The 57,671-nt window shown below is 39.4% G+C and carries 45 protein-coding genes, 2 tRNA genes, 1 pseudogene and 1 riboswitch (2 of these 49 running past the window's edge); of the genes and pseudogenes, 42 read left to right on the top strand and 6 right to left on the bottom strand.

Annotated features, from left to right (window positions below; translation table 11 throughout):
- From VPAR_RS06890 to VPAR_RS06850, 9 genes are all read left to right on the top strand, one after another.
- On the top strand, nt 1-1,064 hold the 3' portion of the coding sequence (locus tag VPAR_RS06890; protein ID WP_424164122.1) for an ABC transporter ATP-binding protein. 43 nt of this gene lie to the left of the window's left edge; the window shows 1,064 of its 1,107 coding nt (coding positions 44-1,107); its start codon lies off the left edge, out of view; the stop codon is at nt 1,062-1,064.
- Nucleotides 1,061-2,173 carry an ABC transporter permease gene (locus VPAR_RS06885; protein ID WP_012864687.1) on the top strand — a complete coding sequence of 371 codons (1,113 nt, stop codon included), beginning with the start codon at nt 1,061-1,063 and terminating at the stop codon, nt 2,171-2,173. The genes VPAR_RS06890 and VPAR_RS06885 overlap by 4 nt, the downstream gene beginning before the upstream one ends.
- Entirely contained in the window at nt 2,173-3,288 is a 1,116-nt protein-coding gene (locus tag VPAR_RS06880) for an ABC transporter permease (protein WP_012864686.1), read from the top strand. The genes VPAR_RS06885 and VPAR_RS06880 overlap by 1 nt, the downstream gene beginning before the upstream one ends.
- 137 nt (nt 3,289-3,425) lie before the next feature.
- Nucleotides 3,426-3,597: riboswitch (cobalamin riboswitch) on the top strand.
- Nucleotides 3,598-4,163: 566 nt separating this feature from the next.
- A tRNA-Leu gene (locus tag VPAR_RS06875) sits at nt 4,164-4,248 on the top strand.
- A 187-nt stretch (nt 4,249-4,435) separates the two neighbouring features.
- Nucleotides 4,436-7,732, top strand: a complete 3,297-nt coding sequence (gene mfd / locus VPAR_RS06870; RefSeq protein WP_012864685.1) for a transcription-repair coupling factor — start codon at nt 4,436-4,438, stop codon at nt 7,730-7,732.
- Nucleotides 7,729-9,336 (top strand): putative polysaccharide biosynthesis protein, encoded by a 1,608-nt coding sequence (locus tag VPAR_RS06865; protein ID WP_012864684.1) that lies wholly within the window; start codon nt 7,729-7,731, stop codon nt 9,334-9,336. Before mfd ends, VPAR_RS06865 begins: the two co-directional genes overlap by 4 nt.
- Nucleotides 9,320-10,090 carry a nucleoside triphosphate pyrophosphohydrolase gene (gene mazG / locus VPAR_RS06860; protein ID WP_012864683.1) on the top strand — a complete coding sequence of 257 codons (771 nt, stop codon included), beginning with the start codon at nt 9,320-9,322 and terminating at the stop codon, nt 10,088-10,090. Before VPAR_RS06865 ends, mazG begins: the two co-directional genes overlap by 17 nt.
- 51 nt (nt 10,091-10,141) lie before the next feature.
- Entirely contained in the window at nt 10,142-10,441 is a 300-nt protein-coding gene (gene hbs / locus VPAR_RS06855; protein ID WP_004696710.1) for a non-specific DNA-binding protein Hbs, read from the top strand.
- 82 nt (nt 10,442-10,523) lie between these two features.
- Nucleotides 10,524-11,678, top strand: a complete 1,155-nt coding sequence (locus VPAR_RS06850) for an MGDG synthase family glycosyltransferase (RefSeq protein ID WP_004697560.1) — start codon at nt 10,524-10,526, stop codon at nt 11,676-11,678.
- Between the two features lie 43 nt (nt 11,679-11,721).
- Here the strand turns inward: VPAR_RS06850 and VPAR_RS06845 are convergent, their stop codons facing one another.
- The gene (locus VPAR_RS06845) at nt 11,722-12,042 is read right to left on the bottom strand and encodes a hypothetical protein (RefSeq protein ID WP_012864682.1); all 321 of its coding nucleotides are present in this window, start codon (nt 12,040-12,042) and stop codon (nt 11,722-11,724) included.
- Nucleotides 12,043-12,154: 112 nt separating this feature from the next.
- Between VPAR_RS06845 and VPAR_RS06840 the strand changes: the two genes are divergently transcribed.
- The 5 genes from VPAR_RS06840 to VPAR_RS09655 all read left to right on the top strand — a co-directional run bounded on the left by VPAR_RS06840 (nt 12,155) and on the right by VPAR_RS09655 (nt 18,269).
- Nucleotides 12,155-14,170 (top strand): ABC-F family ATP-binding cassette domain-containing protein, encoded by a 2,016-nt coding sequence (locus VPAR_RS06840; RefSeq protein WP_012864681.1) that lies wholly within the window; start codon nt 12,155-12,157, stop codon nt 14,168-14,170.
- 132 nt (nt 14,171-14,302) lie between these two features.
- Nucleotides 14,303-15,772 carry a [FeFe] hydrogenase, group A gene (locus VPAR_RS06835; protein WP_012864680.1) on the top strand — a complete coding sequence of 490 codons (1,470 nt, stop codon included), beginning with the start codon at nt 14,303-14,305 and terminating at the stop codon, nt 15,770-15,772.
- 273 nt (nt 15,773-16,045) lie between these two features.
- Nucleotides 16,046-16,675, top strand: coding sequence for a DUF47 domain-containing protein (locus tag VPAR_RS06830; protein WP_012864679.1), 630 nt, complete (start codon nt 16,046-16,048; stop codon nt 16,673-16,675).
- Nucleotides 16,668-17,666, top strand: coding sequence for an inorganic phosphate transporter (locus tag VPAR_RS06825; RefSeq protein WP_012864678.1), 999 nt, complete (start codon nt 16,668-16,670; stop codon nt 17,664-17,666). The genes VPAR_RS06830 and VPAR_RS06825 overlap by 8 nt, the downstream gene beginning before the upstream one ends.
- A 429-nt stretch (nt 17,667-18,095) precedes the next feature.
- Nucleotides 18,096-18,269, top strand: coding sequence for a hypothetical protein (locus VPAR_RS09655; RefSeq protein WP_004697552.1), 174 nt, complete (start codon nt 18,096-18,098; stop codon nt 18,267-18,269).
- Nucleotides 18,270-18,499: 230 nt separating this feature from the next.
- Here VPAR_RS09655 and VPAR_RS06820 read toward each other — a convergent pair whose 3' ends face one another.
- Genes VPAR_RS06820 through VPAR_RS06810 form a run of 3 tightly spaced genes read right to left on the bottom strand, consistent with a single transcriptional unit; the run spans nt 18,500 to nt 21,306 of the window.
- Nucleotides 18,500-19,504 carry an ABC transporter substrate-binding protein gene (locus VPAR_RS06820; RefSeq protein WP_012864677.1) on the bottom strand — a complete coding sequence of 335 codons (1,005 nt, stop codon included), beginning with the start codon at nt 19,502-19,504 and terminating at the stop codon, nt 18,500-18,502.
- A gap of 21 nt (nt 19,505-19,525) precedes the next feature.
- A complete protein-coding gene (locus tag VPAR_RS06815) occupies nt 19,526-20,272 on the bottom strand; it encodes an ABC transporter ATP-binding protein (protein ID WP_012864676.1) in 747 nt (248 codons plus the stop codon).
- A gap of 26 nt (nt 20,273-20,298) precedes the next feature.
- Nucleotides 20,299-21,306, bottom strand: a complete 1,008-nt coding sequence (locus VPAR_RS06810; RefSeq protein WP_012864675.1) for a FecCD family ABC transporter permease — start codon at nt 21,304-21,306, stop codon at nt 20,299-20,301.
- A gap of 251 nt (nt 21,307-21,557) precedes the next feature.
- Here VPAR_RS06810 and VPAR_RS06805 point away from each other — a divergent pair, with 251 nt between their 5' ends.
- The 18 genes from VPAR_RS06805 (at nt 21,558) to VPAR_RS06720 (ending at nt 47,057) form a co-directional block, all read left to right on the top strand.
- The gene (locus tag VPAR_RS06805; protein WP_004696688.1) at nt 21,558-22,013 is read left to right on the top strand and encodes a PTS sugar transporter subunit IIA; all 456 of its coding nucleotides are present in this window, start codon (nt 21,558-21,560) and stop codon (nt 22,011-22,013) included.
- 21 nt (nt 22,014-22,034) lie between these two features.
- On the top strand, nt 22,035-22,310 hold the full coding sequence (locus VPAR_RS06800; protein ID WP_004696686.1) for a PTS sugar transporter subunit IIB: 276 nt from the start codon (nt 22,035-22,037) through the stop codon (nt 22,308-22,310).
- 31 nt (nt 22,311-22,341) lie between these two features.
- Nucleotides 22,342-23,709, top strand: coding sequence for a PTS ascorbate transporter subunit IIC (gene ulaA / locus VPAR_RS06795; RefSeq protein ID WP_004698733.1), 1,368 nt, complete (start codon nt 22,342-22,344; stop codon nt 23,707-23,709).
- Nucleotides 23,709-24,104 (top strand): YbaN family protein, encoded by a 396-nt coding sequence (locus VPAR_RS06790; RefSeq protein WP_012864674.1) that lies wholly within the window; start codon nt 23,709-23,711, stop codon nt 24,102-24,104. The genes ulaA and VPAR_RS06790 overlap by 1 nt, the downstream gene beginning before the upstream one ends.
- 257 nt (nt 24,105-24,361) lie before the next feature.
- A complete protein-coding gene (locus VPAR_RS06785; RefSeq protein WP_042466803.1) occupies nt 24,362-25,252 on the top strand; it encodes an AraC family transcriptional regulator in 891 nt (296 codons plus the stop codon).
- Between the two features lie 231 nt (nt 25,253-25,483).
- The gene (locus VPAR_RS06780) at nt 25,484-30,505 is read left to right on the top strand and encodes a TonB-dependent receptor plug domain-containing protein (protein WP_012864672.1); all 5,022 of its coding nucleotides are present in this window, start codon (nt 25,484-25,486) and stop codon (nt 30,503-30,505) included.
- A 186-nt stretch (nt 30,506-30,691) separates the two neighbouring features.
- Complete coding sequence (locus tag VPAR_RS06775) at nt 30,692-35,770, top strand: TonB-dependent receptor domain-containing protein (protein ID WP_012864671.1); 5,079 nt, start codon at nt 30,692-30,694, stop codon at nt 35,768-35,770.
- A 35-nt stretch (nt 35,771-35,805) separates the two neighbouring features.
- Nucleotides 35,806-36,423 (top strand): MotA/TolQ/ExbB proton channel family protein, encoded by a 618-nt coding sequence (locus VPAR_RS06770; RefSeq protein WP_004696674.1) that lies wholly within the window; start codon nt 35,806-35,808, stop codon nt 36,421-36,423.
- Between the two features lie 2 nt (nt 36,424-36,425).
- On the top strand, nt 36,426-36,833 hold the full coding sequence (locus VPAR_RS06765; protein WP_004698605.1) for an ExbD/TolR family protein: 408 nt from the start codon (nt 36,426-36,428) through the stop codon (nt 36,831-36,833).
- 2 nt (nt 36,834-36,835) lie between these two features.
- Nucleotides 36,836-37,639, top strand: a complete 804-nt coding sequence (locus VPAR_RS06760) for an energy transducer TonB (RefSeq protein WP_012864670.1) — start codon at nt 36,836-36,838, stop codon at nt 37,637-37,639.
- Nucleotides 37,640-37,667: 28 nt separating this feature from the next.
- Nucleotides 37,668-38,186 (top strand): flavodoxin family protein, encoded by a 519-nt coding sequence (locus tag VPAR_RS06755; RefSeq protein WP_008601576.1) that lies wholly within the window; start codon nt 37,668-37,670, stop codon nt 38,184-38,186.
- 21 nt (nt 38,187-38,207) lie between these two features.
- Nucleotides 38,208-39,848, top strand: coding sequence for a heme anaerobic degradation radical SAM methyltransferase ChuW/HutW (hutW, locus tag VPAR_RS06750; protein WP_012864669.1), 1,641 nt, complete (start codon nt 38,208-38,210; stop codon nt 39,846-39,848).
- 339 nt (nt 39,849-40,187) lie between these two features.
- A complete protein-coding gene (locus VPAR_RS06745; RefSeq protein ID WP_012864668.1) occupies nt 40,188-41,192 on the top strand; it encodes a carbohydrate kinase family protein in 1,005 nt (334 codons plus the stop codon).
- 6 nt (nt 41,193-41,198) lie between these two features.
- Nucleotides 41,199-42,560, top strand: a complete 1,362-nt coding sequence (locus VPAR_RS06740; RefSeq protein WP_012864667.1) for a TrkH family potassium uptake protein — start codon at nt 41,199-41,201, stop codon at nt 42,558-42,560.
- Between the two features lie 35 nt (nt 42,561-42,595).
- Nucleotides 42,596-43,246, top strand: a complete 651-nt coding sequence (locus VPAR_RS06735; RefSeq protein WP_004698681.1) for a potassium channel family protein — start codon at nt 42,596-42,598, stop codon at nt 43,244-43,246.
- 112 nt (nt 43,247-43,358) lie between these two features.
- A complete protein-coding gene (locus VPAR_RS06730; RefSeq protein ID WP_012864666.1) occupies nt 43,359-44,165 on the top strand; it encodes a hypothetical protein in 807 nt (268 codons plus the stop codon).
- A gap of 12 nt (nt 44,166-44,177) precedes the next feature.
- The gene (locus tag VPAR_RS06725; RefSeq protein WP_012864665.1) at nt 44,178-45,278 is read left to right on the top strand and encodes an AAA family ATPase; all 1,101 of its coding nucleotides are present in this window, start codon (nt 44,178-44,180) and stop codon (nt 45,276-45,278) included.
- Between the two features lie 135 nt (nt 45,279-45,413).
- Complete coding sequence (locus VPAR_RS06720) at nt 45,414-47,057, top strand: vWA domain-containing protein (RefSeq protein ID WP_012864664.1); 1,644 nt, start codon at nt 45,414-45,416, stop codon at nt 47,055-47,057.
- Nucleotides 47,058-47,164: 107 nt separating this feature from the next.
- Here the strand turns inward: VPAR_RS06720 and VPAR_RS06715 are convergent, their stop codons facing one another.
- Nucleotides 47,165-47,842 carry a metal-dependent hydrolase gene (locus VPAR_RS06715; protein ID WP_008714410.1) on the bottom strand — a complete coding sequence of 226 codons (678 nt, stop codon included), beginning with the start codon at nt 47,840-47,842 and terminating at the stop codon, nt 47,165-47,167.
- Nucleotides 47,843-47,950: 108 nt separating this feature from the next.
- Here VPAR_RS06715 and moaC point away from each other — a divergent pair, with 108 nt between their 5' ends.
- From moaC to VPAR_RS06665, 10 genes and pseudogenes are all read left to right on the top strand, one after another.
- Nucleotides 47,951-48,463 (top strand): cyclic pyranopterin monophosphate synthase MoaC, encoded by a 513-nt coding sequence (gene moaC, locus VPAR_RS06710; RefSeq protein WP_012864663.1) that lies wholly within the window; start codon nt 47,951-47,953, stop codon nt 48,461-48,463.
- 28 nt (nt 48,464-48,491) lie between these two features.
- A complete protein-coding gene (gene trmL / locus VPAR_RS06705) occupies nt 48,492-48,977 on the top strand; it encodes a tRNA (uridine(34)/cytosine(34)/5-carboxymethylaminomethyluridine(34)-2'-O)-methyltransferase TrmL (RefSeq protein ID WP_004696651.1) in 486 nt (161 codons plus the stop codon).
- 105 nt (nt 48,978-49,082) lie between these two features.
- Entirely contained in the window at nt 49,083-49,448 is a 366-nt protein-coding gene (locus VPAR_RS06700; protein ID WP_008714407.1) for a YlbF/YmcA family competence regulator, read from the top strand.
- Nucleotides 49,423-50,352, top strand: a complete 930-nt coding sequence (gene murB, locus VPAR_RS06695; protein WP_012864662.1) for a UDP-N-acetylmuramate dehydrogenase — start codon at nt 49,423-49,425, stop codon at nt 50,350-50,352. Before VPAR_RS06700 ends, murB begins: the two co-directional genes overlap by 26 nt.
- 138 nt (nt 50,353-50,490) lie before the next feature.
- Nucleotides 50,491-51,437 (top strand): annotated as a pseudogene (locus tag VPAR_RS09740) (epoxyqueuosine reductase).
- 197 nt (nt 51,438-51,634) lie between these two features.
- On the top strand, nt 51,635-53,446 hold the full coding sequence (gene typA / locus VPAR_RS06685; RefSeq protein ID WP_004696644.1) for a translational GTPase TypA: 1,812 nt from the start codon (nt 51,635-51,637) through the stop codon (nt 53,444-53,446).
- 265 nt (nt 53,447-53,711) lie between these two features.
- Nucleotides 53,712-54,431, top strand: coding sequence for a DUF4198 domain-containing protein (locus tag VPAR_RS06680; RefSeq protein ID WP_004696641.1), 720 nt, complete (start codon nt 53,712-53,714; stop codon nt 54,429-54,431).
- A 146-nt stretch (nt 54,432-54,577) separates the two neighbouring features.
- On the top strand, nt 54,578-56,821 hold the full coding sequence (locus VPAR_RS06675; RefSeq protein WP_012864661.1) for an autotransporter family protein: 2,244 nt from the start codon (nt 54,578-54,580) through the stop codon (nt 56,819-56,821).
- A 99-nt stretch (nt 56,822-56,920) separates the two neighbouring features.
- The gene (locus tag VPAR_RS06670) at nt 56,921-57,379 is read left to right on the top strand and encodes a low molecular weight protein-tyrosine-phosphatase (protein WP_012864660.1); all 459 of its coding nucleotides are present in this window, start codon (nt 56,921-56,923) and stop codon (nt 57,377-57,379) included.
- A gap of 129 nt (nt 57,380-57,508) precedes the next feature.
- A tRNA-Arg gene (locus VPAR_RS06665) sits at nt 57,509-57,583 on the top strand.
- Nucleotides 57,584-57,664: 81 nt separating this feature from the next.
- On the opposite strand, the gene VPAR_RS06660 is transcribed toward VPAR_RS06665, so the two are convergent.
- On the bottom strand, nt 57,665-57,671 hold the 3' portion of the coding sequence (locus VPAR_RS06660; RefSeq protein ID WP_012864659.1) for a hypothetical protein. 413 nt of this gene lie beyond the right edge of the window; the window shows 7 of its 420 coding nt (coding positions 414-420); the start codon falls outside the window, past its right edge; the stop codon is at nt 57,665-57,667.

The following is a 57,671-nucleotide window of genomic DNA, read 5'->3' as shown; positions in this document are numbered from 1 at the left end:
TGAGCATGCGAAATGTACAGGCCGCATTGATGGATGATAGAAAATGTGTGGCGGATGCAGTTCCGGAGGCCGGTGCCGTGAGGTACATAAAAACAAAAGAAATGCTTTCGATTCCATGGCTTAATGAGTACGGTATGGAGGAACAACCAGTTCAGAGCCGTTTGGAAGATACCTTTATGATGCTGTTAAAAGAGGATGAGTTTACTTCGAAACAGGGGACTTCCCTTTTAGATGCTATCGATATGGATTTGGATGAAAGTGCGATAGAGAAAGAACGAAAGCGTTTGTTGTCCCCAAATGAAATGGTTGAGCGTCCAGTAGAAATTTCTGTATCTCATTTGGTGAGAACATTCGGTGATTTTACGGCGGTAGCTAATACATCATTTACGGTGCAGCGCGGAGAAGTATTCGGATTGCTTGGACCAAACGGAGCCGGCAAGACGACGACATTTCGTATGTTGTGTGGCTTATTACCTGTAACGAGCGGTGATTTACGTGTAGCTGGTGTTGATGTCGTTAAATCTCGTACGGCGGCAAGAAGCAATTTTGGCTATGTAGCGCAAAAGTTTTCTTTGTACGGCAATTTGTCCGTTATGGAAAATCTAGAATTTTTTGCTGGTGTGTATGGTTTGTACGGTCAAAAAAAGGATAATCGAATAGAAGCTGTTATTAAGGAGTTTCATCTGAACGATGTGAGAGATATGATAGCCGGTGATTTGCCCGGTGGTTATAAACAGCGCTTGTCCATGGCAGCTGCGCTAATGCATGAGCCTAAAATTCTTTTCTTGGATGAGCCCACAAGTGGTATTGATCCTCTTACACGGCGTAATTTCTGGAGACAGATTACTTCTTTATCAAATCGAGGAACAACGATTATTATTACGACTCATTTTATGGATGAATCGGAATATTGTGACCGTATTATGATTCAGGATGCAGGGAAACTCGTTGTGCTAGGAACACATGATGAGGTTAGACGGACTGCTGGCGACGAGACTTGTACTATGGATGAAGCGTTTATCTCCGTCATACTGGAAAAACGGGAACAGGAGGAGGACGTATGAACGGATTTATAAGACGGTTTTCCTCATTGGTATATAAGGAAAACTTACAAGTATTGCGCGACCCCAGCACTATTTTGTTGGGGGTTGTGCTACCGATACTACTTATTATCCTCATCGGTTCAGGGGTTACTTTGGATGTTAAACACGTGCCGATAGCAGTGGTTATGGAACGTCAAGATTCGATGACCCAAAGTGTGTATGACTCCTTATACGGCTCTGAGTACTTTCAACCTATAGCGGTTCGCGATAGAAAGACGGCGGAACTATTGCTAGAAAAACGAAAGGTAGATGCTATACTGGTGATTCCACAGGATTTTTCGTCTCAAGTTATGCGCGGACAAGGAAAGGTACAGGGAATCTACTACGGTGTCGATACTTCGGTAGCGATGAGCATAGAAAGTTATGTAAACTCAGCTATTAATTTATGGGCCGTTAAGAATATTCCGTTTATGTTACGTGGTGGATATATAACAATGAACCATCGTATGTGGTTTAATGAGGCAAATACGAGTACCTGGTTTTTGATTCCCGGGCTCATCATGATTATCATGACGATTGTATCCGTTTTTCTTACGGCTGTCGTTATGGCTAGAGAATGGGAACGTGGTACTTTCGAGGCTTTATTTGTTACACCAGTTAAGCCTATTGAAATTATTTTGGCTAAGGTAGTGCCTTATTATGTATTGGCCATGTTGGGGCTGTTGTTTTGCCTCGGTGTTTCGTATTTCTTTTATGAAGTACCTATGCGTGGTTCCTTATGGATCATCTGCATCGTGTCCACATTGTATTTGATTGTTTCCTTAAATATGGGACTACTTATATCTGCGTTTACGAAGAAACAGTTCTTAGCTTGTCAAATGGCGTTACTTACCAGTTTTTTACCGGCGTTGATATTGACGGGGTTTTTATTTGATCCACATTCACAACCTGTGGTGATTCAATATATTTCACGGCTTTTACCTCCTACATATTTTTTAGAATTACTAAAATCATTGTTTCTCGGTGGAAATAACTGGTATTTGATCATTAAAAATAGCGTTGTATTATCTGGGTTTGCTATTTGCTTTACAATATTGACGATTTATATTACGCGGAAGAAGGTGGAATAATGAATTGGCGCCTGTACTGGAACCAAATTGTTGCTATCATATGGAAAGAGCTATTAGCCACCTTCAAAGATCCGAAAACTCGTATAATCTTACTGTTACCGGTTCTTATTCAAGGGTTCCTTTTCGGTTATGCCGCAACCTATAATCTCAACAAGGTTCCCTATGTATTGATTGATGAAAGTCATACGCAGACCGCAGCTGCATTAGAATCGACTATTAATTCATCCGGTGTTTTTGAACTGTATCAATCTGTGAACTCTCCGGATATAATCGCACCATTAATAGACTCCAACAAGGTTATTATGGCGGTTATCATACCTCAGGATTTTGAAGAAAACTTAAAGCATAAACAACCTACATCTATTACTGTTATTGTAAATGGAACGAATACAATGACTTCAGGTCTTGCCGCAGCCTATATGGGGCAAATCATTTCTCAATTCAATCAGACTTGGTTAGGTGTTGAGTATAAGGGAATCACGATTGAATCTCGTACCTGGTACAATGAAAATCAGCAGTCTTCCTGGACTTTCTTGACAGGTCTCGTTATATTGATCAGTATGACACAAGTTATCATGCTGGGGGGCTTATCTGTGGCGAGAGAACGAGAGCAGGGGACCTTTGATCAATTATTGGTGACGCCCGTATCATCTATGCAAATTTTGATTGCAAAGTCTATACCACCCATGATAATAGGACTGTTTCAAAGTACTGTATTGTTATTAATAGCCATGTTTTGGTTTAAAGTTCCATTTCGGGGCAATATATTTCTTGTGTATGCCGTGTTGTTTACGTTTATAAGTAGTAGTATTGGATTGGGATTATCTATTTCGGCTATTGCAAAAAATATGCAGCAAGTTCTCGTATATGTTTTTGTCTTTCTTTTTCCACTAGCCTTATTGTCCGGATTAATCACACCTGTACATAATATGCCGAAAATATTGCAATATCTTACATATGGAAATCCTATGCGGTTTTCTGTTGAGGCAATGCGCAGAATTTATCTAGAAGGTGCAGGATTGACGGATATTTGGTTTAACTTTATTCCTATGATTATATTAACTATTGTTACTATGTCAATGGCGGGGTGGTTGTTTAGAAATCGTGTGGGATAAGTTTGTTTTTTAGCTAGTTGAATTATTAATTTCTGTTATAACAATACGGCAGAACTATATAGCTTTTTTTTATTAATAAATATGCTTTTGCCGTATTGACGAAATGAATTTAGACTGTTAGAATAAAAGCATAGAAAACATCATATTTGGGAATAGGTGCTGAAAAGCATAATAGAGAAGCTGGTTAAATGCCAGCACGGTCCCGCCACTGTATGGTCGAGCGAGTCTAAATTAAGTCACTGGGAAACTGGGAAGGCTAGATGAGCGATGAAGCCGAGTCAGGAGAACTGCCTATTCAACATTCACCATTTGACCTACGAGAGATAGGGAGGAGAAGTTAATAGCTCCTTTTTACGTATCCGTAAAAAGGATTTTTTAGTTCTATAGGATCTAAATTGTATTATATTTAATTTAGATTTTAGTTCTATACGACCTAATTGTCGTGCTATGGTCATGGTGGATTTACCTTCTTGGTATTACCAGCATGACGTATGTTATGACTGTTAATATATTTTATGGTAAATGTAGGGCATGCATTTATTCATCATCATCCTAAAAAAGAGGCTGACCCAGGGTTCTAGTAGTTCGGATTCTGGGTCAGTCTCTTTTTATTTTGCAAATATTAATTATCAGTAAGAACTTTTAGATTGAGACCTGTAGCGTTAAGGTTTAGATGAGGCGTTAAGCGTTAATATATATACAATTGTAGAGTTAAGAGTCTTTAGATTTAGAATTTGTTTTAGGTTTACGTAAATTGTAAGGTTTAGATAATTATTTTCCTTGGAATATATTTTTCGATGTATGAATTTTATGTCATTTATAAAAAAATGATTGACGATGAATTACATACATGATATTATTATTTCAGTTGAGACGCGGGAGTGGCGGAATTGGCAGACGCACCAGACTTAGGATCTGGCGCCTTACGGCGTGGGGGTTCAAGTCCCTTCTCCCGCACCAACTTTATTGCACCTATAGAGGTGTATTTTTTTTGCCTAAATTAAGTATTAACGTGGATATTTATATCGATAAACACATACAATCTGATAGCAAGATAGGTACAGATTTAACTACTACGTTATATGTTATAATATATTAGTTAGAACTATTTAATTAATACAATCATAGTAATACTATATGGTGCAGTATGGATAATACATTAACAAAACTGCTTTCACAGAACCCATCCTTTGTGGATGGGCTAAACGCATTTCAGCGAAAGGGGAAGTCAGTCATATATGGTCTTAGCGGATCTCAAAAGAGTTTCCTCTTAAGTCAATCTTTTTCTGCAGGTCTTACAAAACCTGTAGTCATCGTAGTCCATGATAAGGACCATAAGGAGATGTGGGAACGGGACTTAGCTTTTTTCATGCCTAATGCACCAGTCTTATCATTTCCTACAACAGATCATGTAGACTTTACGACTGTGGCTCGCAGTCTTGAAGTCCAAGGTGCGCAGATGCGAGCATTAGCACTGTTGGCGTGGCAAGAGCCGGCAGTAGTCATTGCCAATGCTGAAGAGGTTACACAGTATGTTGTATCGCCTCATTACTTAAAGGGGCAATCGTTGCATTTTGCTTTAAATGATGCAATTGAACGTGATGTAGCCCTTGAACAGCTCGTAACAATTGGATATGAACGCGTAGACCAGGTGGAACAACGTGGTCATTTTGCTGTGCGTGGAGATATTTTGGATATTTATCCTGTAAATAGTGATCATCCGATTCGTATTGAATTCTTTGGCGATGAGATCGATACATTGCGTTTCTTCTCCGTTGAGAATCAACGTTCCATTGAGCAAATTGAATCCTACACGGTGACGCCTTTCTTTCTTGGTAAAAGTGATGCGGACAGTACTTTATTATCTTATGTGAAAGAGGGCACTCTAATTTATGATGAGCCTGGGCGTATTCAAGAGGCGTTAAAGAAATTCTTAAAAGAAGATCCTACACATCGGAAAAATCATTGTGATTGGAATGAACTACAACGTACTGTAGATGCTAGGAATCAAGTGGCTTTTACATTTATGCAACAACGCTCTATCGGTCTCACTGGATTTAACCCTATCGGTATTCAAGGGAAGACGATGACGAGTTTTGAGCGTCAAATTCCACTATTAACAGATGAAATTAAGCAATGGCATCGTTTACATCATCAAGTGGTGATAGTACTAAATAATCAGCAACGACGAGAAGGTATTGAGCGTGCCCTTGAAGGGGAGCATATTGTATTTACTCATAGTGATACATGGATTGCTAAGCCTAATACCGTTATTATTTTAAATGGGTTATTAACAGATGGCTTTGAATTGCCTAATAGCCATCTTGTGGTTGTGGTAGAAGGCAATATTTACGGACAGCAAAAGCGCAAGCTTCGGAATAAGCCTAAAAAGGGCCAAGAAATCAATTATTTCACGGATTTAACCCCTGGTGACTATGTTGTACATAGTATGCACGGTATCGGTAAGTATATTGGTCTTAAAACGATAGAAACGGAAGGCATCCATCGGGACTATATTGAAATCGCTTATGCTGGAACGGATAAATTGTTCTTACCTGCAAATAATTTAGATCAGTTACAAAAATACATCGGCAATGAAGGTGATGTGCCTCGTATTCATAAGATGGGTGGCCGTGACTGGGCTAAAGTTGTTACAAAGGCAAAAAAATCCATTGATGATTTGGCAGATAAGCTCGTTGAGATATATGCACAACGAGAAATCACAGAAGGCTTTGCATTCTTGCCGGATCAACCATGGCAGCAAGAGTTTGAAGATGCGTTCCCATATGAGGAGACGGAAGACCAGTTACAGGCTACGGCGGAAATTAAAGAATCTATGGAACGACCTGTTCCTATGGATCGCCTGCTCGCTGGTGATGTAGGATTTGGTAAAACGGAAGTGGCTATGCGCGCCATTTTCAAGGCCGTTATGAGCGGAAAACAAGTGGCAGTACTTGTACCAACTACGGTTTTAGCACAGCAACATTTCCAAACTTTTTTGAATCGCTTTGCTCCATTTGGGGTAAAAGTAGATGTGCTTAATCGATTCCGAACTACATCAGAGAAAAAACAAATTCTTAAAGGCGTAGAGGATGGATCTATTGATATTCTCATTGGAACCCATTCATTACTTAACAAAAAGGTGGTATTCAAAGACTTAGGAATGCTTGTTGTAGACGAGGAGCAACGTTTTGGGGTAGCACAAAAAGAAAAGTGGAAAGAGTGGGCTAGCAATATCGATGTACTCACCTTGAGTGCTACACCGATTCCGCGGACTTTACATATGTCCCTTGTTGGCGTTCGAGAAATGTCTGTTATCAATACTCCGCCAGAGGAGCGATTGCCTGTTCAAACCTATGTGGTGGAATACGATATGAATCTCATAGCAGATGCTATCAAACGAGAACTTGCAAGAGGTGGACAGGTCTATTTCGTATATAACCGTGTCGCATCTATTAATCATATGGGAGAACTATTAGAATCTGCATTGCCTGGTTTGCGTTATGCTGTTGCTCATGGACAGATGACAGGCCGTCAAATTGAGGAGATTATGACCGATTTCTATGAAGGTCATTATGATGTGCTCTTGTCTACAAGTATCATTGAAACCGGCTTAGATATTCCTAATGCCAATACTATCATCATTTATGATGCAGACCGTTTAGGTTTATCTCAGCTATACCAAATGCGAGGGCGTGTAGGCCGTTCTCGTAGACGTGCTTATGCATACTTTATGTATCGGCCAGATAAAATACTTTCAGAGGCAGCTGAAAAGCGTTTGAAAGCCATAGAGGAGTTCACTGAGCTCGGCGCAGGATTTAAGTTAGCCATGCGAGATTTAGAGATTCGCGGTGCCGGTAATCTATTAGGTTCACAGCAACATGGTAATATCGCATCTGTCGGCTTTGGCATGTACGTGAGTATGTTAGAAGAGGCGATTGCAAAGGCTCAAAATAAAGAAGTTGAGCGAGATGTATCCATTGATCCAGCTATCGACTTAGAGGTAGATGCGTTTATTGATGATGCGTATATCAAAGATAGTGCTCGTAAGATTTCTGTATACCAACGATTGTTACATATTAAATCTAAAGAGCAACTCGACGATATGACGGATGAGCTCATTGATCGCTTTGGTACACCAACCGATCCAGTAGACCGTTTGTTGCGCATTGCTCAAATTAAGGAGCAAGCACGTCTACTGGGCATTAAGAGTGTCGTCCGTAGAGATAAGCAACTCACTATCCATTGGCATGACGATTCTAAAATGGCCGATTGGGATATGGGGGCTGTACCAGAAGATTTATGGAAAAAAATGAAGTTTATGGATACCAAACCAGCCACATTATATGTGAGCCTTAATGGTATGAAAGGTTCTATTTTGACCATTACGGAAGCGGTGATAAAGGCTCTTAGCCACAAGTCACCGACTAAGGAGGGCCTATGAATCGATTTTTAAAGGGTGCCATGATTTTAACCTTAGCCGGTATTATCGTGAAGGTCATCGGTGCGTTTAGTAAAGTTCTTATCGCACGGATTTTAGGTGGTGAAGGGATTGGCCTATATATGATGGCCTATCCAATCTATCAAATTATCGTTAGTATTTCTGCTGCAGGTATTCCTGTAGCCATATCTATTATGATTGCGGAAAAACTTGCTAATGATGATATGCGAGGCGTACAACAAGTATTTTCTGTATCTTTGAGGGTACTCGCTATATTAGGGCTAGTATTTAGTTTGGCCTTATATGGTAGTGCACAATGGCTCGTAGATAATCAAATCATCACTGATCCACGCGCTTTAATTGCTATTCAATTATTATCTCCAGCTATTTTTGTAGTGACTATCCTAAGCTGTTTTAGAGGGTATTTCCAAGGTTTCCAGTATATGGTGCCTACTGGTACAAGTCAAGTATTTGAACAGATCTTTCGCGTGTCATCTATGGTAGGTTTAGCATACTACTTTATTGATCGTGGACTCCATTTGGCGGCAGGTGGTGCGACCTTTGCTACATTCCCAGGCGTATTGGCAGGGTTACTGGTATTAATTTATTTTTACTACCGACAACGCAATGTTCGAGAGAAGATGCTTTCACAACAGAATCCTAATGCTATTTGTGAAAGTAATGGCACCGTAGTTAAACGCTTGTTTAGCCTTGCTATACCTGTTTCTATGGCGAATATTATGCTTCCTATGGTATCGCTCATTGATACATTTATCGTCCCAAAACGATTGATGGATATTGGATACTATCTCAATGAAGCAACCACACAATTTGGCTATTTAACGGGTATGGCAACATCTCTGATTGGGTTGCCAATTATTCTAACTACGTCCTTAGCCGCTAGTCTTGTACCAGCCGTATCTGAGGCACATACTCAAGGTGATGTACATCGCATCGTGAAACGGGCGGAAACGGCGATTAAAATTGCTAATATGTTTACGATTCCAGCCTGCATTGGACTTTGTGTACTAGCTACGCCAATATCACAACTAATATATGCAACACCCCACGCAGGGCCTGTTATTGCTGTTATTAGCTTGAGTATTGTGTTCCTCGGTTGGCAGCAGGTTACTGCAGGTGTTTTACAAGGATTAGGAAGGACAGTAATTCCTATGGTGTCGATTTTTATAGGCTTATTAGTGAAGACATTCTTAGATTATGAGTTGACAGGCAGTGTTGAGTTGGGCATTAATGGTGCAGCTTGGGCGACGAATTTAAACTTTGCTATTGCAGCGCTTATTAACTATATTTTTGTAAAAAGATATGTAGGTTCGGTACTGAACACATTAGAGTTATTAAAAATAATAGTATCTGCCATGGCCATGGGCGGTGCTACACAAGTCATCTATGTGAGCACTGTTGATTTATTAGACAATGGTGGCGCTGTGGCTGCAGCAATTGTAGTGGCTATTTTTGTATATGGTTTATCGTTATGGCTTACTAAAGCTGTCGTAAAAGATGATATTTACCATTTCCCAATCATAGGCAAGCGCTTACAAGCTCGACGCAATAGGGAGGAAGCAAAGCTATATGAAGAACAATATTGATATTCAACCTTTAGTCGATGTAGTGAAAACTTTGCGTGCACCAAATGGCTGTCCTTGGGATCAAAAGCAAACGCATGAATCTTTACGCCGCTATTTTATAGAAGAGACTTACGAGGTAGTAGATGCCATTGATAATAAAGATATGCCAAATCTTCGTGAAGAGTTAGGTGATGTATTATTGCAAGTTGTCTTTCACAGTCAATTAGCAGAGGAGGCTGGTCATTTTACACTTCAAGATGTAATTAATGATGTTGCTGAAAAAATGATTCGTCGTCATCCTCGTGTTTTTAATCCTGAAAAAGATGAAAAGTCATACACTTGGGATGAATTAAAGGCACAAGAAAAGAAAAATATTCAAAATTCTGTATTGGATGGTGTATCGAAAAGTTTGCCTGCTTTAGTGGCGGCTTATAAGCTCCAAGAAATGGCCGCGAAGCTAGGTTTTGACTGGGATGAGCTTGATCCTGTTTGGGCTAAAGTTTCCGAAGAAATGGAGGAATTTAAGGAGGCTATTGATCAAAATGATAGAGAAAATATGGAAAAAGAAGCAGGAGATGTGCTTTTTTCCTTGATTAATCTATTCAGATGGTATAAAATAAGCGGTGAAAATGCACTAAATCGCACAAACACAAAGTTCCGACAGCGTTTTTTACATGTAGAAGCTTGTGTTAACCAAAGCGATCGCTCATGGGAAGACTTTTCATTAGCTGAGCTGGATGCTTTTTGGGAGGAGGCTAAAGTGCAGGAAAAGTAACCTAGAGGTTTATACACTTCTAAGGTATTGTAATTTTAAGGAGGTTCTGTCATGAACAAAACAGAATTAATCGCAAGTGTTGCACAAAAAACTGAATTAACTAAAAAAGATGCTGAAAAAGCAGTAAAAGCTGTATTTGACACAGTAGCTCAAGAATTAGCAGCTGGTGGTAAAGTACAAGTTATCGGCTTCGGTACTTTCGAAGTTCGTGAACGCGCAGCTCGTGAAGGCCGTAACCCACAAAACGGTAAAACTATCACAATTGCAGCTTCCAAATCTCCTGCATTCAAAGCTGGTAAAGGTTTGAAAGAACAAGTTAACGCTGCAAAAGCTAAAAAACGCAAAAAATAATCCATATTGGATGTGAAAGAGACCTTTCGAGGTCTCTTTTTTTTATCTATTTATGGTATAATGCACAGAGAAAGGGTGCATTATGAATAACGAAACATCAAGGAAGGTTCTCATCGTGTCCGCCTCAATCGGCACTGGACATATGCAAGCCGCAAGAGCCATAGAAGAATATTGGAAAGAAAAAGAGCCACAAGCATCAATTACTCATGTTGATTTTCTTGATACAGAAACTATGTCTGTAGAGCATTTAATTAAGGGTACCTATATAAAGATGATTGACGTATTCCCCATGCTCTATGATATGATTTATCGCGTATCGAAAGGGGAAAAACGAGGTACCATTCTGCAAACCGCATTGTCGTACCTACTTAAAAGCCGCATGCTTAAACTAGTACAACAAGAAGAGCCAGATGTAATGGTTTTTACACATCCATTTCCTTGTGGGGCGGCATCGATTTTAAAGCGTCAAGGTCATATAGATGTACCACTAGTAGCTATTATGACAGATTTTAGTAGTCATCAGTTTTGGCTCTATCCACAGATTGATGTTTATTATGTTGCAACAGAGTCTATGGTACCTGAAATGGTGGCTTCAGGTATCGATGAATCTCGTATTCATGTATCTGGTATTCCAGTGCGTCGATCTTTTTTCCGTGATGCTATTGAAGAGTATACCTTAGAGGAACCTGTGAAAGTACTTGTTATGGGGGGGGGCTTGGGTTTAGGCTCCCTTGAGACGGCTTTAAAACATCTAGATGAAGTAAATGGTATTGGTGAAATTACCGTTGTAGCTGGACAAAATACGTCTCTTTATGAATCGTTAGTTATCCTTAGTGAATCTATGAAGACGAAGACCACCGTATATGGTTATACTACTAATATTTCTGAGCTCATGAAATCATCGTCTTTGCTCGTCACAAAACCTGGTGCATTGACCTGTATGGAGGCTGTTACAATCGGATTGCCAATGGTATTCTTTAATGCTATACCAGGGCAGGAAGAGGCAAATGCAGAATTATTAGAGCAACGAGGTTGTGCCCGCTGGGCTCGTGATATTCACAACTTAGAAGATGTGGTAACTGCACTGTTAATTAATTCTCCGCGACTACAACAAATGTCTGAGCGTGCTCGCGAATGGCATGTGGATGGGGCTGCTGATATCGTAAATAGTCTCATTGAAATCTTAGATGCTAGTACACAAGATGAACTCGTAAAAGCTGAAGAGGCTCTTAGCTAATCAGAGTAAAAAAAGCGATGACCTAAAAGGCCATCGCTTTTTTCTATTGATACTGTTCAATATGTTCTTGTCGAAGTTTTTGTAATGTAACTAAGAAAGTATCCGTACTTTCGGCACCATCCAATAAATCTTTTAATTGGTAAGAGTCATCAAGGGTAACACTCCATTGAAAGGAGTCATTATCGTCGTACACATTGAATACGATTGGTGTCTTTAAGTCCTCTAGCATATAGCCGTCATCATCGGACACAGTTGCATACGTGCCATCCTCTAAGAGCTCAGTAAATAATGTGTCATACCCATCAATGTCGATAAGTTCAAAGTTGATACTTTCATAAAAGTCTAAAACCATATCCGTCGCCATGTGGACCTCCTCATGAATATATATATTACGTTTATTCTACTGAGGGCGTCTGTTACTGTCAATGGTAATGTGTAGTATAATAAATAACAGAATTACAAAATAGGAGCGGAATATGAACGTTATTAGTTTACAGAACATAGAGAAATCATATGGCACAAGGCTACTGTTTAAAGAGGTGAGTATGACTTTTACCACGGAAAAACGATTAGGTCTTGTGGGCATCAACGGAACGGGTAAGTCTACATTTCTAAAAATATTAGCAGGCCAAATGGAAGCTGATAAAGGCACCATTGAGCGTAATGGTAAGGCCAGCATCCATTACTTAGCGCAGACACCTGATTTTGATGCGGAATCTACCTTATTAGAAGCAGTTCTTGATGGAGATCATCCTCGCTTACAGATGGTAAAAGCCTTTGAACGTATTAGTCGTGAGTACCGCCAAATGCAAGAGTCTGGTAGTGATGATGCTAAATTGTCTCGTAACTATATGAATGCATTGGAGCAAATGGATCAACAAGACGGGTGGCAAGTAGAACAAGAGGCACGCATTATTTTATCTAAATTGGGCTTTCCTGATGTGGAGCAAAAGGTAGCTATGTTATCAGGAGGGCAAAAGCGTCGTCTTGCATTGGGGCAAGCATTGCTATATCCATGTGATCTTTTATTGCTAGATGAGCCGACTAACCATTTGGATGAAGATAGTATCGATTGGTTGGAGTCGTATTTGAGTACACGTCAAGGAGGATTATTAATCAGTACCCATGATAGATATTTCCTCGATTCCGTATGTAATGGTATTTTAGAGCTATCAAATCGTCATATGTATCAATACGATGGCAATTATGAAGAATTTATTGCCTTGAAAGCTGATCGAGAGGCTCGTGAAGCTGCTACGGAAGAAAAACGACGTCAATTTTTAAAACGAGAAATCGAATGGGTACGTCGTGGTGCTCTGGCTAGAACTACAAAACAAAAGGCTCGTCTTGACCGTTACGAAAAATTAAAGAATATGGAGAAAACCCGTCGTCCGGATCAAATGGATCCTATTGCGCTGAAGACACGTTTAGGAAAAACCATCTTTGATATTGAGCATTTAGAGTTTTATTTTGATGAACGTCCTATGATTAAGGACTTTACCTATCACGTGGTACGCCATGATCGTATCGGTATAGTAGGGCTCAATGGTGTTGGTAAGTCTACCTTTATGAATATCCTTGATGGCACCTACGAAGCGACGAGAGGCACTATCGGTAAAGGTGAGACCGTTCGCATTGCTCATTTTAAACAAGAGCTACCTGAATTTGATGAAGATATGCGCGTTCTCGATTATATTCGTGAGGACCACTCTTATATGGTACTCGGTGATGGATCTACATTGAGCGCAGGACAAATCCTTGAGCGATTCCTTTTTACCCCAGAATTACATGGTGTACCGATTCGAAAACTCTCTGGCGGGGAACGTCGTCGTTTATACCTCTTAAAATTGTTGATGAGCGCCCCTAACGTATTATTGCTGGACGAACCGACGAATGATCTTGATATTCCAACATTGGAGGTATTAGAGGATTTCCTTGACTCCTTTAGTGGCGTCATCATTACAGTTTGTCACGATCGGTACTTCCTAGACCGCGTAGTGGATAAATTATTTGTCTTTACCGGCGATGGGCATATTGAAATCGTTCATGGCTCCTATTCTGACTACAAGGATGCTCTTGATGAAAGTAGTGGCAGCAAGCACCCATTCTATATGCCAAATGATAATATACCGGCTAATTCCAAAGTGGTACAAGCTGTAGAAGGTGGAGAGGCTGATACCGATGACTCTGTTGATAATCAATCAAATACGTCAGATATCTTTGGAAATGACAATGTAGTAGCTGTTGGTGAAACAGATACTTTCAAAGCAATACTAAAGAAGGGCCTCAATAAAGCAGAGGAAGCGGAGTATGCCAAAATTATGGATGAATTGCCAAAGCTAGAACATTTAGTAAAAGGCCTCGATGTTATGATAAGCCAAGTGGCTACTGATTATGAAAAAATGCAGTCACTGATGGAGGAACGAGAAGAAACACAGGCCCAAATAGATGTGCTCACTGAACGGTGGATGGAATTAGAGGAACGCCTATAATTCCTTTTATCATGCCATTTTTTAATATCTGCTATGCAAAGGAATTACGTGTAAGTTTATTGATAAAACTCACAATGTATAGTATAATTTCTACGATTAACGATAACAACGTTACCTAAGTAGGAGGAACTCATGAGTAAGTACCAATTTTTAGACCGTCGCGTACCAATTGAAGACGGAAATATTGCATTAGTACAAGATTTAACTAAATGTAAAAACTGCTCCTTATGTCGTAAAGCTTGTGCTGTAGACATGGGTGTATTTGATTATTATGATTTAACAACTAATGGAGATCATCCAATTTGTATTCATTGTGGTCAATGTGCATCTATTTGCCCGTTCGATTCCATTAATGAACGCTCTGAAATTGATGAAGTAAAAGCAGCTATTGCTGACCCTAATAAAATCGTCATTTTCCAAACTGCGCCTGCCGTGCGTGTTGGTTTGGGCGAGGAATTCGGCCTTGAGGCTGGTACATTTGTAGAAGGTAAAATGGTAGCCGCTCTTCGTAAATTGGGTGGCGACTATATCCTTGATACAAACTTTGGTGCGGACATGACTATCATGGAAGAAGCATCTGAGTTATTAGAACGTGTTATTAATAGTGATGCAGTATTGCCTCAATTCACATCTTGTTGTCCTGCTTGGGTTAAGTTTGCGGAAACATTCTATCCAGAATTCTTGCCAAACCTATCTACGGCTAAGAGCCCAATTGCTATGCAAGCGCCTACACAAAAAACATACTTTGCTGAAAAAATGGGCCTTGATGCAAAACAAATCGTGGCCGTTGCAGTAACACCATGTACAGCTAAGAAATTTGAAATTCGTCGCGATGAAATGAATTCCTCCGCGGAATACTGGAATACACCAGAAATGCGCGATACAGACTACTGTATTACTACACGGGAACTTGCAAAATGGTTGCGCGCAGAAGAAATCAACTTCGATGATCTTGAAGATTCTGCTTTTGACCCATTGATGGGCGAAGCCTCTGGTGGTGGTATCATCTTCGGTAACACTGGTGGCGTTATGGAAGCGGCTATGCGTGCGGCTTACAAAATGGCGACAGGTGAAGATGCACCTCAAACATTGATTCCATTCGAAGCTATTCGCGGCATGGACGGCGCGCGTGAAGCGGACGTAGTGATTGGCGATAAAACATTACATGTAGCGGCAGTTCATGGTACCGGTAATTTGCGTAAGTTCATCGAACGCATGCGTGCAGAAAATATCCATTATGACTTCATCGAAGTAATGGCTTGTCGTGGTGGCTGTATCGGTGGTGGTGGTCAACCACGCGTTAAATTACCGATGGCTGACAAAGCTCGTGAAGCTCGTATTGCATCTTTGTATACTCGCGATGCAGAAGTAACTGTAAAAGCTGCTTGTGATAATCCAGATATCCAAAAATTGTATGCTGAGTTCTTTGATGGCAAACCTATGAGCCACAAAGCACATCACATGTTACATACTACCTTTGTGAACCGTTCTGAAGATTTAGGTCCTAATGGCGCTTGTACGCCTGCTACATGCCCTACATCTGTGCCTAATTTGAAAAAGGCGGCAGAGGCGGCTAAAGCAGCGGCGGAAGCTAATAGCTAAGAGTTGATAGTTACTAGTTAATAAAAAGCACAAAGATAGCTAAGAAATATATAGCAGATAGTTGATATGTTAGTCAGCTATCTGCTTTTTTATTTATTTTATATAGTGGATATATGGTCAATAAAAGCTTTCACAGAGGTAGATTCTATATATGCCATATACGCATAAGGGTTAAAATATAGAGATTGGTAAATTGGTTTAGGAATTACCTGTAGTATGCTATAATTAAATTGTTATTATAGAAGCAATCAATACTGGTTCGGGAGGATCTTCATGGCTTTTAAATTAAAAGGAAAAGAAGAAAAATTTTTCAGTATTTTGGAAAAACATGCTGCACTAACTTATGAAAGTGCGGAAATGATGGAACGCGTGTTTAAGGGGGATATCTCTAAGGAAGAGGCATTTCTTGAAATTGATACAAAGGAAAAAGCTGCCGATGAATTAGTAAATGAAACTGTAGAGCGTTTACGTAAAACATTTATCACTCCGATGGATCGTGAGGATATTCAGCTTTTGATTGACCAACTGGATACTACATTGGATAATATCAAAGAAATCATGGATAAAATGGTTATGTATCATGTTGGAAAACCAAGTGATGGTGCTATTCGCATGAGTGAAATTGTTGTTAAATGCGTTAAGCATATCAATAAATCCATTGGTTATATGGGTAGTCTTAAAAAGGATCATGTGAAGGTAGAGGGGCGTGTTCATCAAGTATTGAAACTTGAGTCTGAAGCGGATAATATTTATCATGAAGAAATGGCTAAGCTCTTTACAGAGTGTACGAATCCAATTGAAATTATCAAATGGAAGGAAATCCTTAGCGCTATGGAAGATGTAATCGATGGCTGCGAAGATTTGGTTGGTACATTCCGCCGGGTAGTATTGAAGTATGCTTGATGCTCATTATTTAGTATGGCTAGTTGTATTTTTAGCATTAGCTTTTGACTATATCAATGGCTTTCATGATACGGCAAATGCCATTGCCACATCTGTTTCTACACGAGCTATTGAGCCTAAAAAAGCGATTATGATGACCGCTGCTCTCAATTTTTTGGGTGCAATGGTTAGTACAGGTGTTGCAAAGACTATCGGTGGTGATATAGTAATGTCGCCATCCCTTATCGATAGTGGTATTATTTCTGCAGCCCTTATCGGTGCCATCACATGGAATCTTTTAACCTGGTATTGGGGAATCCCAAGTTCCTCATCCCATGCTTTGATTGGTGGTATCATTGGTGCTGTGGGCTGGTCTGTAGGATTTGACGCTTTGAATGAGGCGGGGATTTTAAAAATCTTTTTGTCTCTTATTTTATCTCCGATTGTAGCCATGATTGGTGGCTACATTGTGATGAAGATATTGTTGCTTATTTTCGGTAGATTTTCTCCAATTGTTTTGAATGATCGATTTAGATCCATGCAAATTGTATCAGCAATTATGATGGCATTTTCTCATGGCTCTAATGATGCACAAAAAGCGATGGGGATAATCACATTAACCTTACTTAGCGGTGGTTTCATCGATACATTAGATGTACCGATTTGGGTAAAACTTTGTTGTGCTACTGCAATGGCTATGGGTACTGCTGTAGGCGGTTGGAAAATTATCTCTACAATGGGAACTAAGATTTTCAAACTAGAAACTATTAATGGGTTTGCAGCTGATCTAAATTCTGCTATTACAATTTTTACAGCTACATTTTTACATTTGCCTGTAAGTACTACACACGTAGTAAGTGGTTCTTTACTAGGTGTAGGCTCTTCTAAACGTATTAAAGCAGTCAACTGGGGTGTAGCAAGATCTATGGTTATGGCTTGGTTTGTAACGATTCCATTATCTGGTATCGTTGCCGCTATTGCTTATGAAGTAGGTCACTTACTATTTGGCTAATTCATATATTTTTTATTACCGTAAAAAAGACTGCAAAAGCAGTCTTTTTTGTTTATCAAAATATTTTTGCTATATTGTCATATTTATAAATAATTTGCTTTTCTATTTTAAAATTCTATTTATTATATATGTACGTGATAGTTTCTAAATAATCTAAAAATATAGAAATAAACTGATTTGTAAATACTATATTCTATAAAAGAGATTTATCTATATTTGGCAACATTAATGTTACAATTCAAGTTGAATAGGGGAAAATACTTATAAATATGTGTTTTATTGATTATGCATTTTACTAATAAATGAAGTTTATTACTTGTTTATAGGCTGTTAAAAGGTTATTTAAAGTGAATGGCTATTGCATACTTATGTATCGGAGGTTATACTATCGGTAGAAGGAGTTTTTCAAGTGGAAAGTGAGGTATGTATATGGCATGGGGTGGATCTAGACGCGGTGCCGGGCGCCCACGTAATCCTATTAAACGTATTGGTAGAACCTTTCGACTTAGTGATGAAGAGTTTCTTTCGCTAAAGCCATTGATTATGGCTATTAAGGCAAATAATGATAAACGATATAGGCAACAATATAGCCGAGAAGTATAAATAATCAGGCATTGTCACAGCATATACAATTTAATACATTTTAAATCTATTTTACAATAATTCATTATTTCTAAATCTTTCAACTACAACACATCTTTACTCTCTAAAACAATATGCTGTGTGCAATACAAGCAGTACGAAAAGGTCCCAATTCATTTGAATTGGGACCTTTTCGTTATATATAATATACAATACATAATACATATTACTCTATATTTTGTTATATTAAATTAGTCTACTTTGATGCCGTGAATTTCTTCAGCTAAACGTTTTAGAGCATCAACGGTACGTACCCCAGGAGTGATTTCAGAAAGTTTTACACGAATGAAGTGACCTTCTTTAACGGCTGTGATATCTTGAAGTTGAGGGTTAGCCTTGATCTTTTCAATTTTTTGTTGGAAATCATCATCGTTGCGAATAGAATTGCCATAGTCAGCGATAATAATATAGTCAGGGTTTTGCGCAATTACTGTTTCCCAAGAACCTTTAGCCCATGTTTTATCAACGCCTAAGCCGCTCATTACATTATCAGCACCGATAAGTTTTAAGATGTTAGTAGTATAACCTTCGAATGCTGTGAATGGTTGACCGTCTTCAGAGTCATAAATAAAAACGCGTTTACGAGGTAAGTCTTTTAGTTTATTCTGGATAGCTGCCAAGGTTTTTCGTTGGTCAGCAACCCATTCTTCAGCTTTAGGTTTTACGCCAAAAATCTCACCCAATTTAATCATGTCGCTGAAGTTGGTTTCTAGGTCAGCTTTAGTAGATAACATGGATTCAGGGATCCAAATATTAACCTTTTGGGAAATCATTTTGTCAGCAGGTATAGCTCGTTTGCTGAAAGAATCAGGCCATCCCGTAGCGAAGTCAGGCTTTACGGACATGAATACTTCATAGGAAGGCCATTTATCAGATAATACTTTTACTTTGTCGTAAGCCGCTTGTAAAGGTGGGTAGATTTCTTCTTCTTTGAAAGCGGTTCCAGCCATTTTGTCGTCAAGGCCTAATTGTAACATCATTTCCGTTGTTGCTTGCGACATGGACACTGCATGAGTAGGGGCGGATTTTACGGCAAAGTCTGTTTTTGTACCGTCAAATGTTTCACTCCATGTTACAGAGGTTCCATTATCCGCTGTAGTTTTTGTAGTATCAGAACCACAACCAGCAATAGCGAATGTAGCACATGTCATAGCGATTAATAATAATTTTTTTGACTTTCTTAAATTCTGAAACATAGTAAGTCCTTTCTTTACTAATTAATAATATAAATGATAGCGCCCTTCATCCCAAGAGGTTTTAAAAGGAACTTCAAAAATTGGTTCAAGAATTTCAGGTGTGAGCACCTCGGTAGGGGAACCTTCTTTTAGGATAGTTCCATTGTTCATGATGACTATATGATCGCAATATTGAGCCGCTAGATTTAAGTCGTGAAGGACTACGATCGTAGTGCCTTTAAAAGCACGCAATTGCTTCATAAGTGCCACTTTATACTTCATATCTAAATGATTAGTAGGTTCATCTAAAAGAAGTATTTGAGGTTTCTGGGTTAAGGCTTTAGCAATAAATACGCGTTGCTTCTCACCACCTGATAAATGATGAATTTCTTCATTTGCTAAATGGGTGATTCCTACTTCATTCATATAATGCTCTGCAATTTTAACATCCTCAGAACTATAGGTGCCAAAGTGTTGTTTGTACGGATACCGTCCCATGAGAACGATATCTTTTACGAGAAAATCATCAATCATAGCGTCTCTAGATTGTGTTAAGACTGCTACCAATTGAGCAAATTCGCGACCTTTATAAGACTCTAAAGGTTTTCCGTTTAATGTGATTTTGTTTTTTGTTGGATGAAGTCGATATAGATGGCTAAGTAGGGTAGACTTACCACATCCATTCGGTCCAATTATGGCTGTTATTTTATTGGTAGGAAATGTTACAGAAATATTCTTTAACACTTCTTTTGTTTCATAAGAAAAAGACAGCTGATTAATTTGATACATAGTATCTCCTATAGATATGATATACACTAACCATTGTGTTTATAACGATTCATGATAATCCAAATGAAGAGAGGCGCCCCCAATAAAGATGTAAGCACACCAATAGGGATTTCTTCTGGACTGTAGAGTGCTCTCGATAATACGTCTGACCAAATCATAACGATGCTACCGATGAGTGCACTGAATAGTAATGTGTATTTATGCTTAGGTCCGCCTACAATCCGAGCAAGGTGAGGGATGATAAGGCCGATAAAGCCAACTACACCAACCTTTGATACTAGTGTGGCAATCACAATAGAGGATATGATAACGATGCTTAATTGTAACTGCTTAACGGAAAGGCCCATTTGTGCTGCTTCATGATTACCGAGTAGCAACACATCAAGGTCTTGGTTGAACATATAGATATATAGCATAAACAAGGTTACAATAATTGCTGTTAATGGTAAATCGCCCCATTGTATACCTGCAAAGCTGCCAAGTAGCCAGAACATGGCACTTCGTACTTGTGCTTCGTGTTTGGCTCCGTAAATAATCATCATCGTTAAGGCTGAAAATACACCGGTCATGCCCATGCCTATGAGGATAAGCTTTACTGGACTGTTACTTTTACCAACACATAGTAGTACTAATATAATTGAAAGTACTGCGCCTAGAGCCGCAAAAATAGGTGTATTGTATTGCCCTAAGAATGGAAGCCCACCCATGATAATAGCGAAAACCGCACCTGTGCTTGCACCAGAAGAAACACCTAATACATAGGGATCTGCGAGGGCATTGCGCGTGACCGTTTGCATTAATAGACCCACAAGTGATAGGCCTATACCTGTTAGAACAGAGTAAATAAGTCGTGGTAAGCGGATATCTGTAATAATCGTATCAGTCATAGATGCTGTAGCATTTACATCAATCATAGACATAAGTGCTGAAATAATTTGGTCTAGTGGTACAAATTTAGATCCAAACTGTAACGCTGTTACCAATGAAATACAGAGGATTAGACAGAGTATAAATACTTTTACCGAAGTCTGCATAAAATCTCCTTATTCTATTTTTATTTAGGTAGTCTAAGTCTTATCTAAGTATAGAGAATTTTCAATATATATACAATATTAATACCTGTATAGGTATTATAAGTATGAGGATTCATTAAATTATAAATAGCAAAATCTTATGTTAGCTTTATTCATTTTTATAAGTTCATTGTTATTTTGATATATGAAAAATTTATCAGAATAGCTATAATAGAATTATATGTACAGATGTAAGCTTAGGAGGTGTTAGTTTGATACAAGATTTATTATCTGAGGATAATGTATCCTTTCATTATCCCGCCGAAACGTGGGAAGATGTAATTCGTCATGGTGGTCAACTGATGGTTGATGCGGGCTTTACGGATCCATCTTATACAGAGGCTATGGTTGAAGTAGTTCGCGAAATGGGTCCATATATCGTATTGGCTCCCGGTCTTGCTATGCCACATGCGCGCCCAGAACATGGTGCTAAGCGTGTAGGGACAGCTTTAGTGACATTGGAAAAACCATTGAATTTTGGTAGTCCTGATAATGACCCAGTATCTGTCGCATTATTCTTATGTGCTCCCAATAAAGATGAGCATATTCAATTGTTAACAGATATTGCTACATTATTTGAGGATGAAGAATTCTTAGATGCGGCCGTTGACTTTGAAAGTATTGACGACGTACAAGCATTCTTGGCAGAACATTTAGACGAGCAATAATACGTTTAGAAGGAGGCAAGTATGATTTCTGTATTAACTGTATGTGGTAATGGTATTGGTTCTAGCTTGATGTTAAAAATGAAAATTGAAGAAATTTGTGCTGAAAATGGTATCGATGCACAAGTTGAATCTATCGATTTTAACGCGGCTCAAGGTCGTAAGGCAGACCTCATCGTAACTGTAAAAGAGTTGGCTGAACAATTTGACGATAAAAACGTTGCTATTGTTCGTAGCTATATTAATAAAAAGAAGATTACAGAAGATGTTCTTGAAGCATTAAAACAAGCGGCTCAATAATATGTAACAATTATATATAGGAGGTAGTGCCATGGAAATGGTATTAGAGTTCTTGCGTGATGTGCTGTCTCAACCAGCACTTTTGATTGGTATTATGTCATGTATAGGCCTGATCGCTTTGAAACGTCCGTTTCATAAAATAATGACGGGCACATTAAAACCTATTCTTGGGTATTTAATGTTAGCTGCAGGTGCGGGTGTTATCGTTAGTAATCTTGACCCATTGGGGAAAATGATTGAACATGGATTTCATATTACTGGTGTAGTGCCAAATAATGAAGCTATCGTAGCTGTTGCACAAAAGGTACTTGGCGTTGAAACAATGTCTATTCTTGTTGTAGGCTTATTGATGAACTTATGTATTGCACGTTTCACCAAGTTTAAATATGTGTTCTTAACAGGTCATCACAGCTTATTTATGGCATGCCTTATGTCTGCCGTACTTGGTACAGCAGGTTTATCTGGTATGGAACTCATACTTGTAGGTGGTTTCTTAATGGGAGCTTGGTCTGCCATTTCTCCAGCTATTGGTCAAAGTTATACATCCAAAGTGACAGATGGTGATGAAATTGCCATTGGTCATTTCGGTAGTTTAGGCTACTATTTATCGGCTTGGGTTGCTAAATATGTTGGGAAAGCTGAAGATAGCACAGAAGATATTGAAATACCAGAAAAATGGGGTTTCTTACGAGACTCAACATTATCTACAGCATTAACTATGATCGTATTTTACCTAATTGCGGCATTTGCAGCAGGTTCCGAATTTGTCGCTACTTTATCAGGTGATATGAGCCCATATTTATACGCTGTTATGAGTGCTATGAATTTTGCTGTTGGTGTAACAATCGTATACTCAGGTGTGCGTATGATCTTAGGTGATTTGATTCCTGCATTCCAAGGGATTGCTACAAAAATTATTCCTAATGCAATTCCAGCTGTAGACTGTGCCGTATTCTTCACCTATGCTCCAACTGCGGTTGTATTAGGCTTCCTTAGTTCCTTCATCGGTGGTATCATCGGTATGCTTATCCTTGGTGCTGTAGGTGGCGTATTAATCATTCCTGGTCTTGTGCCACACTTCTTCTGTGGTGCTACAGCAGGTATTTATGGCAATGCTACTGGTGGTCGTCGTGGCGCAGCGGTAGGTGCTTTCCTAAATGGTTTGGCTATTACATTCTTGCCAGCTTTGGCGTTGCCAGTTCTTGGTCAATTAGGCTTCCAAAATACAACCTTTGGTGATGCGGACTTTGCAGTGATGGGTCTCGTATTAGGTAATGCTTATGAATGGGTAGGTATGGCTGGTATTTATGGCATTGTAGCTATTGCCGCTTTAGTACTTATTATTCCTAACTTTATTAAAACAAAAGGTAAAGTCATTAATTATGTAGAAGAGGATTAATGAAAACAACTGAGCAACACAGTAATGTTGTAGTACGATATGTATTCCTGACTATTGGAGCAATAAGTTTTGGCCTTGGTACAGCAGGTATCGTATTACCACTATTGCCAACAGTTCCTTTTTATATGCTAACTTTATTTTGTTTAGCTCGAGGGTCTGAACGATTCCATAAAATGTTTTTGGAATCTAGTTTATATCAAAAGACTGTTGCTGCTTATGAACGCGATAAAGCGTTGACCTTGCGGGCAAAGTTGTCCATTCTCGTATCCGTTAGTGCCATAATGGCGGTTGGTGCCTATTTTAGTCAAGATATGCCTATTGCTCTAATGGTTATGGGCATTATATGGGTAGCCCATGTCATAGCATTAGCTTTTATTATTAAAACAAAAAAATAGGAACTTGTATCCTTAGTTTTGAATATAGCCTCATGAATTAAATTGTTGTAGTTTAATCCATGAGGCTTATTTTATAGTACACTAAAATAACTCTCAACGAAGATCTTAATTGTTTTAAATTACTAAAACGAACTAGCTTGTGTTTTTAAATCTAAAATGAATTATTATTAATTAGAAGTTGACAATGACTATCAATAAGTATACTATAATATAATATTAACGTTTATATTTATAGTATTTGTGTATATGGTGATAGTATGAATCCACATAATCATGCGGTTTCACATGCTGGAACATCTATGTTAAGACATACGATATTTGACGGTATCGATTTGATGTTCTTAGATGTGAAGCAAGAGACGATTCAATTTTATGCTAAATCACATACCAAGACGTTTGCTATAAATCACTGTGAAGAAGGGCGCATTGAGTGCAAGTTCACATCTGGTGAGTATTTATATATGGGTCCAGGGGATATGTCGTTAGGGTGGCATACACGCTCCGCTTACCAACATGAAAATTACTTCCCTACAAAATTATTTAAAGGAATTGTATTATTAGTAGATGTTGAAAAGGCACAACCCGTATTAGATGCACTTGTTAGTGATTCTCGAATAGATTTGACCGAATTAGCAAATCGATTTTGTGAGCATTCTGATTTTGGTATGATGATGGAAGAAACGGAAACTGTTCGTCACATTTTTTCTAGTTTATATAATGTACCAGATCAAATAAAGGAGCACTATTTTAAATTAAAAGTGATTGAAATCTTTTTATTATTATCTGTTATCTCTACAGCTAATCCTGAAAAGAGAACTACCTATAGAAAGCAACAGGTAGATATTGTAAAAGCTGTAAGTGAATATGTATCGACACAGTTTATGAAGCGTATTACTATTGATTCCTTGTCTGAACAGTTTGATATTCCTACATCCACCCTGAAACGTTGCTTTAAAGGTGTATTTGGTACAACCATACATCAATATTTAAAAGAATGTCGTATTAATGCGGCGAAGAGATTGCTACAAGACTCAGATCAGTCTATTTTAGAAATCGCTAATGCGGTAGGGTATGAGAATGGTAGTAAGTTTACGGGTGCATTTAAAGAGGCTACTGGTGTAACGCCAAGTGCTTATCGTAAGGTTTAAATAATTTGGATCTTATATTATTCTAGATAGAAATTTTGTGCTTTAGGCTAGGTTTGATAGTCTATGAAAATTAAATATTGTCCGAAACGTATGTTTTTGGTCTATTCGGAGTAGATATGTATAATACACTTTGCTACCATTAAATCTGTAAATGATTTTCAATGTCATTTGGTTGTGGTGGTAAAGTGTATTTTTATATGCATGGTTAAATATATGTCTGGAGGAAATTTAATGAATAGGAGTTGGGTGCGGGCAAGGAGATATGTTATACTATCCTGCGCAGTAGCGTGCTGGTTGCAAATGCCGGTAGTTATGGCGGATAATGCGACTGTAACAACCGATGTGGTTCATGTTCGCGGTACATGGGCTGAAGAGCAGGCAAAACAAGAGTCTCAACAGACGACGATTATTACGAAGAAGGATATTGTCAAAAAGCAGGCAAAATCCGTAGAAGATATTGTATTTTCTGAAACTGGTGTATCCAGAACCGTTGATTCGATGGGGCGCGTCGGTGTATCTATCCGTGGTGCGGATCCGCGTCATACCTTGATTCTTGTGGATGGACAGCCTGTGATGGGCGACCTTGCCAAATATCAAGGCGCCGGTGATGAATTACAGCGTCTCGGTACAGAAAATGTGGAACGTATAGAAATTATTCAAGGTGCAGCCAGTGCTAAATACGGATCCGACGCCATCGGTGGTGTTATCAATGTTATTACCAATAAACCGCGTAAGACCGCTGGCCTTCAGTTTAATGCGGAAGGTCGTAGAACTAAAGGCGACGGTGATATCGTACCGTTTTCCAATTTCTTTATGCGCGCTGATTCTGGCTCATTAGGTAAGTTAAAAGTTAATATTCACGGTAGTAAACGTGATATTATGCCTATTTATGCTAGCGAGCGGCGTCGTATCAGCGCTATGACTAATGATGAAGACCACGGTTTTTTAAAGAATTCCCTACGATATTACGGTACAAATTCCAATATAGGTTTGGCCGCTACGTATGATATTAATGATAAACAGTCTTTGGGAGTCCGTATTGATCGGTATAATGAAGACTTGGAACGATATGTAAAGCGCAGTACTTCTTATTTGGAACCTCAAGTTCATTACAAACGGGATTTAGATAGGAATAATCTTAATTTGACGTATACTGGTCAGGACAATAAGAGTTCGTGGAAAGCGGAGCTGAATTATACTCGGACCAAAGAAGATGATGTAACATTAACCAGTGATTACGGGAACAGTACCTATGAAGGGAAAAATACATTAAACTATGTGGATAATGTAGATCATCGTCAATGGAGCGTAACACTCGGGGCAGATACGCAAGTCAATAAGAAACATCTCTTGTCTTATGGAATTGGGTTTATACGGGAGACAGGCGAAGGTAGCAGACTTAAAAATGCGCCTCATACCTATAAACGGCATATCGACCCCTGGGATTACGATAAAAGTCTGGCAGTAAAAAACGGTGTTCCCTCATCCACAATTTATGATCATTCTTTCAGAAAAAACGAGGCCGGTGTAGAGCAGTGGAATAAGGAGAAAGAATGGTATAACGGAGATAAAAGCAAGCCAAACACATTGCCGGAATTTACTTACGAAGAATATCTTCAATATTTGGATCCCCAGGCGGGGATTGATTCAGCGGCCGCAATGGGGCTTGTGGACGGCCCCGTGACGGAGCGTACGCTGAAAAAACGGAATCCTGAAGCTTATGCGCGATATCAGCAGTTTGCTAAACGTTTATTAGCGGAGAATAAAGAATTTATTGAAGACTATCATTTTAATAAGGAGGGCCGAAAAGATGAAAACGGTAAGTATTATCCAGCACTTTATGATGCATATTTACCGAGCTTTTACTATGGCGCCGTACCGGATTTTGATTCTACGAAGTTGAAATTAAACGGATCTTATTTTAAAGAAGAGTATTTAAAACGCGTTAATCAACAGACCGCAGGACGTGCGGAGATCAAGAAACAGAATTTCTTTATTCAGGATACGTGGCAGGTTAATAAAAATACTACTTTATCACCAATTATAAGACTGGATCATAGTGATTTATTCGGCTCCAACTGGTCGTTTAATTTCGGCATGACTCATAATGTACATGGAAATGTACACCGCAGATTAAAGGTTAATGTGGGTACCAGTTATACGGAACCTGGTATGGGCGAGCTGTATTATAACTGGGAAATGTATGGCCCGAATATTACAAATGCCACAATCGGTGGCGGTGAAGCCCGATTAGGTTGGTATTGGGTCGGAAATCCGAACCTTAAACCGGAGAAATCCATGAATTTTGACCTCTCTTTGGAAGGGGAAAATAAAAATACCTATGGTAAAGTAACCGTATTCCATAATAATATTCGGAATTATATGTCGATTTACAATACGGGATATTTGATGGATTTTTATCCTCAGTATGATGAATCTACCACATATGGAGCGGCGAAATTTGCTCATGCACCAGATATGATTTACAGCTTCCGTAATATCGGCAAGGCCCAAATTACGGGACTTCAATTTGAAGTTAAACAAACTTTGAATAAACACTGGAAGGCCCGTTTGGGATATACGTATTTACGAGCGCTTAATAAGAGCGATAAAGATATGCCTCGTGAATTACTGGATAAACCTCGTCATAAAGTGGATATCGGTGTGGATTTTGAGGATAAGGCTAGCGGATGGAGCGGTAGTCTGTGGGGAGATTATTATATTCATATGCTGGATAGTAACTCCTTGTCTGGTGGCGGTAATTATATGGTATCTTATATTGATCCTAATAATTCCGATCGTTCCGTTATCAGATATAATTTGAATAATAGAAAAACCGCCGATATGTATGAACATAAAACTTATGGCATATGGAATTTGATGATTCAAAAGAAGATTGATAAGGATTCACGAATCTATTTCGGTATTGATAATCTCTTTAATCATCGTGATGATGATCGGGCTTTATCGGCTCGAGTATATCGTATCGGATTAAATATGAAATTCGGTTTCGGTTCAGGTGAAAGTAAAACGAAACTTACGAAGGAGCAGTTTGAATCGTTACCTCCGGTTATGCTGCAGGATTTTATTACGCGTCCTTTCGATACAGACAGAAAACGAGGTATGGAACTTGTAGGTGATTATCGTGTACGTAATGACAGTCATCTTGGATCTGATCGTCCTGCTACGCGGGTGACTGCTACAAGTTACGTATCCGACGAGGCCGCAAAGAATCTGGCGGACCGCAAGGAACATGGCTTGAATCAACGTATACGTGTCGGTGTCGATGCTCGTATTAATGATAATACGAATGTACGTGTTGTGGGTAGTGCTTCTGGCCAAGCTGGTGTAGATAGCAGTCATGAAACAGAAGGCTCTAAAGGTTTTAATCATCAACGTCTCGAAGAACTAGATGTAACACATCACGGTTCTAAATGGGATCATAGTGTTGGTCGTATTACTGAATCTATGGGGGTTACAGGTTATTGGTTTAATAAAGAATATGACGGCCTTCGTAGTGTTTGGACGAATAAGAATACTCAAGTCCGTATCGGTGTGGGGACCTTTAAACATAGTACGGGAATTAGCGACAGTGCTTATACTCATGCTATTTATACGCATTTTAAACGGGTTCCAACGGTAGAGGAATTCTTAGGTGTTACTATGGATTCGGACGGTGCCAATAAGGAACTCATCGTACCAAATGCAGGGAATACTATTAATTTCTACCAGCAATTAAAAGCCTTGCGCGATAAGGAAGGCACCTTAGATGCGGAGGTAGGTACATTAAAGAAGAAAATCGACGATATGACTTCCGATATCTGGTCTAAAGAATTTATTGACGGCATGTCCGCGGATCAACTGGCTCCATTAAAAGCGGAGTTGGCAAAGTTGGAAGCATCTTTACCGGATGTGGAAGCTCGTGTGGCGAAAGAACGGGAACCGTTGCGAGCTGCGCAGTTTGATGTGTTGCGCCGGATGCAGGAAATCGCGGTGAAAGCTTATGGTGCGGATGCGGCTAAACAGACTGTATCGATTAAGATGCCTGATGTGTCAGTAACGTATTCTTATAAATCGCGATACTATGATGAAGATGATGAACAATGGTATGAAGACGAACGTACTTTCACTCAGAAAATAGCACCCGGAACGATTGGGCTTGATAAGAAAAACCCATTGTTTGAAATGAAGTTGAGTGATACCACTGTTCTTTCCAATGGCGGAAAAACGTTTATTTCAAATTGGTACAATCAGAATAAGGCGGCTATCGTGGAGGCGTATCGTGCCAAGGCGAAAGATATAGCAACCTATAGCTTCGGCAATAATCCGTATACGATGAAATTTGAAGATAATGCCTTTGACGGGCTGGACAAGTCTATTTATAAGGCGAATGTCGTTGATATTAACGACTCCGGCACGTCTGGTCTTATTAACGTAAAAGGAAGTGCCTATTATCCTTCTATGATAGCTTCGTACTTTAATAGCTTGGCCCGAATGCTTGAAAAAGCGGACGGAAACAGTCGTTTGCCGAGAGAGGCGCTAGGCAAATATACAGGTGCTGTTATTCCTTCAATAGGTGTCGTATTGGAGCGGGATACAATTCCACCAATTGAAAAGGCTACCTATGTTCAAGTTAAACATATGGTAACACCTCGACTTGGCTTAGCTGCGTGGTACTTACGCTCCTTTGGCGGTAGTGACTATCGCTTCTATACGGCGAATGGTAATGCTACAGAAGTGCATGAATTCAACAATATGGCTAATGTTTTCGGCGTTGGAGCTAAGTATCAATTAAATCATAATGTAAGTGTTTCCTTCGACTATGGACAAAACCGTAGTGACTTTGGTCGCTTCATGAATGGCAATACTCATTATGACCATAAGGCTGGATCCTCTCAATTCGATATCAAGGGCCGTGATGTAGGTGGTGTACCTCATTTCTGGGCATTGCGCTTTGATGTTGGTCGTGCCGATATGAATAAACCTGGTTCTTGGAATGCCTATGTAGACTATAAATACTTTGCCCATGGTTCCTTCTTTGGTGGCAATGGTACAGAGGCTGTTCCTGACCGTTACTTAGATGGTATTAAGAGCTTTACCTTTGGTGGTGGCTATGTGCCAACTAAAGATCTTCTTTTACAAGCATTCTATACATTTGATGCAAAAGGGATCAATAAACGAGATACCTTATATGGATCTGAAAACTTTAAACTTGGGAATTATACTCGTTTCCAAATGACGTATAAATTCTAAAAATTTATATCCGATTTGTCCGAAACGTATATTTTTGGTCTATTCGGAGTAGATATGCAAGATACACTTTGCTAACATTAAAATGTGAATGATATTCAATGTCATTAATGTTGGTGAAGTGTATCTTTTTAATTTTTGTGTGGGAGATACAAGACATATGTTTAGTTATAAGTTTAGGAGGGCATAATGAACCGGTGGGGACATACAAAGCGTACCATAATCCTGTCTAGTGCAGTTGCCTTGTGGCTTAGCGCGCCTCTAGTGGTTTGGGCAGATAATGCAACTGTCACTACAGATGTTGTTCATGTGAAAGGCACATGGGCAGAGGAAGAAGCAAAATTGAACTCACAGCAAGTGCAAATCATTACCAAGAAAGAGATTGAAAAGAAACAGGCGAAGTCCGTTGAAGATATTATTTTTACGCAAACAGGCGTATCTAGAACAGTTGATGCTATGGGGCGTGTGGGCGTGTCCATTCGCGGTGCAGAAGCGCGTCACACTCTCATCCTCGTAGATGGTCAACCTGTGCTAGGTGATTTTGATAAGTACTCTGGTGCGGCAGATGAAGTACAACGTTTAGGCACAGAGAACGTAGAGAGAATTGAAGTTATTCAAGGTGCGGCCAGTGCTAAATACGGATCCGATGCAGTAGGTGGTGTAGTTAATATCATCACTAAAAAAGCACAAAAGAAACCATCTGTACAATTTAATGCTGAAGGCATGCGTCGCAAGAGCGATGGTGATGTGTTTCCATTCCAAAACTTCTTCATTCGTGCTGATTCTGGTCAAATGGGCAAGTTAAAGGTTGGTTTATCAGGTAGTAAACGAGATCTTATGCCTGTTCTAGCATCTGTTAAACGTCGTGCCTCTGGGATGGCCTTTGATTATGCAAAACATAACTTCAAGCCAAATGTACTTCGTTACTATGGTGATGCGGCAGATATCGGCCTTGTAGCGACCTACGAGGCAAATGATAAAAATAAGGTGGAATTGCGACTTAATCGGTACACGGAAGATCTTGTACGCGATGTTAAGCATTCCGACTCTGACTTAGAGCCACAACAACACTTCAAACGTACGGCAGATCGTAATACAGCTAACCTGCAATGGTCCTCTAGAGCTGGAAAGAGTGACTGGACTGTAGAAACTAATTACTCTCGTATTAAAGAAAATGACGTAGCGCTCATTAACTATACAGGTCGTTCCGCTTATGAAGGCTCTAATGAGTTGCGTTATATCGATAACATCGATCATCGTCAATTAGATATTCGAGTAAATGCTAATACGCAAGTCAATAAAAATCATTTGCTAAGCTATGGTGTTAGCTATGCTCGTGAAGAAGGTTCTGGTAGTCGCTTGAAGAGTTCTCCTAATACAAGTACGATGTACATTGATCCATGGGATTACGATAAAAGCTTGTTAGTAGACCGCCTTGATCGTCTCGTGCGACGTAAAGGCGATAATAGTGTTAAAGTTTACTCTCACATCCATGACTATAAATTCATTAATTCCGGTGGCGGCATGCCGCAATGGGATATGGATTATGAATACTATGGGGCTGAAACAAAGGCACAAAAGCCGGGCATTACGTACGATGATTATGTGAATTATGGTTTATCGGAAAGCAGACTTAGTGAATGGTCAAGCACATCGCCGAATAATCAACCGGTAACGGATGAATTCAAGAAGCGATATTATGCTTTGGAAAATCGGTTGAAATCGGAAAATCCTGAAATGGCGGCACATCGTGCAAACATCGTAGGTGACTATTTTAAATATGGTGAGTCTAACGATCCAGAAATGCGTAAGAAAGCGCCTAAGCTAAATGGTAAGGCTTTCTTGGAAGAGTACCGTAATCGCGATCAACGCTTGACTACTGGTAGTGGTACGATTCGTAAAATAAACGCTTACATTTCTGATACATGGCAAGTTAATAAGAATTTAACATTGTCTCCAATTGTGCGCTTCGACAATAGTAGCTTGTTTGGTTCTAACGTATCTGCATCTTTGGGCATGACATATAACGTTAAAGGTAATACACATCGCAGATTTAAAGCCAATGTAGGTACCGGTTATACAGAGCCTGGTATGGGCGAATTGTGGTATAACTGGGAAATGTACGCTTCTAACCCTGTAGGGATTGGGGTAGCAAAACTCGGTTGGTATTGGGCTGGCAATCCTAATTTGAAACCAGAAAAATCGGTCAATTTCGACATGAGCTTGGAGGGTGAAAATAAAAATACATATGCACGCGTAGGTGTATTCCATAACCGTATTAAGAACTATATGTCTGTATACTTCACTGGTGATTTTATGGACTTCGCACCATATCTCAAAGGTGATGCGAAATACCAACGTGCACCGGATATGATTTACAGCTTTAAAAATATTGGTAAAGCTGAAATTACAGGGTTGCAAGCGGAAGTACAACAAAAATTCGGCAAATATTGGTCTGGTAAATTAGGTTATACATATTTACACGCCATCAACAAAAGCGATCCATCCATGCCACGTCAATTATTGGATAAACCAATGCACAAAGTTGATATTGGTATTACTTATGATAACCCTAAATCCGGTTGGAATGGCTCCATCTGGGGTGATTACTATATCAATATGCTTGATAGTAATACTCTTAATAACGGTGGTAACTACTGGCCAGATATCTTGTCTGGTGATGCAGGCGTTTATAAGAAACAAATGTATGAAAAGAAAACATTTGGCATTTGGAATGTAATGATTCAAAAACGTTTCAATAAAAACGCCATGATGTATTTCGGTATCAACAATATCTTTAACCATCGAGATGATGATCGTGCTACACAAGAACGCGTATACCGCATGGGTGTTAACCTTAAATTTGGTGGTGGCGATAGTAGTAAAACTACGGCCATCGGCAAAACTAAGGATGGTTCAAAAGTTAATGCTACAGGGGTTAATGTAGCTAATGGTGAAGTGGTAAATTCTGAATCTGGTGTACAAAACGTAGCTGATGTAGTTCGTTTAACTGACTTTATTCGTTCTGATTTTGATACTACTAAAGAACGTGGTATTACAATGGTTGGCGACTATAGAGCGCGTTGGATGGCACATGATGGTTCTAATAGACCGCAATCTCCATTTAGAGCAAACTCTGCTATCGGTTCTGCAAAAGCCAATATGTACGATGCTAATCGTCATAGTTTTGAACAACGCTTACGTCTTGGCTTTGATGCTCGACTCAATGAGTTCACAAACCTCAAGGTTATTGGCAGCATGAGTGGTATGAGTGGAGTAGATACAAGCTGGACAAAATCTGATTCCAAAGGTCTCAACCATCAACGACTCGATACTGTTGATCTTACAAGACGAGTTAAAAAATGGGATGTATCAGTGGGCCGCTTAACCGAGCCTATGGGTGCTAGTGGTTACTGGTTTGGTCAATCTTATGATGGCGTTCGTGCTGTTTGGAATGGCCATGACTCTCAAGTTCGTATCGGGGTTGGTACTTTTAAACATAGCACGGGTATTACTGATTCTGCGTATACTCATGCAGAACATAAAGTTATTTACAGACCTCCAACAGCAGCTGAATTGATTGGTATTAATCGTGATGATTATCCATATGATATTGAGAGTGCTACTAAAACTGGTTCTGATGGTGAGAAGAAGACTACAACAGATCCGGCAGCTCCAGATAGTCCAACTGGTATATATAATTCCACCTATAAAGGTAAGACAGATAGTATCTACTTCTATCAACAGCTCAAAGACTTGCAAGCTGAATACGAAGCTTATAAGGCTACATTAAACCTAAATTGGAGTAATCCAAACCGCGATCAAGAAGTTGAAAAGGCTAATGCTAAGTTAGCAGAAATACAACAAAAACAAGCTCAAGTTATGAGTCGTTTACAAGATATTCTTACAAAAGCGTATCCTACAGAGATGGCTGAGAAGAAATTCTCCCTCGATATTCCATCTGGTGGATATACAATGTACGAAATTACTAATAAGAAAACAGGGGAAAAACTCTATAAGACTGGTGATCTTATGTATAATGTGAACTCTCCGTTATACCCTGAATATCTAAAAGATAAGGCTAAAGGCCTTATCGTACCTACTGATAATAAAGAAGCTTTGTTGAATCCAAAGGGTTATGTTGATAAACATAGTAATGAGATTAATCAATCCATTTCAGAAATTGCTAAATATAATGCAAAAGATAATTGGAGTAATTATAACAATGGTGAGCTTGATGAAGTTTGGGTAAAACAAGCTGATGGTACATTTAAGAAATCTTATGATTACTATGGTCAACCATCAAGTGATTATGAATTCACTGGTTCCTTAGGTGCAAAGACTTACAAATACGATAGTGGTAAATACGTATTTAGTGATTATGATGCTAAAGATGCCTTATATAAGAAGAACTTTACAATGTCTTCCAGCGATTATGGCGAAGGTGGTTCTTATTATGGTTGGGGCATGCCAAATGCTATGTATAACTATATGTATAATCTTGAAAAAGTTGTACATGACGCAGAGTCTGAAAATAAATTACCACGCGAAGCAATCGGTAAGGTCATTGGCAACTTGATCAGAACAGAAGGTGTAGTTCTTGAAAAAGATACTGTACCAGCCATCGATAAGGCCGCATTTATTCAATACAAGAAACAAATTGGTGCTCGTCTTGGTTTACAAGCTTGGTACTTACGTTCCTTTGGCGGTAAAACACATACATATTTAAATGCTAATGGAAACAGTAATGATGAATACAGCTTCTCCAATGTAGCTCATGTATTTGGTATCGGTGCTAAGTATCAACTTGGTGCTAATGCAGCTGTTACGGTTGATTACGGTCAAAATCGTTCTAACTTAGGACGTTACCTCAATGGTAATACCGTATATCAACATGAACGTGGTACAGCAGACTTTACTCTAAAAGGTCACCAAATGGGCGGCACACCACACTTCTGGATGGCTCGTCTAGATATTGGGCGTGCTGATTTAGATGTTCCGAAATCTTGGAATGCGTTCATCGATTACAAATACTTTGAACATGGTTCCTTCTTCGGTGGTAATGGTACGGGTGCAGTACCTGATCGTTATTTAGATGGTGTTCGCAGCTTTACATTTGGTGCCGGCTATGTACCGCGCAAGGACTTGCTCCTTGAAGCATTCTATACATTTGATGCGAAGGGCACTAATAAACGAGACACTTTATATGGTAGTGAAAGCTTTAAGTTAGGCGATTATACAAGAATTCAAGGGACCTACAGGTTCTAATGTTCAGTCTGTAAACAGACAGAAAGGTTACAAATATGGAAAATTTAAATTATGTCATTCACTTATTTCATAGTGGCGGGTATGTAATGTATCCATTGTTACTCTTGTCTTTTATGGTTATCGCTATAGCTGCAGAACGTGCTTTCTTCTATCGTAAGTATGCAGGCAAAACATTTGTTGTAACTCATGCAGTAAATGAATTCGCAAAACTACAACGTTGGGATGAAATCGATAAAGTAATTAAAGAGAACCCTTCTATTGCAAGTCGTATTGCAGAAGCAGGTTTAAAAAATGATTCTAGCGAAGAAGCAATGAAGACCGCTTTTGCTGATCAAATGGGGGTTGATGCAGTTGGTTTCCGAAAATATATGGACTACTTAAGTGCAACAGTTACAATTTCTCCATTATTGGGCTTGCTTGGTACAGTAACAGGTATGATTGGCTCTTTCAGTATCCTTGACTCCGGTGCCGGTGCATCTGCCATTACTGGTGGTGTAGGTGAGGCGCTTATCGCGACAGCATCTGGCTTATGTGTGGCCATAATGGCATTTATCGTTTACACAATTTTTAGTCATCGTTTGGACTCCATTATTAACCAAATTGAAAATATGTGTGTAAATATAGTTACAGCTAAACGAGAAGGGTGGAAATAGTTATGAACTTGCAAAGCTTTCGTATGAAAACTAAGCCGGAATTCATGATCATTCCAATGATTGATATCATTTTCTTCTTGTTGGTATTCTTCATGATGAACAGCTTGCAAACAGTGGCTCAAAAAGCCTTGTCTGTACAATTACCACAGGCTACTAGTGCTTCTGCACCAGCTCAATTACCAGTGGTTTTAACATTAGATGCGGAGGGTCATATTACGATTGATAACAAGCCAATGAGCATTGACGATGCTGAGGCAATGGTAAAACAACGTATCCAAGAAAACCCTAATGCTAGTGTTATCTTACAAGCCGATAAACGAGCGGCTCATGGTCAAGTAGTAGCGATTATGGACATGTTAAAACAATCTGGCGTTAAACGCTTAGCTATTGCAGCTGAACAGAAAGGATAACTATGGGACTAGGCATATCATGGAAAAAAGCAGCCATTATATCCGCCGTAGTTCATCTTATTGCTCTCTTTATTGCTGTAATCTTTTTTGTAGTGGTTCCAGCCATTCAAGAAATGGATACCTATGAAATCGACCTCACACAAAGTGTGCTCGATGATGGTGGCAGTGGACATGCTGGTGGTGGCGGAGGTAACAGAGCAGATCTGTTCCCAAAACCATTGTCAGCAGATGAAGTAGCGGCAAGAACAAAGGCTGTTGTAGCAAATGTTGAACCATCTACAGCAACAGATATTCCTGATGCAGTAGATGTGGCAGCTAAAGCAAGTGAAAATAAAGGCAATACATCCGGTGATAATTCCGCTGTTGGTGGCACAGGCCCTGGATCAGGTGGTGGTTCTGGCGGTGGTCATGGTACTGGTGAAGGCACTGGAATTGGTGATGGTAGAGGCCATGGTACTGGTACAGGTGATGGTACCGGTGAAGGTGATGGTCACGGTACAGGTAAAGCCGCGTTCAATGTAGAGGGCTTTTATGCAGCCGTAGATAGCCAAAAACAAATTCCTTATGCGGCTATTAAACGTAAAATGAACGTAGATGTTACAATTAATGTAATGGCTAAATTAGATACTAATGGTAATTTAATAGACGTATATCCAACTAGTGGTGGCGATGAGATATTTGTAGAAGCGGCTCTTGATGCAGTGCGACGAGCGACTCCGTATCCAAACGAAACAGGGGATATACAACCAGTAGAAGTTCCTGTACACTTTGTAGTACAGGCCGATGGCGAAGATGAAGAAGAATAAATATATCTAAGTAATAAAGGAGATAAATATGAAATCTATTATTTTATATTCTTCCCTTACGGGAAATACTAAAAGTGTAGCGGAAGCAATGGCTTCCGTTATGCCTGAAGGTACACCTTGCGTTCCTGTAAAAGATGCACCTGAAAATTTAGCTGATTATGATACAGTATTCGTAGGTTTCTGGGTGGATCGAGGTACAGCGAATAAAGAAGCGGCAAAATTGATTGAAACTTTAAAAAATCCTAATGTGGTATTCTTTGCCACACTAGGGATGTATGCTGATTCTGATCATGCTCGTGAAAGTATCGAAAAAGCATCTGAATTATTGCCTAACAAAGAAGCTCTTGTAGACGGCTTCGTATGCCAAGGTAAAATTGATCCTAAAGTAATCGAAATGATGTATAAAATGTTCCCCCCTGGATCAGCACATGGGCAAAGCCCAGAACGCGATGCATTACATAAAGCGGCGGAAACTCATCCAGATGAACAAGACTTTGCAAATGCAAAAGAATTTACAAAATCTGTACTTGCAAAGTTGCAAGCCTAATTTCTGAAAGGGGATTGGAGTATGAGTTTAGCAAGTTTCTTTGAATCCATTCCGGAGAAACAACGCAATCTACAACTAGGTTTAGAATGCGATAATCCGATGAGTGGTGCATTTCCTCATAAACGTGTTGTACATGCAGGTCTCAATGGTACGCTCGTTTCTCCAAAAGAAACACAAGCCGTTTGGGATTCGTTAATGAATGGCACTCCTAAAAAGGGCGAAATGCAATGCGCTTACATTCATATTCCGTTTTGTAAGACAAAATGCACATATTGTGGTTTCTTCCAAAACGGTACGAGTCAAAGTGTTGAAGACCAATATATTGATGGTCTTATCAGTGAATTAAAGCTCGCTAGTGAGCGTTCGAGATTAAAAGATGGTTTGATCCATGCCGTATTTATCGGCGGTGGCACACCAACATCTTTATCACCTACAAATTCTGAAAGATTGCTTAAAGCGATTAAAGCGTACTTGCCATTGGCAAATGATTACGAGCTTACCTTAGAAGGTCGTATTCACGATTTGATCCCTGAAAATCTTGAAGTTTGGATGGCAAACGGCGTCAACCGTATGTCCATCGGCGTACAATCTTTTAACACAGAAGTGCGTCAAATGGTAGGCCGTTTAGATACGAAAGAAACCGTATTAGAACGACTAGCTGCTTTGAAAGCTTATGGTCAATGCTCTGTCGTTATTGACTTAATCTATGGCTTGCCTGGTCAAACTATGGAGGTGTGGGAACAAGATTTAGCTGATTTAGTAAGCTCTGGTGTTGATGGTGCAGACCTATATCAATTAAATGTATTTGATGGTAGTGATCTCAATAAAGACATTACAAACGGTAAAGTTCCAGCTGCAGCCACAACAGCGATGCAAGGGGATATGTTTGAATTTGGTCGTAAATACCTTGATGAACGTTCCTATCGTCGATTGAGTGCCGCTCACTGGAGTGCTAATAACCGTGAACGTAGCTTGTATAACACTTTAGCTAAATCGGGCGTTCCAATGTTCCCATTTGGTAGTGGTGCAGGTGGTAACGTCGACGGTTATGGGATGATGTTACATCGTGCATTAAAACCATACGAAGATATGGTTACCCGCGGTGAAAAACCATTTATGGCCCTTATGAAACAAAGTGATTTACAACCTATCGTAAACCGAGTAGTAAGTCAATTAGAACAAGGATTCCTCAATATTATGAGCTTAGTAAAAATGGATTCCAGATTAGATGAATTGAACTGGCTCTATAAATTATGGGAAAAACGAGGCCTTGTTGCCTATAATGGTTTGCTTTATAAATTGACTGATGCAGGCGAATTCTGGACTGTAAATCTTACGCAAAGTACATTAGAAGCTGTTGAATATATCCTGACTGGTAAGAATTCCTTCGCTATAGAAGCAGTAGCAGCACAAGATACAAAAACAACTTCTAAAGAAAATCCTAACCAAGAGGTACGTGGCATTGGCCAGGGTAAAGCCAATATCTCTGTACCAACTGACGAAGATTCCGAAGCACAACGTAAAGATGCTCTCATTGCTAAGGCTAAAGCTGAAATTGCTAAGAGCGGTGCTTCTGGCGAAGCAGCAGAACGAATGGTACAAGCTATGTACAATTTAAGTGCTGATGAGATTGAATATATGATGGAACGTATGATGTCTTAAACTGTTATGTTACACCTTAATTCTAACAACCTCTCCCAATAACCAACATATAATATACAAGACATATTACGTGACATATACGTGCTCTCTGTAGTACAAAGTAGCCCCAGACTTCGGTCTGGGGTTTACTTTTTATAAAACGAAAGGTATTCTGTAGGTATAAGACTTAAATGACTTTAAAAAGCATAGCAATAGATGTATAGGAATAGATGTATAAGTCTATAAGGACAATAAAAATCTAATTGCTGTTAAAATCATAAAACAATAAGTGAGATAGTAAATCTATAAGATGTGAAGTGATATTGCTTGTATAGCTGATAAAAGGCTTAGGAGGTTAGTATGAGTACATGTCCTCAAAAAGAAATAGATATATTAGGTATTGGGGCTAGCACATTAGACCGCTTCATCGTTGTGGATCATTACCCAACGGGACGTGAGGTACAACAAGTTGTATCTTCTACCACCGATGGTGGAGGACCTGTAGCTACAGCATTAGCCGTTGCAGGTAAATATGGTGCACGTACGGCCATGATTGACAGTATCGGTGACGATATGGTGGGGCGTCATATTTTAGATGATTTCAAAAAATATAATGTTAATACTGATGCTATCCACATTGAAAAGGGGGAAAAGAGTGGCGTTGCTACAATCCTAGTAAAGCATAGCACTGGCGAGCGTGCCGTATTTTTTGAACGCTCTACTGCGCCAGAGCCAGTATTTTTAGATACTCATAAGCAATTAATTAAAGAAGCTTTCATTTTACATGTTAACGGACGGCATCGACAATTCATGTGTTCTGCCATGGCGTTAGCACAAGAGGCAGGTACTATTATCTCCCTCGATGGAGGTGCACAGCGCTACGATGAAGAGATGAAATCTATTACAGAGTCAAGTCATATTGCTATTGTTGCTCGTGATTATGCTGAAAAATATACGGGCACTACTAATTTAGAAGAAGCTTGTCGTATCATTCATGACCGTGGTGCTCTTATTGCGGGGGTTACGGATGGCGCTAATGGTAGTTATTTCGTATGGCCTGATGGAACTTTCTATCGTTGTCAGGCATTCCCTCAAGAATATGTAGTTGATACAACGGGGGCTGGAGATAGTTTTCATGGAGCATTTCTTTCAAAGCTTGTTACATTATTGAGAGAGTTAGCCCCAGTAGAAGGGTTAAAGACCTCTACATATGCTATAGATTTATTACAACATTGTGGACATTCTGATTTAGAAAAAGCTGCTATCTTTGCGTCCGCTGTAGCAGCTTTAAATACGCAAGGGATTGGTGGTCGTAGCGCTTTACCAAGTTTACAAGTTGTACATAAGTTAATGGGATTGGAGTAAATCAGTATGTGGCACGATATTTCCCATTCTCATGTACAACGGTACATGCAACAAAATCCCTATCGATTATTAGCGTTTAGCTTTCTAGGCGTCATGATTATAGGTACAATATTGCTTATGTTACCGATGGCGAGTGCTCAGGGGCAAACGACGGCTCTTGTAGATGCCGCTTTTACCGCCGTATCTTGTGTTTCGGTAACAGGGCTGACCACTGTAGATACTTATTATCATTGGTCTTTATTTGGTAAGATTGTAATGGTTATCCTTATTCAGTTAGGTGGGTTAGGAATTGTATCTTTCACGACCATAATTGCTTTGCTTCTAGGTAAACGAGTAGGCCTTAAAAATCGTGTGCTTTTGTCCGAGGACGTTGGACAGGAGGGTATGACTGGTTTATTACATATTACGAAAAAGTTAACGCTTTATACCTTTGCTATTGAAATTGTGGGAGGCATAATCTATACGATTCAGCTATATCCCTATATTGGACAGGCTGCATTGTATAGCGGTATCATGCAAGCTATTTCCACCTTTTGTAACGCTGGATTTGTATTTTTTGATAATGATCTACCTTATGCCATGGTAGGGGACATATTATTTAATATCAATACAGCAGTACTAATTGTTATCGGTGGTTTTGGCTATTTAGCGGCCTTTGACATATGGTCACACCGTAAGGTGCGACGAGTTGTTGACTTAAAACTTCACACTAAGATTATGTTAGTAGGCACAGCGATTCTTATTCTATTAGGAACTATCATTTTTTTAGGTGTGGAATGGTCAAATCCAAAAACCTTTGGGACATTACCGATTTGGAATAAAATAATGGCCTCTTTATTTCAATCAATTACGCCGCGTACAGCTGGGATTGCAACGGTTGATTATAATGCATTACATCCAATTACCTTGTTTGTTACCATTATTCTCATGTTTATTGGTGCGGGCCCGAACTCTACCGGTGGAGGGGTTAAAATTAGTACCGTAGCAGTAACCATACTTGCATCGCGTACCTTGTTTAATAACCGTCCAGATACAGAGATTTTTGAACGTCGTATTTCATTAGTAACCGTGCTTAAAGCCAACGGGATTATATTTTTATCGCTCCTTCTTATTTTAATAGCCACATGTTATCTGGCCTGGGATGAGCCTTATGATTTTATCCGATTGTTATTTGAGGTTACGTCTGCCTTTGGGACTGTAGGCCTTACGACGGGAATTACATCTGATTTATCTGAAAGCAGTAAATGGGTGCTGATGCTTGTTATGTTTACCGGTCGTGTCGGTGTTATGACCGTTATTGGTACATGGGCTCTTAGGACATCACCAACGAAGCCAATTGGGTATGCAGAAGAGAATGTATTGTTGTAATTGAGTAGAATAGTTAGTCTATCAGGAGATATAGCATGAAATATAAAACAATTGCCGTCATTGGTCTTGGTCAATTTGGTACGACTATAGCCAAGATGTTAGCCTCTATGAATCATGAGGTTTTAGGTGTAGATATTAATCCAGAAATTGTACAAAAGGTTTCCCCTTATGTAACACATGCTATCGTAGCAGATACTACTGATGAAGAGGCTATTAAAGCCTTAGCTTTGAGCCAATTTGATATAGTTATTGTTGCCATTGGTGATAATATCCAGGCTAATCTCATGACTTCGATGTTGTTGAAAGAAATGAATATGCCTCATGTGGTTTCGAAAGCTGAAAATGCACTCCAAGGTAAGATGCTCAAGAAGATGGGGGTAGATATGGTCATCTATCCAGAATATGATGTGGCACAACGGTTAGCTCAATCGTTGACACGAGAACATGTAATGGATTACTTACAGCTATCTAAAAGCATTAGCCTTATTGAAGTAGATATGCCTAAATTTTTGGTAGGCACCTGCTTAAAAGATTCTAATCTGCGTGAGAAATATAATCTTAATGCTGTAGGCATCAGGCGTGGGGAGGATTTAGAAGTCCCTCCTAATCCGTTTACGATTCTTTCGGCGGAGGATAAACTATTAATCATAGGAAATAATTCTGATTTAGATGCATTAACAGTGTAGTAAGTATACGAAAGAGATATAAATATATCGAAAAAATATGATATAATGAGATAGAATTCAGTATAGGCCATACGTATTCGTATGGCCTTTTAATATAGAAATGAAGGTTATTATGACAGAGGAACAATATATAACGGCGCTGATGAATAACCCACATGGGATTCGAAATATTCCAAATCCTACAGAAGCTATGCAACTTACATGTGTGGGACAAAACGGCATGCTGTTACAATATATTAAAGAACCTACTCAAAAGGTTATTGAAACGGCGCTTTCACAAGCACCACGAGCTATACAATTCGTTGAAAATCCTACAGAAGAATTGTTAAAAACCTTAGTGGAAAAAGATTGGGCAGTTTTAGAATACATCAGCGATCCGTCTGATACATTAATTCAAAGTGCGTTAGCTCAATCAGGCTGGGCTATTCGCTATATTGCAAACCCATCTGAAGAATTGCAATTAGAAGCGGTGAAGGCGAATTATGATGCCTTACAATATATCAATGCTCCAAGCGAGGTTGTGCAGTTACAAGCCGTGCAAGAGAGTTACTTAGCCTTGCGCTACATTGATGAGCCTAGCGTAGCTGTACTAGAAGCAGCAGTAAAGCAAGATCCACAGGCAATGCGGCAGATTACAACCCTCACTAAGGACTTGGCCTTGCATCTATTTAAAGTAAGTGCGGCTATTGTCGGTTATATACCTAATACATTGGGTGTTACAGTAGACGAAATCAAAGCTATAATTGTAGATGCTATTTCCGGCGATACAGTTGATGAAGACTATATACGCGAGTTAATCAACAATAAAGCTATCGGTGGACGTCAATCTAAATGGCCCATCGATTTGTTGTCACTTATAGATGCTTATGGCACCAAAATAGTTAAGAAAATTGCAGTAGGCGAATATTTGAAATATTAGAACGGAGATACAATGAACTTTATAGATACAATGGCAAGCGTTGAATTAGTGCTTGCTGCAAATCAAGTGCCTTTGCTCGTTGGTGAGACTGGCATTGGTAAAACCTCTCTCGCAATGCGTGTTGCAGAGGTACATAATTGGGAATTAGTAACTATCGACGGAAACCTCTTAAAAGAAGGTGAAATCGGTGGTTTACCTACTGTAGAAACGGTGACTCATACGGCTGGTCATGGCAATACACGAGATGTGAAAACTACAGTATACGCTGTGCATCATACATTGGAACATGTGGCACAAGCCGTAAATAAAGGGCGTCAAGTATTGTTGTTTATCGACGAAATTAACCGCGCAGAACATGCAGTTCAACAAGAGTTGATGAACCTTATTCTAAACCGTGAAATTAATGGCTTTTCTTTAAGTGATCAAGTGCGCATCATCGCCGCTATGAACCCTGAAGATTCCTTTGATTACCAAACCATCGATATGGATCCGGCACAACAAAATCGATTCGTATGGCTTTATATGAATGCTGATTATATGCAATGGATTGACTGGGCTATTGGTGCTGGTATTGAAGAAAAGGTTATTGAATTTATTTCTTCCTATCCAGAATATTTAAATCAACGTCACGAAGACGATATCGATGCCACACCTCGTTCCTTTGAACGCGTGTCCGGTCTATATAGAATTTATAAGAATCAAGAGGGCACAAGCTATAGTCGCGATATATTTATGAATGTTATCCGCGGTAACGTAGGTAAACTCATTGCGGAGGCTTTTGTAAACTTTATCGAGTCCGATCAAGAACCTCTTATTACCTTTGATGATGTATTAACAGCGGTTCAAAAACCAGGTGCTATTATGTCTATGGCTGAGCAGGTTAAAGGTGAAAGCCCAACTCGCCTTTATGTAGCAGCAAAAAATATGTTGCATCGTTTAAATCGCAATAGCAATGCGCAGGAAGTACATCACTTTGTGGAGTTTTTGACCTTGTATCCAGGGGATTTGCGCGTAGCGGTTATGAAAGATCTTCGTAACACGTATGAGCGCGTTTACGCTTATGCTATTGAAGATGACCTTTTTGTAGATACTTTCTTTGAAGCGCAAAAATAATTCTATGTGTATAGTTAACCAAATCAAAGCTATATATAGATAATCGACTTTAGTAAATTATTAATTATTATGCTAATTGATATATGGCATATGACATATATTAAATTTGTTTTCTAAAGAAAAGGAGGTGTAAATATGCAACGAAACTTAGATAAGGACGATATACGTGATGCGTCGGATTTGCTAACTCATATTGATGGCTGGGAAAAGACTGGTTCTTATGATGCGGAGGCTATCGAGACGCTCGATCGATGGCATGCGAAACGAGAGCGTATTCATCGTGAAGCAGAGGCTTTGTATACGCAAATATACGCATCTTATGAGGCCTATGTAGATAGCTATGAAGAACAACATCATAGCATGGCGCCTGAACGTATAGCGGCTGATCTTATGAACCATAATATGTCGGATAGCCATATAGGTACTATCGGTCATGCTCTTGAAGACGTACAAGTGGAGGGGACAGACCTCTCCGTTATGCAGCAAGCCGTAATGACACCGGCCTATGAGCAACGGTTGTGGAATATATTGCATGATGTAAACAGCTTGCTTCTTGAAGAGGACCAATTCTTTGGTTACTTTTACTTACAAATGACTCATCGCATTCGCTTTGATATGGCCAGTGCTTTTGGTATTAATCTTAAACAGGGCGGATATGTATTATATGTAAATCCCTTTATCTTGTTACGCCAATCGCCTGATGTGATGAAGGATGGTATTAAGCGTGAAGTTCTTCATATCATTTCTGCTCATTTGATGCGGGTAAAAGCGCTGAGTCAAGGCTTTCACAAAACAGCAGTCCATATGGCTATGGATATGGTCGTAAACGATTACCTTGAACATATAGACCGTGATGCGGTAACGGTAGCCAATGTAAATGCGCGCTTTGGTTTGTTATTAAAGCGTTTCCGTACCATTGAATACTATGCGAAGGCTATTGATAAGGTCATGAAAGAAAAACCAGACCTCTTTGTGCCTATTGATAACGCAGATACGGCGGTTGCTATGGAGTTTGACCCTCAAACCAGCCATGATATTTGGGATGAATCCGATTCTATTGATACAGATACGATGGACCAAATCACGGAGCGCTATATCAACGAAGCCTCAAAGGGGGATATGGAAGGCTATGTGAAAAGCCTTATCGATACATTCCAAAAGACACGTCGTGCCTTGCCTTGGTATTTCTACCTTAAAAAGTTAATGGGCAAGGTAGCGAGTGGATACAAAAAAACGACGATGCGTCGTAATCGTCGTCAACCTGAGCGTTTGGAGTTGTCTGGCACATTACGTCAACATAAGGCAAATGTATGGGTAGCTCTCGACATGAGTGGTAGTATAACTGATGTGGAGTTTACAAATGCTTTAGAGCAAGTGCTACAAATCGTGCATGCTTATAACCATCGTATTACTGTTGTAGAATGTGATAATGAAGTACGCCGCACCTATACGATGGAATCCGTGAAGGATGTGAAGCCGCGCCTCGATGTGCGTGGTGCTACAGCCTTTACCCCTGTATTCTCTCTGGCTAATCAAAACCGTGTAGATTTACTTGTATACTTTACAGATGGCAAAGGGGAAGAGCGACTACGAGAGACGCCAAGAGGCTATAAGGTGCTGTGGGTATTGACCGGTGAGAATCCACAATTATCTTTGCATAATCCGTACGGCATGGTTCGTGAACTCGGTTATGTGGGGATTGATGAAACTCAGGATATTGATGAGTTTGTACGTATGGTTAATCGCGGTGGCTTTTCTATGGCTAATCAAGAGATTTAGTATATTAGGTCGCATGTTTTTTTATAGGTTTAATCTTGAACCAAAATGGTATACAAAAATGACGCAATCCAGCGGATTGCGTCATTTTTAGGTCTGTGGATCTTTTATTAGTTGTTAAGCTCAATAGAGGAGCCTGGATCGATAATGAGTGCTGTTTGGTTATACTTGCCTTCTACAAGGCTTGTAAATACACCTGGTTCACGGTCGATAACAGGCCATGTTTTGTAGTGAATTGGAATGGAAATACGCGCTTTTACATAAGAAGCAGCAAGGGCTGCATCTTCAACCCCCATTGTGTAATTATCACCGATAGGAAGAAGTGCGTAATCGATTTCACCAAAGCGATTTAATAATTTCATATCGCTAAAGAGTGCTGTATCACCAGCGAAGTATAGGATATCTCCGTAGAAATCTACGATACAACCTGCAGCGTGACCGCCAGGGATGCCAGCGCCGTGGAAGGCAGGAACCATTCGAACAGAACCGAATTCAAAGTCGAACTTGCCACCTAAATGCATGGCGTGTGTACGACAACCGGCAGCTGCCGCTTTACCCGCTACCTCAGCAGTAGAAATAACGAGTGCATCATTTGCTTTGGCAATAAAATCTGTGTCGCCATAGTGATCATCATGACCATGACTGACAAAGATATATTGGCATTTGATATCTTCTTTTTTAGCGATATCCCATGTATTACCGGTCAAGAATGGGTCGAAAATCATGGATACATCGCCGCGTGTGAGCATAAAGCAAGCGTGACCAAAATAAGTTAGTTTTGTTTTCATAGGAACACTTCCTTCCTTGTACATACAATTCTTAATTCTATTGTATAATATAATAAATGAAAATAAAACTATTGGTGATAATTTATACATAATTAGTAAGGATATATTATGGATTTAACACATTTTGATCAAGATGGTAATGCTTGGATGGTAGATGTATCAGATAAGGATATTACAACTCGTACTGCTGTGGCAGAAGGCTTTATTACTATTAATGATGCCATTTATGAACGCATTGCGGCGGGAACAATAAAAAAGGGGGATGTTCTTAGTGTGGCTCAATTGGCAGCTATTATGGGGGCGAAACAGACGAGTAATCTCATTCCCCTTTGTCATCCGTTAGCATTAACTAAGGTTGAGGTGCATTGTACTCTTGTTGATGGTGAAAGTCCAGCCTGTACGGATTCTACACATAATAGAGCTGTTAAAGTTCATGCTACCGTAAAAACGACAGGAAAGACAGGTGTTGAAATGGAAGCACTTACAGCGGTTCAAGTAGGACTTTTAACAGTCTACGATATGTGTAAAGCTATTGATAAGGGGATGATTATAGGCCCTACATATCTTGTAGAAAAAGAAGGCGGGAAAAGTGGACATTTTGTCCGTTCCTTTGTAGAATAATATAGATATAAAGAATAGGGGATTGAAAATGGAAATAGTACTTTATGAGCCTGAAATTCCAGGCAATACAGGAAATATAGCGCGTTTATGCGCCGCTAATCATATGACCTTACATCTCATCAAACCCCTTGGCTTTTCTATTGATGACAAGCATGTAAAACGTGCTGGCCTTGATTACTGGCACTTGGTAGATGTACAGGTACATGAAAATATTCAAGAATTATATGAGAAATATCCTGATCGTAGATATTTCTATGCCACTACCAAAGCAAAGCATACTCATTCCGAGGTGAAATATGAAATCGGTGATATGCTCGTTTTTGGGCCTGAAACAAGAGGGTTGCCTGAAAGTTTATTAGATGGTAAAGAGGATACATGCATTCGTATACCCATGGTAGATGAAGCACGTTCTCTGAACTTATCTAATGCGGTGGCGATTATAGCTTATGAAGGTATGCGTCAACTTGATTATCCAGATCTTAAGGCTGAAGGCAATTGGATTCAATCTAAATAAATAGACTTTCATAATTGAGAAATATATTATACGTATGTGTTAGAAGATCTACCAAATCTATATGACCGGTAGCGATTTTAACGGTGTTGTTTGGAGGAGGATATTATGAACTACGATAAAGCTCATGATTTAGCTCACGCAATGCGTGAATCTGAAGAGTACAAAGAGTTAATGGCTGCTCAGGAAGCAGTGAAAGCAGATGCAGTAGCAACGGGTTTGGTTCGCACATTTATGGCTCAACAAATGCAATGGGAATATGCTAAGTTGTCTGGTGCTCCAGAAGCGGATGAGTTGCAAAAGAAACAAGAGGAATTGATGCCTCAAATTCAAGAAAATGCTGCAGCGGCTGCTTATTTGCAAGCGCAAATGCGTTGGAGCCAGATTTCTAATGATATTTATAAAATCATTAGCGAACCAATCACTGAGGGGATGAAAGTGTTAGATCATGGCGAACAACAACCAAAACATTAAGGTATTACAAACAGCTTTATTAGAAAAATTACCATGTACACGTGTACGAGAGCAGGAGCTTCTTTGTCATCATACGACATTCAAAATTGGAGGACCTGCGGACTTATTTATTGAACCTACTACGATGGCAGAACTTAGTTTTACACTTCGTACCATTCACGAATTAGATGTGCCTGTAACTATTATTGGTTGTGGATCTAATATTTTAGTGAAAGACGGAGGTATCCGTGGCGCTGTCGTATCAGTTCGACATATGACCCAAATCATGGATTGTAACGAAAACACATTGTGTATTGGTTCCGGGTATATGTTAAAGGATGCTTCTGAATTTGCTTGGGAGAATAGTTTATCTGGCCTTGAATTTGCCATTGGTATTCCAGGCACACTTGGTGGTGCCGTATTTATGAATGCAGGTGCTTATGATGGGGAAATGAGCCATGTAGTTACTGCAGTGAGAGCCGTAGATTTCCAAGGAAGTATTAAAGAGTATGATGCATCTCACTTGGACTTTGCTTATCGTCATAGTGTATTCCACGATAATCATGAAGTTATTGGGGAAGTCATTATGACACTCAAACCAGGTGACAAGGATGCCATCAAGGCACGTATGGATGAGTTAACAGAAAAACGTGAATCCAAGCAACCTTTGGAATATGCCAGTGCAGGTTCAACCTTTAAACGCCCACCAGGGTACTTTGCAGGTACATTGATTGAACAAACAGGCCTAAAAGGTTTGTCTGTAGGTGATGCGCAAGTATCCCACAAACATGCAGGCTTTGTCATCAATACAGGTAGTGCAAGTGCGAAGGATGTACTTGACCTGATTAGTGAGGTACAACGTCGTGTGTATGATCAACATGGTGTACATCTCGAACCAGAAGTACGCATGATTGGTGAAGATTAATACAAATTAAATACTAATATAAGATTTCTTATGTAATGTTACTCTTTTAAGAATGACGGATTCATAAGAAATCTTTTTTTATAGTTTTTAAAAGAGTATGATAGGTTTATAGTTAGTTCATATTTGGGAGGCGATGATATGAATACTTTGTTGGCCCAGGAGATTTATGATAAAGCGCTAGCGTGTGGGTATGACAGTTGTGGTATAGTGCCTCTTAATGCACTTGATTTTTATAAAGAACGGTTGATAAAGCGTTTAGAAGATGTACCTGAAAGTAAAGAGGTATATGCGCATAGTAAAGATTTTTTAGCATTAAAAGAAAAGTATCCTTGGGCACAATCCATAGTGGTTTGTACTGAATATTTTGGTGATTATAAGTTTCCTGTATCTCTTCGAAACCGATATGCAAAAGGGTTGTTGTTATCTTTGTCAAATATTCCTCACAGTGATGAGTTTAAACGACGGCAATCTTTTGAAGTCTGGCTTGGTGAAAATGGGATACGATATATTGGCGGTGAAACGGCGAAACCTGCCGGAATTATTCCTTTACGGCCCGCTTCGGTAGCAGCTGGTTTAGGCATTTATCGAAAAAATAATTTTTTTATGGACCTAAAGGTTCTAGCTATGAACTGGTAGGCTATTTAATTGATGCGTCCTGTGAGTATATTCAACAGTTAGAGATACCACCATGTCCGGATTCTTGTAATTTATGTCAGCAAGGGTGTAGGACAAAATCCTTATCTGCACCGTTTACTATGAATCCGTTAACATGTGTATCTTTTATTAATACATTCGGTGATGGTAAGTTACCGGATGGTGTCATAGACGATATGCTGGAGGCGTGGATATTAGGTTGTGATAACTGCCAGGATGCATGCCCTTTTAATGCAGACCATGACTGGAGCATAGGGCTGGATTATCCCGGACTTGATGAATTAGAGCCGTTGCTACAGCCAGAATATATTTTGAAAGCCTCTGATGAGGAAATTATAAAAAAGCTGATTCCTAAATTCTGTTTCCATTTAACAGATAAACAAATTCCGTTGTTGCGTAAATCTGCTAAGCGGGCGATAGCGCGTAAATAGGTTTTTGTCCTAAGATGAGTCAAAAGTATAATCGAATGTTGAAATTGCCATGATTAGAATAGGTGTACTATTTTGACTTTTTTCTATAGACTGCGTTATAATTAACTGTTGCCATTTTTGGAAAATATACCTACATAGCTACTTTCACAGAGGCTATGTGATATAGAATATACTGAAAGAATTAAAGGGAGGATCTTATGATTCGCGAAAATCTTCGTAATGTAGCGATTATCGCCCACGTTGACCATGGTAAAACTACTTTGGTGGACGCATTATTAAAACAAAGCCATGTGTTCCGTGAGAATGAAAAGGTAGCAGAACGCGTAATGGACTCCAACGACTTGGAACGTGAACGCGGTATTACTATTTTGTCTAAAAACACTGCTGTTATGCATGATGGTATCAAAATCAACATCGTTGATACTCCAGGCCATGCTGATTTCGGCGGCGAAGTGGAACGCGTACTTAACATGGTTGATGGCGTATTGCTTCTCGTAGATGCTTACGAAGGTCCAATGCCTCAAACTAAATACGTTTTGCGTAAAGCATTAGAGCAAAAATTGAAACCAATCGTAGTTATCAATAAAATCGACCGTCCTGACCAACGTGTTAAAGAGGTTGAGGATGAAGTCCTTGAATTGTTTATGGAGCTTGAAGCTGATGATGATCAACTCGACTTCCCTGTAGTTTACGCATCTGCTCGTTCCGGTGTGTCCAAAACCAACTGGGATGATGAAGCTGTAAACATGGAACCGTTGTTCAAAACATTGATTGATGAGATTCCGGCACCACAAGGTGATATGGAAGGCCCTCTTCAATTCATGGTAACTACACTTGATTACGATAACTTCATCGGTAAAATCGCCGTAGGTCGTATCGTTCGCGGTAAAATGAAAACTAACCAACAAGTGGCAATCATGAACGGTGAAAGCACTCGTAAAGCGAAAATCGGTCGTGTGTACACATACAATGGTTTGAATCGCGTTGAAACTGACGAAGCTGAAATGGGTGATATCATTGCCTTTGCAGGTATCGACGATATTAACATCGGCGAAACAGTAGCGGATGCTGAAAATCCTGAAGCATTACCATCCATCTCCATCGACGAACCAACATTGTCTATGGTGTTTTCCGTAAATAACTCTCCATTCGCAGGCCGCGAAGGTGAATTCGTTACATCCCGTCACTTGCGTGATCGTTTATTCCGTGAAGTAGAAACTAACGTTTCTATGAAAGTAGAAGAAACTGATTCTGCAGATGCGTTCAAGGTATCTGGTCGTGGTGAATTGCATTTGGCAGTATTGATTGAAACTATGCGTCGTGAAGGCTACGAATTACAAGTAGGTAAACCTCGTGTAATTTTCAAAACTATTAACGACCAATTGTGTGAACCGCTCGAAGCATTGACCATTGACGTACCTCAGGAATTTATGGGTACCGTAATGGAAAATCTCGGTCAACGTAAAGCTGAGTTGACTAATATGGTTGAATTGGCCGGTTATCTTCGTATGGAATTCGTAGTTCCGGCTCGTGGCTTGATCGGTTTCCGTGCACAATTCTTAACAGCTACAAAAGGTAATGGTATCATGAACCATGTATTCCATGGCTATGCACCATATAAAGGTGAAATTCCTTCCCGTACACGTGGTGCTTTGGTAGCATTCGAAAATGGCGAAACTACTCCATATGGTTTGAACTCCGTTCAAGATCGTGGTACATTGTTCGTTGGTCCTAACCAAGACGTGTATGCAGGCCAAGTTATCGGTGAAAATACACGTGAACTTGATATGGATGTTAACCCATGTAAGAAAAAACATGTTACCAACATGCGTTCCAGTTCCTCTGATGAAGCGGTACGCTTGACTCCACCTCGTATCTTCTCTTTGGAACAAGCTCTTGAGTGGATCAACGATGATGAACTTGTTGAAGTAACACCTGAAAGCATTCGTATGCGTAAAACAATTCTTGATCGTAACGCACGTGCGAAAGCAGCGAAGAATAAAAAATAATATCTCATGCGGATATAAAGGCGCTCCTTAAGGAGCGCCTTTTTTATCTAATCTATAAGTATTTATCTAACATATTCTTACAAGTCATATATTCATGAAAATAAGTGATAATTTTATCATTTATGATTATTGGGTATAAAAATAAGTTAATATACTAAATACGCATAATAACTTGCTGATAGGGGTATTGGTATATACGAAATATTTGTAACGCTGTATAATAATAACAAGTTTATTGAAAAAGTTATTGATTATGGAGGTTCTTATGAATAAGAAAATCTTAGCTTCTTTATTTGCAGTAGGTTTAGCTGCAGGTTGTGTGTGCTCTTCCGTTGATGCGCATGGCGTATTCTTTGCTAACCGCTTAGATGAAAAAGCGCTAGTACTTGGCGAAGGCCCTGTTGATGATGCGTATAGCCCAGAAATGGTAAAAAGCATCATTGGCTTAGATAACAATGGCATGGTAATTCCTGTACAAGTTATTAAACATGAAAAAAATGTAGTGGTTGTACCAAATGATAAATTGGGTATTACAGTAACTGACTTTGACTATGGTTATTGGACAAAAGACAAAGATGGTAAAACTGTTCATAAACCAATCTCTGAAGTACCAGGTGCTCAAAAAAGTACACATGCCATTAAATATGACGTTCACTACTGGAATGCAGAAGCAAAACCTTTCAATAATAAAGATGCTTTCATTCAAATCATTCCATCTGTTAACCCATTAACTCTTAGAAAAGGTGATACATATGAAATCCAAGTCTTGAAAGACGGTAAACCATATGCAAATGCACCTCTTATTAAAGACGTAATTAATGATCTTACTAATGAAAGCCAAGCAGATGCTAATGGTAAAGCAACTGTTACTGTAAGTGCTAATGGCCTTAACGTAGTAGGCGTTGAAGTGGGCTTCCCAACTCAAACTAAAGGTGAGCAAAATAAATACTTCAGTGCATTGTCCTTCATCATCAATCCTGAATAATATAGGATATAACTATTTACTAAGTGTGTGAAATAAACAAGACCTCCTAAGTTGGACTTAGGGGGTCTTTTTATATTTTTAGGGTGTACGTATAAATGCGTTCTGTGAGAGCCTCGTATTAGGCGGGGTAAGAAAGAGAGATTTTTATGAAATTACAACGAAATGTATCGGCTGTGATGGCTGCGTTGGTATTAACTGGAATGACCTGCTCTGCATTTGCTACAGAAATTAATGCCACAAGTGATAAAGTGGAGGAATTGCTTGGCTTAACAATGGGGGCACCGGTACAAACACAACCGGAAGTCAAGCATATAGAGGATACCTTGACGGTTAATGTGCATGGTAAAAGCTTAACAGATACAGGTAAAACTAAAAATGTATCAGGTATTTATAATGGATTTGGATCACAATTGACGGTGGATAAAGATTTGATTGTACGTCTTAAGAATGATGCACCAGCCTCAAAAAGGGAACTCGGTCATTACTATATGAGCGCTGTGTATGCTGGTTACGGCGGTAAAGTGCCAAGACTCAGCAAGGACAATCCTGATAGAGATTATGGAGATACTAATATTCACGTCAAAGGTAATGTAGATATTAATGCTATCGGTGTCGGTTTACAAGCTAATCAACGTGGCCATATCATTGTTGATGGTGGTGGACGTATCATCACTCATCCTTTAGAAACTTCTGATACTTACTCCGTAGTGGCAGAAGAGGGTGATGTATACGTTAATACTGGTTCTGACGGAAAACATCCAGGTTCTAAGGAATTGGTCGCTGTTGGTAATGTAGGGTTAATTAATAAGGATTATGGTCGTGATCCAAATCATAACGAAGCGCCAACGAATATAGCATTAGCTTTTACAACACCTAATTCTAAACTTACGGGTGCCGTACTAAATGAATATGCTGAAAGCAATAAGAACCCGCATAATTCTGGTGCTGACATTTACTTACAAAATGGAGGAACTTGGAATAATGAATGGATTGGTATGGAGCGTCCTACCTCTAAAAGAGAACGTCCATCTGGAGATAATGCAGCATATCTATACAAGGGCAGTAAGGTTCGTAATCTCGTAGGTGGATCAAGTCCATCGGCATCCGGTATACTTCATCCTATTGATGCACGACCTATTACAATTCAAAATTATAGCGGCTATGTGAATGCTGTTTATAAGGCCGGTGTTCCAGCTGGTGAAAATGGAAAGGGGAATATCGTTGTTGAACATGCTGCAGATAATAGCCATATTACGTTGCAAGGTGATGGAGCTAATTTGACTAATGATGATAGCTACCGTAAGGGAATACAAGCCTTAGCCGATAAATTACAATATACTGGCAATGATAAGAAACTGAGTACAACTGTTCAAATCAATGAAGGTATTACTAGTCCAGGTGCTGTTGCAGAGCTTGGTGCAAATCATTTTGACTCACAGGGGCGCCTTGTTGTGGGAGATACGACAAAGATTAATCGTGCTAGTGAATCATCCTTGGTAAGTGGCACAAAATCTGCTCTTACATCAACCGCTATGGCATGGAAGAGTAATACCAATGATTTACAACGCCGTTTAGGAGATCTTCGTTTAGCTAATACAAACAAAGGTGTATGGGCGAAATATATAGGCGGTAAATCTAAAATTACAGACGGTGCTGATGCACATATGACGTATAATGGTGTACAAGTCGGCTACGATCATAAGGCTTCTAATGGGTGGATTTTCGGTGGCGCTATTGATTATAGTACATCCAGTAATTCCTATACTAATGGCAGTGGTGATGGTAAACTTGGTGGCATTGCCTTGTACGGAACAAAACAACATGATGATGGTCGTTATTTAGATATCATTGCTCGTGGTAATCGTTTATCCAATAATTATAACCTTTATACTGTTGGTGGACAGCGGTTAAATGGCAAGTATCATACTTATGGTACATCATTGAGTGCTGAATACGGTAAGCGCATCAAGAAGCAAAATGGTTTCTACATCGATCCTAGTGTAGAATTTATTGTAGGCCGTTTGAATGGTGTATCCTATGATGCTTCTGTTGTCGGTGGTGGTTCTATGCATGTGAAAGCTGATGCTGTGAACTCTGCTGTAGGCAGACTTGGTATTGGCATTGGGAAAGAAACAGAAAAATCCAATATCTTCGCTAAATTAGCATTAGCGCATGAATTCTCTGGTAAGGCAAATACAACATATTCCGCACCAGGTAATCCAACAGTACAAACAACAGTAGATTTGAAGGATACATGGCTTGATGCTGAAATTGGTGGGTCTTGGAGTGTCCGTCCTAGTACATATCTATATGGTACATTCACTAAAAACTTTGGTGCTATCGTAGAAAATACATGGCGCATTGATGCTGGGATACGACATAATTTTTAATTGAATATTGCATTAATGGTCCTTATAGCGTATGCTGTAAGGACCATTAGTATATAAGGAGTTTTTTTATGATTAAGCTTTTATTCATTAGGAGTTATAATGGTTAATATTTTATTCATCTGTCATGGTAATATTTGTCGTTCTACAATGGCCGAGTTTTATATGAAACATATTGTTAATAATGCAGGCTTAAGCGATTCTATTTATATCGAATCCTCTGCCACATCTCGTGAAGAAATAGGAAACGATACTCATTATGGGACTAAAGAGAAATTAGATGAAATGGGTATTCCTTATACGCGTCGTAAGGCTCGTCAAGTAACGGTTGATGACTATCATAATTTCGACTATCTTATTATCATGGATGAAAATAATGGGCGGAATTTAAAACGTATCATTGGCAATGATATAGACTCTAAAGTGTATAAGGCCATGTCGTTCGTTGGTGAAAACCGTGATGTAAAGGATCCTTGGTATACGGGAAACTTTGATGAAACCTATGACGATATAAGTCGGAGCTGTGATGCTTTACTAGAATTGATTAAGGCAAGAATATAATAGAGATAGCCCTTATAGTTATCTAACAAGATGCTTAACTATAGGGGGCTTTCTGTATAATCCTAGTTGTTCTATATACTTTATACTATCGAACCATAGCGTAATATGGTATAATTTTTAGGTATTCATGCGCCTATAGCTCAGGGGATAGAGCGCCGGTCTCCGGAACCGGGTGCGCAGGTTCGATTCCTGCTAGGCGCACCAAATAAAAGGCTTCTCGATTTCGAGAAGCCTTTTTATGTGTCTTTATTCTTTAGGTTGATGTATAGTTCAGAAAATTATATGTTAGCAT

It is taken from the genome of Veillonella parvula DSM 2008 (assembly GCF_000024945.1).
Lineage (GTDB): Bacteria > Bacillota > Negativicutes > Veillonellales > Veillonellaceae > Veillonella > Veillonella parvula.
This window is presented reverse-complemented; position numbering and strand designations above follow the sequence as displayed.

Bases quoted from the DNA above. Each gene is read 5' to 3' on its own strand.
- ulaA (WP_004698733.1), top strand. From the start codon at position 22,342: ATGGAAATGGTATTAGAGTTCTTGCGTGATGTGCTGTCTCAACCAGCA.
- mazG (WP_012864683.1), top strand. From the start codon at position 9,320: ATGAAGAACAATATTGATATTCAACCTTTAGTCGATGTAGTGAAAACT.
- VPAR_RS06725 (WP_012864665.1), top strand. From the start codon at position 44,178: ATGAACTTTATAGATACAATGGCAAGCGTTGAATTAGTGCTTGCTGCA.
- VPAR_RS06720 (WP_012864664.1), top strand. From the start codon at position 45,414: ATGCAACGAAACTTAGATAAGGACGATATACGTGATGCGTCGGATTTG.
- VPAR_RS06675 (WP_012864661.1), top strand. From the start codon at position 54,578: ATGAAATTACAACGAAATGTATCGGCTGTGATGGCTGCGTTGGTATTA.
- VPAR_RS06770 (WP_004696674.1), top strand. From the start codon at position 35,806: ATGGAAAATTTAAATTATGTCATTCACTTATTTCATAGTGGCGGGTAT.
- VPAR_RS06715 (WP_008714410.1), bottom strand. From the start codon at position 47,842: ATGAAAACAAAACTAACTTATTTTGGTCACGCTTGCTTTATGCTCACA.
- VPAR_RS06790 (WP_012864674.1), top strand. From the start codon at position 23,709: ATGAAAACAACTGAGCAACACAGTAATGTTGTAGTACGATATGTATTC.
- VPAR_RS09655 (WP_004697552.1), top strand. From the start codon at position 18,096: ATGGCATGGGGTGGATCTAGACGCGGTGCCGGGCGCCCACGTAATCCT.
- VPAR_RS06820 (WP_012864677.1), bottom strand. From the start codon at position 19,504: ATGTTTCAGAATTTAAGAAAGTCAAAAAAATTATTATTAATCGCTATG.
- VPAR_RS06760 (WP_012864670.1), top strand. From the start codon at position 36,836: ATGGGACTAGGCATATCATGGAAAAAAGCAGCCATTATATCCGCCGTA.
- VPAR_RS06730 (WP_012864666.1), top strand. From the start codon at position 43,359: ATGACAGAGGAACAATATATAACGGCGCTGATGAATAACCCACATGGG.
- VPAR_RS06740 (WP_012864667.1), top strand. From the start codon at position 41,199: ATGTGGCACGATATTTCCCATTCTCATGTACAACGGTACATGCAACAA.
- VPAR_RS06825 (WP_012864678.1), top strand. From the start codon at position 16,668: ATGCTTGATGCTCATTATTTAGTATGGCTAGTTGTATTTTTAGCATTA.
- moaC (WP_012864663.1), top strand. From the start codon at position 47,951: ATGGATTTAACACATTTTGATCAAGATGGTAATGCTTGGATGGTAGAT.
- VPAR_RS06865 (WP_012864684.1), top strand. From the start codon at position 7,729: ATGAATCGATTTTTAAAGGGTGCCATGATTTTAACCTTAGCCGGTATT.
- VPAR_RS06850 (WP_004697560.1), top strand. From the start codon at position 10,524: ATGAATAACGAAACATCAAGGAAGGTTCTCATCGTGTCCGCCTCAATC.
- VPAR_RS06765 (WP_004698605.1), top strand. From the start codon at position 36,426: ATGAACTTGCAAAGCTTTCGTATGAAAACTAAGCCGGAATTCATGATC.
- hutW (WP_012864669.1), top strand. From the start codon at position 38,208: ATGAGTTTAGCAAGTTTCTTTGAATCCATTCCGGAGAAACAACGCAAT.
- VPAR_RS06755 (WP_008601576.1), top strand. From the start codon at position 37,668: ATGAAATCTATTATTTTATATTCTTCCCTTACGGGAAATACTAAAAGT.
- VPAR_RS06800 (WP_004696686.1), top strand. From the start codon at position 22,035: ATGATTTCTGTATTAACTGTATGTGGTAATGGTATTGGTTCTAGCTTG.
- VPAR_RS06780 (WP_012864672.1), top strand. From the start codon at position 25,484: ATGAATAGGAGTTGGGTGCGGGCAAGGAGATATGTTATACTATCCTGC.
- murB (WP_012864662.1), top strand. From the start codon at position 49,423: ATGGCGAACAACAACCAAAACATTAAGGTATTACAAACAGCTTTATTA.
- VPAR_RS06815 (WP_012864676.1), bottom strand. From the start codon at position 20,272: ATGTATCAAATTAATCAGCTGTCTTTTTCTTATGAAACAAAAGAAGTG.
- VPAR_RS06775 (WP_012864671.1), top strand. From the start codon at position 30,692: ATGAACCGGTGGGGACATACAAAGCGTACCATAATCCTGTCTAGTGCA.
- VPAR_RS06845 (WP_012864682.1), bottom strand. From the start codon at position 12,042: ATGGCGACGGATATGGTTTTAGACTTTTATGAAAGTATCAACTTTGAA.
- VPAR_RS06835 (WP_012864680.1), top strand. From the start codon at position 14,303: ATGAGTAAGTACCAATTTTTAGACCGTCGCGTACCAATTGAAGACGGA.
- VPAR_RS06670 (WP_012864660.1), top strand. From the start codon at position 56,921: ATGGTTAATATTTTATTCATCTGTCATGGTAATATTTGTCGTTCTACA.
- VPAR_RS06840 (WP_012864681.1), top strand. From the start codon at position 12,155: ATGAACGTTATTAGTTTACAGAACATAGAGAAATCATATGGCACAAGG.
- VPAR_RS06830 (WP_012864679.1), top strand. From the start codon at position 16,046: ATGGCTTTTAAATTAAAAGGAAAAGAAGAAAAATTTTTCAGTATTTTG.
- hbs (WP_004696710.1), top strand. From the start codon at position 10,142: ATGAACAAAACAGAATTAATCGCAAGTGTTGCACAAAAAACTGAATTA.
- VPAR_RS06880 (WP_012864686.1), top strand. From the start codon at position 2,173: ATGAATTGGCGCCTGTACTGGAACCAAATTGTTGCTATCATATGGAAA.
- VPAR_RS06810 (WP_012864675.1), bottom strand. From the start codon at position 21,306: ATGCAGACTTCGGTAAAAGTATTTATACTCTGTCTAATCCTCTGTATT.
- mfd (WP_012864685.1), top strand. From the start codon at position 4,436: ATGGATAATACATTAACAAAACTGCTTTCACAGAACCCATCCTTTGTG.
- VPAR_RS06680 (WP_004696641.1), top strand. From the start codon at position 53,712: ATGAATAAGAAAATCTTAGCTTCTTTATTTGCAGTAGGTTTAGCTGCA.
- VPAR_RS06735 (WP_004698681.1), top strand. From the start codon at position 42,596: ATGAAATATAAAACAATTGCCGTCATTGGTCTTGGTCAATTTGGTACG.
- VPAR_RS06885 (WP_012864687.1), top strand. From the start codon at position 1,061: ATGAACGGATTTATAAGACGGTTTTCCTCATTGGTATATAAGGAAAAC.
- VPAR_RS06700 (WP_008714407.1), top strand. From the start codon at position 49,083: ATGAACTACGATAAAGCTCATGATTTAGCTCACGCAATGCGTGAATCT.
- VPAR_RS06745 (WP_012864668.1), top strand. From the start codon at position 40,188: ATGAGTACATGTCCTCAAAAAGAAATAGATATATTAGGTATTGGGGCT.
- trmL (WP_004696651.1), top strand. From the start codon at position 48,492: ATGGAAATAGTACTTTATGAGCCTGAAATTCCAGGCAATACAGGAAAT.
- typA (WP_004696644.1), top strand. From the start codon at position 51,635: ATGATTCGCGAAAATCTTCGTAATGTAGCGATTATCGCCCACGTTGAC.
- VPAR_RS06785 (WP_042466803.1), top strand. From the start codon at position 24,362: ATGAATCCACATAATCATGCGGTTTCACATGCTGGAACATCTATGTTA.